This is a genomic window from Aeromicrobium sp. 50.2.37, assembly GCF_024655735.1.
Classification (GTDB): domain Bacteria; phylum Actinomycetota; class Actinomycetes; order Propionibacteriales; family Nocardioidaceae; genus Aeromicrobium.
Map to the genome: position 1 here is coordinate 1 of NZ_JANLGG010000020.1, position 56,011 is coordinate 56,011.

At 72.3% G+C, this 56,011-nt stretch carries 52 protein-coding genes and 1 tRNA gene (1 of these 53 cut by a window edge); 20 read left to right on the forward strand and 33 right to left on the reverse strand.

What is annotated here, in order from left to right; translation table 11 throughout:
- Positions 1-116: 116 nt before the first annotated feature.
- The 8 genes from NUV38_RS11740 to NUV38_RS11775 all read right to left on the reverse strand — a co-directional run bounded on the left by NUV38_RS11740 (position 117) and on the right by NUV38_RS11775 (position 6,928).
- Positions 117-578: a MaoC family dehydratase gene (locus NUV38_RS11740; protein WP_308219692.1), complete on the reverse strand. Its 462-nt coding sequence runs from the start codon at positions 576-578 to the stop codon at positions 117-119.
- A complete protein-coding gene (locus NUV38_RS11745; protein WP_257729289.1) occupies positions 575-1,786 on the reverse strand; it encodes an acetyl-CoA C-acetyltransferase in 1,212 nt (403 codons plus the stop codon). Before NUV38_RS11745 ends, NUV38_RS11740 begins: the two co-directional genes overlap by 4 nt.
- Complete coding sequence (locus NUV38_RS11750) at positions 1,783-2,670, reverse strand: MaoC family dehydratase N-terminal domain-containing protein (protein ID WP_257729290.1); 888 nt, start codon at positions 2,668-2,670, stop codon at positions 1,783-1,785. The genes NUV38_RS11745 and NUV38_RS11750 overlap by 4 nt, the downstream gene beginning before the upstream one ends.
- Entirely contained in the window at positions 2,667-3,407 is a 741-nt protein-coding gene (fabG, locus tag NUV38_RS11755) for a 3-oxoacyl-ACP reductase FabG (RefSeq protein WP_257729291.1), read from the reverse strand. Before fabG ends, NUV38_RS11750 begins: the two co-directional genes overlap by 4 nt.
- Positions 3,404-4,297: a CoA ester lyase gene (locus NUV38_RS11760; RefSeq protein ID WP_257729292.1), complete on the reverse strand. Its 894-nt coding sequence runs from the start codon at positions 4,295-4,297 to the stop codon at positions 3,404-3,406. Before NUV38_RS11760 ends, fabG begins: the two co-directional genes overlap by 4 nt.
- Positions 4,294-5,514, reverse strand: coding sequence for a CoA transferase (locus NUV38_RS11765; protein WP_257729293.1), 1,221 nt, complete (start codon positions 5,512-5,514; stop codon positions 4,294-4,296). Before NUV38_RS11765 ends, NUV38_RS11760 begins: the two co-directional genes overlap by 4 nt.
- The gene (locus NUV38_RS11770) at positions 5,511-6,293 is read right to left on the reverse strand and encodes an enoyl-CoA hydratase/isomerase family protein (RefSeq protein WP_257729294.1); all 783 of its coding nucleotides are present in this window, start codon (positions 6,291-6,293) and stop codon (positions 5,511-5,513) included. The genes NUV38_RS11765 and NUV38_RS11770 overlap by 4 nt, the downstream gene beginning before the upstream one ends.
- Positions 6,294-6,484: 191 nt before the next feature.
- A complete protein-coding gene (locus NUV38_RS11775) occupies positions 6,485-6,928 on the reverse strand; it encodes a hypothetical protein (protein WP_257729295.1) in 444 nt (147 codons plus the stop codon).
- A gap of 117 nt (positions 6,929-7,045) precedes the next feature.
- Here NUV38_RS11775 and ppc point away from each other — a divergent pair, with 117 nt between their 5' ends.
- Positions 7,046-9,904 carry a phosphoenolpyruvate carboxylase gene (ppc, locus tag NUV38_RS11780; RefSeq protein ID WP_257729296.1) on the forward strand — a complete coding sequence of 953 codons (2,859 nt, stop codon included), beginning with the start codon at positions 7,046-7,048 and terminating at the stop codon, positions 9,902-9,904.
- Positions 9,905-9,988: 84 nt separating this feature from the next.
- Positions 9,989-10,606: a hypothetical protein gene (locus NUV38_RS11785; RefSeq protein ID WP_257729297.1), complete on the forward strand. Its 618-nt coding sequence runs from the start codon at positions 9,989-9,991 to the stop codon at positions 10,604-10,606.
- Between the two features lie 69 nt (positions 10,607-10,675).
- On the opposite strand, the gene NUV38_RS11790 is transcribed toward NUV38_RS11785, so the two are convergent.
- On the reverse strand, positions 10,676-12,544 hold the full coding sequence (locus NUV38_RS11790; protein ID WP_257729298.1) for a hypothetical protein: 1,869 nt from the start codon (positions 12,542-12,544) through the stop codon (positions 10,676-10,678).
- Positions 12,545-12,738: 194 nt separating this feature from the next.
- Between NUV38_RS11790 and NUV38_RS11795 the strand changes: the two genes are divergently transcribed.
- Positions 12,739-12,811: transfer RNA gene (locus NUV38_RS11795), tRNA-Arg, on the forward strand.
- 43 nt (positions 12,812-12,854) lie between these two features.
- Here the strand turns inward: NUV38_RS11795 and NUV38_RS11800 are convergent.
- From NUV38_RS11800 to NUV38_RS11825, 6 genes are all read right to left on the reverse strand, one after another.
- The gene (locus tag NUV38_RS11800) at positions 12,855-13,721 is read right to left on the reverse strand and encodes a glycosyltransferase family 2 protein (protein WP_257729299.1); all 867 of its coding nucleotides are present in this window, start codon (positions 13,719-13,721) and stop codon (positions 12,855-12,857) included.
- On the reverse strand, positions 13,718-14,731 hold the full coding sequence (locus tag NUV38_RS11805; RefSeq protein ID WP_257729300.1) for a glycosyltransferase: 1,014 nt from the start codon (positions 14,729-14,731) through the stop codon (positions 13,718-13,720). Before NUV38_RS11805 ends, NUV38_RS11800 begins: the two co-directional genes overlap by 4 nt.
- Positions 14,728-15,852 (reverse strand): glycosyltransferase, encoded by a 1,125-nt coding sequence (locus NUV38_RS11810; protein ID WP_257729301.1) that lies wholly within the window; start codon positions 15,850-15,852, stop codon positions 14,728-14,730. Before NUV38_RS11810 ends, NUV38_RS11805 begins: the two co-directional genes overlap by 4 nt.
- The gene (locus NUV38_RS11815) at positions 15,822-16,988 is read right to left on the reverse strand and encodes a glycosyltransferase family 4 protein (protein WP_257729302.1); all 1,167 of its coding nucleotides are present in this window, start codon (positions 16,986-16,988) and stop codon (positions 15,822-15,824) included. The genes NUV38_RS11810 and NUV38_RS11815 overlap by 31 nt, the downstream gene beginning before the upstream one ends.
- A 152-nt stretch (positions 16,989-17,140) precedes the next feature.
- Positions 17,141-17,455, reverse strand: a complete 315-nt coding sequence (locus NUV38_RS11820; protein ID WP_257729303.1) for a hypothetical protein — start codon at positions 17,453-17,455, stop codon at positions 17,141-17,143.
- Between the two features lie 4 nt (positions 17,456-17,459).
- Positions 17,460-17,945 (reverse strand): pyridoxamine 5'-phosphate oxidase family protein, encoded by a 486-nt coding sequence (locus NUV38_RS11825; protein WP_257729304.1) that lies wholly within the window; start codon positions 17,943-17,945, stop codon positions 17,460-17,462.
- A 147-nt stretch (positions 17,946-18,092) separates the two neighbouring features.
- Between NUV38_RS11825 and NUV38_RS11830 the strand changes: the two genes are divergently transcribed.
- From NUV38_RS11830 to NUV38_RS11845, 4 genes are all read left to right on the forward strand, one after another.
- A complete protein-coding gene (locus NUV38_RS11830; RefSeq protein ID WP_257729305.1) occupies positions 18,093-18,524 on the forward strand; it encodes an SRPBCC family protein in 432 nt (143 codons plus the stop codon).
- Between the two features lie 166 nt (positions 18,525-18,690).
- The gene (locus NUV38_RS11835; RefSeq protein ID WP_257729306.1) at positions 18,691-20,193 is read left to right on the forward strand and encodes an MDR family MFS transporter; all 1,503 of its coding nucleotides are present in this window, start codon (positions 18,691-18,693) and stop codon (positions 20,191-20,193) included.
- Positions 20,194-20,258: 65 nt separating this feature from the next.
- Complete coding sequence (locus NUV38_RS11840; protein ID WP_257729353.1) at positions 20,259-20,978, forward strand: sulfite exporter TauE/SafE family protein; 720 nt, start codon at positions 20,259-20,261, stop codon at positions 20,976-20,978.
- A 227-nt stretch (positions 20,979-21,205) separates the two neighbouring features.
- A complete protein-coding gene (locus NUV38_RS11845; protein WP_308219693.1) occupies positions 21,206-23,350 on the forward strand; it encodes a DEAD/DEAH box helicase in 2,145 nt (714 codons plus the stop codon).
- 101 nt (positions 23,351-23,451) lie between these two features.
- On the opposite strand, the gene NUV38_RS11850 is transcribed toward NUV38_RS11845, so the two are convergent.
- Together NUV38_RS11850 and zwf are read right to left on the reverse strand one after the other, a co-directional pair.
- Positions 23,452-25,377, reverse strand: coding sequence for a glycoside hydrolase family 15 protein (locus NUV38_RS11850; protein ID WP_257729307.1), 1,926 nt, complete (start codon positions 25,375-25,377; stop codon positions 23,452-23,454).
- On the reverse strand, positions 25,374-26,783 hold the full coding sequence (gene zwf / locus NUV38_RS11855) for a glucose-6-phosphate dehydrogenase (RefSeq protein ID WP_257729308.1): 1,410 nt from the start codon (positions 26,781-26,783) through the stop codon (positions 25,374-25,376). Before zwf ends, NUV38_RS11850 begins: the two co-directional genes overlap by 4 nt.
- Before the next feature lie 305 nt (positions 26,784-27,088).
- Between zwf and NUV38_RS11860 the strand changes: the two genes are divergently transcribed.
- Positions 27,089-28,798: a hypothetical protein gene (locus tag NUV38_RS11860; RefSeq protein ID WP_257729309.1), complete on the forward strand. Its 1,710-nt coding sequence runs from the start codon at positions 27,089-27,091 to the stop codon at positions 28,796-28,798.
- Here NUV38_RS11860 and NUV38_RS11865 read toward each other — a convergent pair.
- From NUV38_RS11865 to NUV38_RS11880, 4 genes are all read right to left on the reverse strand, one after another.
- Positions 28,779-31,304, reverse strand: coding sequence for an ATP-dependent DNA ligase (locus NUV38_RS11865; RefSeq protein ID WP_257729310.1), 2,526 nt, complete (start codon positions 31,302-31,304; stop codon positions 28,779-28,781). The genes NUV38_RS11860 and NUV38_RS11865 overlap by 20 nt on opposite strands.
- 8 nt (positions 31,305-31,312) lie before the next feature.
- Positions 31,313-32,167 carry a Ku protein gene (locus tag NUV38_RS11870; protein WP_257729311.1) on the reverse strand — a complete coding sequence of 285 codons (855 nt, stop codon included), beginning with the start codon at positions 32,165-32,167 and terminating at the stop codon, positions 31,313-31,315.
- Between the two features lie 100 nt (positions 32,168-32,267).
- Complete coding sequence (locus tag NUV38_RS11875; protein WP_257729312.1) at positions 32,268-32,810, reverse strand: hypothetical protein; 543 nt, start codon at positions 32,808-32,810, stop codon at positions 32,268-32,270.
- A 164-nt stretch (positions 32,811-32,974) separates the two neighbouring features.
- Complete coding sequence (locus NUV38_RS11880; protein WP_257729313.1) at positions 32,975-33,727, reverse strand: CatB-related O-acetyltransferase; 753 nt, start codon at positions 33,725-33,727, stop codon at positions 32,975-32,977.
- A gap of 139 nt (positions 33,728-33,866) precedes the next feature.
- Between NUV38_RS11880 and NUV38_RS11885 the strand changes: the two genes are divergently transcribed.
- Positions 33,867-34,826: a GGDEF domain-containing protein gene (locus tag NUV38_RS11885; protein ID WP_257729314.1), complete on the forward strand. Its 960-nt coding sequence runs from the start codon at positions 33,867-33,869 to the stop codon at positions 34,824-34,826.
- Here NUV38_RS11885 and NUV38_RS11890 read toward each other — a convergent pair.
- The gene (locus NUV38_RS11890) at positions 34,817-35,224 is read right to left on the reverse strand and encodes a DUF3817 domain-containing protein (protein ID WP_257729315.1); all 408 of its coding nucleotides are present in this window, start codon (positions 35,222-35,224) and stop codon (positions 34,817-34,819) included. The two genes, NUV38_RS11885 and NUV38_RS11890, sit on opposite strands and share 10 nt — an antisense overlap.
- A 56-nt stretch (positions 35,225-35,280) precedes the next feature.
- Between NUV38_RS11890 and NUV38_RS11895 the strand changes: the two genes are divergently transcribed.
- A complete protein-coding gene (locus NUV38_RS11895) occupies positions 35,281-35,922 on the forward strand; it encodes an amino acid-binding protein (protein WP_257729316.1) in 642 nt (213 codons plus the stop codon).
- A gap of 24 nt (positions 35,923-35,946) precedes the next feature.
- On the opposite strand, the gene NUV38_RS11900 is transcribed toward NUV38_RS11895, so the two are convergent.
- The 3 genes from NUV38_RS11900 to NUV38_RS11910 form a co-directional block, all read right to left on the reverse strand.
- Positions 35,947-36,867 (reverse strand): SDR family oxidoreductase, encoded by a 921-nt coding sequence (locus tag NUV38_RS11900; protein ID WP_257729317.1) that lies wholly within the window; start codon positions 36,865-36,867, stop codon positions 35,947-35,949.
- Between the two features lie 65 nt (positions 36,868-36,932).
- A complete protein-coding gene (locus tag NUV38_RS11905) occupies positions 36,933-37,460 on the reverse strand; it encodes an SRPBCC domain-containing protein (RefSeq protein WP_257729318.1) in 528 nt (175 codons plus the stop codon).
- On the reverse strand, positions 37,457-37,828 hold the full coding sequence (locus tag NUV38_RS11910) for a helix-turn-helix transcriptional regulator (RefSeq protein ID WP_257729319.1): 372 nt from the start codon (positions 37,826-37,828) through the stop codon (positions 37,457-37,459). Before NUV38_RS11910 ends, NUV38_RS11905 begins: the two co-directional genes overlap by 4 nt.
- Positions 37,829-37,881: 53 nt before the next feature.
- Here NUV38_RS11910 and NUV38_RS11915 point away from each other — a divergent pair, with 53 nt between their 5' ends.
- Together NUV38_RS11915 and NUV38_RS11920 are read left to right on the forward strand one after the other, a co-directional pair.
- A complete protein-coding gene (locus tag NUV38_RS11915; RefSeq protein WP_257729320.1) occupies positions 37,882-38,826 on the forward strand; it encodes a 1,4-dihydroxy-2-naphthoyl-CoA synthase in 945 nt (314 codons plus the stop codon).
- Positions 38,827-38,946: 120 nt separating this feature from the next.
- On the forward strand, positions 38,947-39,513 hold the full coding sequence (locus tag NUV38_RS11920; RefSeq protein ID WP_257729321.1) for a hypothetical protein: 567 nt from the start codon (positions 38,947-38,949) through the stop codon (positions 39,511-39,513).
- A 62-nt stretch (positions 39,514-39,575) separates the two neighbouring features.
- Here NUV38_RS11920 and NUV38_RS11925 read toward each other — a convergent pair whose 3' ends face one another.
- The 7 genes from NUV38_RS11925 to NUV38_RS11955 all read right to left on the reverse strand — a co-directional run bounded on the left by NUV38_RS11925 (position 39,576) and on the right by NUV38_RS11955 (position 47,290).
- On the reverse strand, positions 39,576-40,364 hold the full coding sequence (locus NUV38_RS11925; protein ID WP_257729322.1) for an SDR family NAD(P)-dependent oxidoreductase: 789 nt from the start codon (positions 40,362-40,364) through the stop codon (positions 39,576-39,578).
- A gap of 12 nt (positions 40,365-40,376) precedes the next feature.
- Positions 40,377-41,390, reverse strand: a complete 1,014-nt coding sequence (locus NUV38_RS11930) for an aldo/keto reductase (RefSeq protein ID WP_257729323.1) — start codon at positions 41,388-41,390, stop codon at positions 40,377-40,379.
- Positions 41,387-42,430, reverse strand: coding sequence for an ABC transporter permease (locus NUV38_RS11935; protein ID WP_257729324.1), 1,044 nt, complete (start codon positions 42,428-42,430; stop codon positions 41,387-41,389). Before NUV38_RS11935 ends, NUV38_RS11930 begins: the two co-directional genes overlap by 4 nt.
- Positions 42,427-44,019, reverse strand: coding sequence for a sugar ABC transporter ATP-binding protein (locus NUV38_RS11940; RefSeq protein WP_257729325.1), 1,593 nt, complete (start codon positions 44,017-44,019; stop codon positions 42,427-42,429). The genes NUV38_RS11935 and NUV38_RS11940 overlap by 4 nt, the downstream gene beginning before the upstream one ends.
- Positions 44,020-44,023: 4 nt before the next feature.
- Positions 44,024-45,208, reverse strand: a complete 1,185-nt coding sequence (locus NUV38_RS11945) for a sugar ABC transporter substrate-binding protein (protein ID WP_257729326.1) — start codon at positions 45,206-45,208, stop codon at positions 44,024-44,026.
- A gap of 100 nt (positions 45,209-45,308) precedes the next feature.
- A complete protein-coding gene (locus NUV38_RS11950) occupies positions 45,309-46,337 on the reverse strand; it encodes a zinc-binding dehydrogenase (RefSeq protein WP_257729327.1) in 1,029 nt (342 codons plus the stop codon).
- Entirely contained in the window at positions 46,334-47,290 is a 957-nt protein-coding gene (locus NUV38_RS11955) for a polysaccharide deacetylase family protein (RefSeq protein ID WP_257729328.1), read from the reverse strand. The genes NUV38_RS11950 and NUV38_RS11955 overlap by 4 nt, the downstream gene beginning before the upstream one ends.
- 314 nt (positions 47,291-47,604) lie before the next feature.
- Between NUV38_RS11955 and NUV38_RS11960 the strand changes: the two genes are divergently transcribed.
- The 8 genes from NUV38_RS11960 to NUV38_RS11995 all read left to right on the forward strand — a co-directional run bounded on the left by NUV38_RS11960 (position 47,605) and on the right by NUV38_RS11995 (position 55,763).
- Positions 47,605-48,426, forward strand: a complete 822-nt coding sequence (locus NUV38_RS11960) for a CoA ester lyase (protein WP_257729355.1) — start codon at positions 47,605-47,607, stop codon at positions 48,424-48,426.
- The gene (locus NUV38_RS11965; protein WP_257729329.1) at positions 48,426-49,664 is read left to right on the forward strand and encodes a CaiB/BaiF CoA-transferase family protein; all 1,239 of its coding nucleotides are present in this window, start codon (positions 48,426-48,428) and stop codon (positions 49,662-49,664) included. The genes NUV38_RS11960 and NUV38_RS11965 overlap by 1 nt, the downstream gene beginning before the upstream one ends.
- The gene (locus NUV38_RS11970; RefSeq protein ID WP_257729330.1) at positions 49,661-50,437 is read left to right on the forward strand and encodes a GntR family transcriptional regulator; all 777 of its coding nucleotides are present in this window, start codon (positions 49,661-49,663) and stop codon (positions 50,435-50,437) included. The genes NUV38_RS11965 and NUV38_RS11970 overlap by 4 nt, the downstream gene beginning before the upstream one ends.
- Entirely contained in the window at positions 50,434-51,840 is a 1,407-nt protein-coding gene (locus NUV38_RS11975; RefSeq protein WP_257729331.1) for an amidase, read from the forward strand. Before NUV38_RS11970 ends, NUV38_RS11975 begins: the two co-directional genes overlap by 4 nt.
- Positions 51,837-52,874 (forward strand): NAD(P)-dependent alcohol dehydrogenase, encoded by a 1,038-nt coding sequence (locus NUV38_RS11980; RefSeq protein ID WP_257729332.1) that lies wholly within the window; start codon positions 51,837-51,839, stop codon positions 52,872-52,874. Before NUV38_RS11975 ends, NUV38_RS11980 begins: the two co-directional genes overlap by 4 nt.
- On the forward strand, positions 52,871-53,986 hold the full coding sequence (locus NUV38_RS11985) for an alcohol dehydrogenase catalytic domain-containing protein (RefSeq protein WP_257729333.1): 1,116 nt from the start codon (positions 52,871-52,873) through the stop codon (positions 53,984-53,986). Before NUV38_RS11980 ends, NUV38_RS11985 begins: the two co-directional genes overlap by 4 nt.
- A 155-nt stretch (positions 53,987-54,141) precedes the next feature.
- Positions 54,142-54,837, forward strand: coding sequence for a hypothetical protein (locus NUV38_RS11990; protein WP_257729334.1), 696 nt, complete (start codon positions 54,142-54,144; stop codon positions 54,835-54,837).
- Between the two features lie 251 nt (positions 54,838-55,088).
- Positions 55,089-55,763: an HNH endonuclease family protein gene (locus NUV38_RS11995; RefSeq protein ID WP_257729335.1), complete on the forward strand. Its 675-nt coding sequence runs from the start codon at positions 55,089-55,091 to the stop codon at positions 55,761-55,763.
- 19 nt (positions 55,764-55,782) lie between these two features.
- Here the strand turns inward: NUV38_RS11995 and NUV38_RS12000 are convergent, their stop codons facing one another.
- On the reverse strand, positions 55,783-56,011 hold the 3' portion of the coding sequence (locus NUV38_RS12000) for a hypothetical protein (protein WP_257729336.1). Its footprint extends 203 nt past the window's final position; 229 of the gene's 432 nt are visible here — the last part of the coding sequence; its start codon lies beyond the right edge, outside the window; its stop codon occupies positions 55,783-55,785.

Consider the following 56,011-nt stretch of genomic DNA (forward strand, 5'->3'; position numbering starts at 1 on the left):
CCACCCGCCCCTCGTGCTGCGTGGGCTGGACGGCCCCGGGCATGAGCGCGCGCCCCGCCGGTGGGTGAGTCCGGGCCGGCGAGGCGCGCGGGTCGGGGGTGGCCGCGAGGTGGGGCTCAGGCCAGGATCAGCGACAGCTTGTCGGCCACGCAGACCGGACGGTCGTGACCGTCGCGCAGCATGGTGAAGCGGAACGTCACGAGCCACGAGCCGTCCCGGTCCTGCACGTCGGTGACGCGGCAGGACAGGCGCAGCGTGGAGCCCACCGGGACCACGGCCGGGAACCGGACGCGCTCGAACCCGTAGTTCACGCGCGCCGTGCCCAGCTCCACCGTGTAGAGCTCGGGCGCCAGGGCCGTGATCAGCGACAGCGTCAGCTGGCCGTGGGCGATGACGCCGCCGAACGGACCGGTGGCGGCGCGCTCGGGGTCGACGTGGATCCACTGGTGGTCGCCGGTGACGTCGGCGAAGGCGTCGATGCGCTGCTGCTCGACGACCAGCGGGCCGCTCGGGCCGAGCTCGACGCCCACGAGCGCGTGCAGCGCGTCGGGGGAGTCGATGACGGCCGGACCGCTCACGCGCCGACCCGCTCGAAGACCGCGGAGATGCCCTGGCCGCCGCCGATGCACAGCGTCACCAGTCCGTACCGACCCTCGCGGCGCACCAGCTCCTGCGCCATCGAGCCGACGAGCCGGGCGCCGGTCGCACCGACGGGATGGCCGAGCGAGATGCCGGACCCGTGCGGGTTGATCCGAGGGTCGTCCGGCTCCACGCCCCACGTGCGCAGCACGGCCAGCACCTGGGCGGCGAAGGCCTCGTTGAGCTCCACGACGTCGAGGTCGTCGAAGCCGATGCCCGCCCTGCCGAGCGCGTCGGCCGTGGCGGGGACGGGTCCGATCCCCATCGTCTCCACCGGCACGCCGGCAACGGCCCAGCTGCGCAGGGCCACGAGCGGGGTGAGCCCGTGCCGCGCGGCGAGCTCGGGGGTGGTGACGACGCACATGGCGGCCGCGTCGTTCTGCCCGCTCGCGTTGCCGGCGGTGACCGTCGCCTCGGCGTCGACCTTGCCCATGATGGGCCGCAACGCGCCGAGCGACTCGAGCGTCGTGTCGGCGCGGGGGTGCTCGTCGACGTCCACGACCGTCTCGCGCCGCCCCGAGCCGACGGTGACCGGAACCAGCTCGTCGGCGAAGATCCCCGCCTGCTGGGCGGCCACGGCGCGCTGGTGCGACTGCACCGCGAGCGCGTCCTGGTCGTGCCGGGAGATGCCGTGCTCCCGCCGGAGGTTCTCGGCGGTCTCGATCATGCCGCCCGCCACGGGGTGGAAGCGGCCGCCCGCCGTCTGACGGGCCCGCACGAGGGCGTCGTGCATCGTGACGCCCGTGCGGGCACCGCCCCAGCGGATGTCCGTGGAGTAGAAGGGGACGTTGCTCATGCTCTCGGCGCCGCCGGCGACGACCAGCTCGGCCGCGCCCGTCTGGACGGCCATGGCCGCGTTGACGACGGCCTGCAGGCCCGACCCGCAGCGCCGGTCGACCTGCTGGCCGGCCGCGCGGATGCCGAGCCCGGCGTCGAGTGCCGCCACGCGTCCGATCGCAGGAGCCTCGGCGTTCGGGTTGCAGTGCCCCAGGATCACGTCGTCGACCGCGTCGGTCGGGAGCCCCGTGCGCTCGACGAGCGCTGTGAGGGTGGTGGCGGCCAGCTCGGCCGCGGTGGCCGCGGCGAGGGAGCCGCCGTAGCGGCCCACGGGGGTGCGCACGGGTGCGCAGATGACGGCGTCGTTCACGAGGTCTCCTCGAGGTGGTGGTGGGCAGTGACGGTCGAGACCAGCTCGTCGGCGTGGTCGGGGTCGTCGGTGGGACCGGGTCGGCGCGCCTCGACGGTGCAGCCCTGGCCGGGGTCGGCGCCGGGATCCACGACGTCGAGGTGCGCCCGCTGGCCCGCGAGCAGGGCGGAGCGGCCACGGTGCGCGACGCGGCGCAGCGGTCCGCCTCGGCGACGGGCGACCTCGGCGAGGGCGAGCGCCAGCAGCGGGCCGTGCACGACCAGTCCGGCGTAGCCTTCCGTGCCGGTCGCGTAGGGGTGGTCGTAGTGGATCCGGTGGGAGTTGCAGGTGAGGGCGCTGAACCGTGCGAGCAGCGGGGCATCGGCACGGAAGCCCCAGGAGGCCCGGTCGGCGGAGGACAGTCCGGCAGGACCGTCGTCGGGGGAGGTCGGGACGCCCACGCTCGGCGGTGACGGTGCGGCGGCGCCCGCGCCGGCCCGGTAGACGAGGTCGAGCCGCTCCTGGACCGCGGGGCCCTGGTCGTCGTGCACGGTGTCGCGGACGGTCACGAAGCGCAGGGGCCCCGAGCGGCCCTGCGTGTCGCGCACGTCCTCGACGACACGTTCGATGCCGACCTCGGCGCCGATGCGCAACGGGCGCAGCACCGCGACCTCGCCACCGGCGAACATCCGGCGCGGCAGGTCGCGGTGCGTCGGCAGACCGTCGTCGACCGCGTGCCCGTCGGGTCCGAGGGCCGACAGGGGCACCCACCGCGCCAGGGCCGCCCAGTGCCACAGGGCCGGCAGGGGCGCGCCGACGGAGGTGTCGACGTCGTCGGCGCCGAGCAGGTCGGCCAGGCCGGCGACGGCGAGCGGGTCGACCGTGCGCGTGGGTCGTCCGCTCACATGAACCGTCCGCCGGTGACCTCGGCCACCGTCCCAGTCATGTAGGACGACATGGCCGAGGCGTAGAACAGGGCGACCTGGGCGACCTCCTCGGGCTCCCCGGCCCGCTGCATCGGGATCTCGGCCATCTTGCCGTCCCAGGCCTTCTGCGGCATGGCCCGCGTCATGGCCGACGCGATCAGCCCCGGCTGGATGGCGTTGACGCGCACGCCGTGGTGGGCCATCTCCTTCGCCGCGGCCTTCGTCAGCCCGACGATGCCGGCCTTGGCGGCGGAGTAGTTGGTCTGCCCCACCATGCCGACCTTGCCCGAGAGCGAGGAGATGTTGACGATCGCGCCGCTCTTGGCCTCCCGCATGTGGGCGGCCGCGAGCCGGGTGCCGTTCCAGCATCCCTTGAGGTGGACGGCGATCACCTGGTCGAAGGCCTCCTCGCTCATGGTGCGCATCGTCGCGTCGCGGGTGATGCCCGCGTTGTTGACCATCACGTCGAGCCGTCCCCAGCGCTCCACGGCCGCGTCGATCGCGCGCTGGACGTCGTCGGCGCTGACGACGTCGCAGGCGACGGCGAGAGCCACGTCGTCGCCCCCCAGCTCCGCGACGGCCTTGCTCGCAGCGTCGGCGTCGAGGTCGGCGACCACGACCCGCGCGCCGGCGTCGACGTAGGTGCGGGCGATGGCGAGACCGATGCCTTGGGCGGCGCCGGTGACGACGGCGACCTGGGAGTCGAGCAGGGTCATGCGGGTTCTCCTTCGGTGGTGGACGGTGCTGCAGAGGACGGGGCTGCAGAGGACGGGGCTGCAGAGGACGGGGCTGCAGAGGACGGGGAGGTGTGCGGGCGTCGTCGGGCGAGGACCTGGCGGGCGCGGGCGAGGACCGGCGCGTCGACCATCTGGCCGTCGACGACGGCGACGCCGGCGCGCTCGGCGGTCACGACCGAGCTCGCCCAGGCCAGCTCCTGGGGCGAGGGCGCGAACCGGTCCGCGGCCGCCGCCACCTGGTCGGGGTGGATGCAGAGCTTGCCGCGCATGCCCAGGCGCTCGGCCCGGGTGAGGTCGTCGGCGAGTCGTTCGGCGTCGCGCAGCTGCGGGGTGACGCCGTCGACCGGTCCGACGACGCCGGCGGCCGACGAGGCGACGACCAGGGTGGTGCGCGCGTGGTCCATCACCGTGAGGACGTCGGGGGCCACGCCGAGGTCGGTGGCGAGGTCGAGGTGGCCGAGGGCCAGGCGCCTGACCGACGGTGCCGCGGCGACGTCGGCCGCGTCGAGCAGTCCGCGGGCCGTCTCCACCAGGGCCAGCACCTCGGTGCCCCCGAGGTCGAGCTCGGCCAGTGCGGCGACGGCGGCGCGGTTGGCCTTCGGGAGCACGAGGGACAGCCGGTGCTCGACGGCCATCGCGACGTCGGCCTCGTGCCAGGCGGTGCCGACGGCGTTGACCCGCACGGCCACGCGAGCGCCCGCAGCGGCGGCGTCGCGCACGTGGTCGCGGGCGGTCTCCTTGGCGTCGACGGCCACCGCGTCCTCGAGGTCGCAGATCACGACGTCGGCACCGGATCGGAGGGCTCGCTCGAAGCGGTCGGGGCGGTCGCCGGGGACGAAGAGGAGCGTGGTCGCGTGGGCCAGGCTCACGCGACGTCCTGACGGGCGATGACCCCGCGGTCGCGGAGCCCGCCGATCTCGGCGTCGCCGAGCCCGAGCTCCTCGGTGAGCACGGCGAGGGTGTCCGAGCCCAGCTCCGGCGCGGGGGCCGGCCAGACCTCGTCGTCGCCCCAGCGCAGCGGCGACGACGACGCGGCCATGCGGCCCACGCCCGGCTGCTCGATGTCGCGCAGGACGGGACGCGCGGCGCCGCGGGCGACCCGGCCGGCCTGGTCGACCGACAGGTACGGCGCCCACAGCACCCGCGCCTCGTCGAGGAGTGCGGCCAGGTCGTCGATCGGCCGGGCGGCGAACCAGGGCCGCAGGATCGAGGCGATCGTCTCGCGCAGCTCGTAGCGGGCCGCCTCGTGCCGGAGGTCCACGTCGAGCGCCTTCTCCAGGGCGGCGAACACGTCGACCGTCCCCGTGACGGCGCACAGCGCGTGCCACTGGCCCTCGGTCAGCGCCACCACCATGACCCGCTCGCCGTCACGGCTCGCGAAGTCGGTGCCGAAGCTGCCGAAGACGTGGTTGCCGGTCCGCTGCCGGCTGTGTCCGGCCTCGTCGGCCTCGGCGAACCAGCCGAGTGCACCGACGGACGAGACCGCGACGTCGTACAGCGCGAGGTCGACGTGGCTCCCGACGCCCTCGGCCCGGCGCTTCTGGAGCGCGGCCAGGACGGCGACGGAGGCGTGCAGGCCGGTGAGCAGGTCCCACGCCGGCAGCACGTGGTTGACCGGTGTGTCGAGGAACTCCGGGCCGGTCATGTCGGCGATGCCCACCGAGGCGTTGACGGTGTAGTCGACGGCCGGACGACCGCCCGGGAAGCCCTCCACGTGCACGGAGATCGCATCGGCGCGCACGGCGGCGAGGTCCTGGTGGGTCACCCGGCTCCTCCCGACGACGTTGTCGAGGAAGATGCCCCTCCCGGCACCCTCGCGGGTGGCGAGGGCGATCATCAGCTCACGACCCTCGGGGGTGCGGTAGTCCAGAGCGACGGAGCGCTTCCCCTTGTTGAGGTTGGTCCAGTAGAGGCTGGCGCCGGACCGGCTCAACGGCCACCGCCCGAAGTCGCTGCCGCCGCCCGGCAGGTCCACGCGCACCACGGAGGCCCCGAGCTGGGCCAGCGTCATCCCGCACGTCGGTCCCGCCACGAAGGTGGCGCACTCCACGACCTCGACGCCCTCGAGCGTCCGTCCCGGCGTCATCGGTACACCGCCTCCCGGCGTGCGGCGAAGGCGGCGTGGCCCTCGGCGGCATCGCGGCCGTGGCCGGCCAGCGAGACGCCCACACGCTCCTCGCGCAGGAACGCGTCGAGCCCCTCGGACTCGGCCACGTCGCACATCCAGCGCGTCACCGCGAGCGACTCGACGGGACCGGCCGCCAGGTTCGCGGCCAGGTCGAGGGCGACGGTCGTGGCGGTGCCGGTGGGGCAGACACGCGTGACCAGACCGGCGTCGAAGGCGTCCTGCGCCGCGAGACGTTCGCCGAGGAGCAGGTGCCGAGCCGCGGCCTGGCGGCCGAGCGCGCGGGTCAGGTGCCACGCGACCCCGCCGTCCGCGGCGAGACCACGTCGGGCGAACGGCGCGAGGAAGAACGCGTCCTCGGCGGCGACCACGACGTCGCACCCGAGGACCAGGCCCCAGGCGGCGCCGATGGCGTAGCCGTCGACCGCTGCGACCGTCGGAGCCGTCGCGGCGCGGAGCTCGCGCACCACGCGGTGGATGAGCGAGAGCCGCGCGGCGGGGCCGAACAGGCCGTCCGACGGCCCGGGCATCGAGCCGACGTCACCCCCGGAGGAGAAGTGCTGGTCACCGCCGGTGAGCACGATCGCGCGGGCCCGCGGCGCCTCGGTGGCCAGGGCCTGCAGCAGCTCCTCGACGAGCTGGTGGTCGAGGGCGTTGCGTCGATGCGGACGGTCGAGCCGGAGCTCGAGCACGTCCTCGTGCCACGTGACGCGGAGGACGGAGGAAGGTGGAGAAGACATCAGCCTACATTCTATACAATGTGTACCGACAGTGTGCCGCGTCACGTCCGCCGTGGCAAGAGTGGCGGCGACACGACCGGGCATGCGCGCCACGGCGGGTGCACGCCGATACGGTGTGCACTGCCCCCGCCGCGTCTATTCACCCCTGGAGGAGGCGGCGGGGGACATCAGGCGTCGACCCCGCGGGCCGGTCAGCCCTCGTCGGGCAGCAGCAGGTCGGCCCGCTGCACGTACCGGCTCAGCCGGTCCTGCACCAGGCGCACGTGGTCGTGCAGCCACACGGTGACCGCCGGGCCGAACATCGACGACGACGCCGACGCGGAGTACCGCACGAGCGTCCCGCGGCCGTCGGGCTCGAGCACGATGCGCTCGTTGACCACCGCCATGGGCGACGTGGTGCGGAGCCGGAGCTCCTCGGGTGGGTCGAGGTGAGTCACCACCACGGTGGCGTCGAGATGGTCCTGTCCGTGCTGGAGGCTGCACAGGTACGACTGCGCCCGGTCGAGGCGGTCGGAGTCGGTGGACGCGCACCGGCTGACCGCACTCCACTCGCCCAGCGTCTCCAGACGCAGCAGGTTCGCCCACAGCTGTGAGCGCGTCTGTGGTGACGCGATCCTGTGCTCCTCGGCGATCATCCTTCGACGGTAGACACGGGGCGACCCCACCGCACTCCGAGAAACGGGTGAGCAGCCTCTGCGCAGGTTCTTCGGCCGCGCCACACGCCTGCAACACGGGACCGGCAGGATGGACCCATGAGCTCCGCCAGCCCCCGCACGACCGAGCAGATCCTCGAGTCCGACCGCCGCGCCCCCGACGCCGCCCTGTTCGCCGGTGGTGTCGCCTCCGACGAGGAGCACGCAGCGCTGCGTGCGTCGGTGCGCCAGCTGACGACCTTGCTCGGCGAGGCCCTCACGCGGCACGAGGGGCCGGAGCTGCTGGACCTGGTGGAACGGGTGCGGCACCTCGCGCGCACCCCCGACAGCGGGCAGGGCGCGGCCGAGCTGCGGGCGGCGCTCGACGACCTGGAGCCCGAGCGCGCCGTGGTGCTCGCGCGGGCGTTCGCGCTCTACTTCCAGCTGGTCAACATCACCGAGCAGCTGCACCGCTGGCAGGAGCTCACCATCGGCTCCGAGGGCCCGCTCGCCGGCACGTTCGGGCGCATCGAGGAGGCCCTGGCCGACGGGAGCCTCGACGCCGACCTGCTCACGTCGGTGCTGGCGCGCGTGGAGTACCGACCGGTGTTCACCGCGCACCCGACCGAGGCCAGCCGACGCACCGTGCTGCGACTGCTGCGCAAGGTCGCCGAGGCGGTGCGCGAGCTCGAGGACCCCCGGCGTCCGGCGTCCGAGACCGCCACGGGCGAGCGGCGCCTGGCCGAGCTGGTCGACCTGCTGTGGCAGACCGACGAGCTGCGCGTCGTGCGTCCGGAGCCGCAGGACGAGGCCCGCACCGCCGTGTACTACCTGCGCTCCATCGCCTCGGAGGTCGTGCCCGGCCTGCTCGACGAGCTCGACCGGCAGGCTGCCCGCGTGGGCGTCGAGCTGCCCGAGACGTCGCGCCCGCTGCGCTTCGGCACGTGGGCCGGTGGCGACCGCGACGGCAACCCCAACGTCACGCCCGACGTCACCCTCGAGGTGCTGCACCTGCAGCACACGTCGGGGATCAGCGAGCTGGTGGCGATGGTCGACGAGCTGCTCACCGAGATGACCGCCTCCACCCGCGTCGTCGAGGCGTCGCAGGAGCTGCTCGACAGCCTCGCCGAGGACGCGGAGGCCCTGCCGATCACGTGGGGCACCATCCGCCGGCTCAACGCCGACGAGCCCTACCGGCTCAAGCTCAGCTTCGTGCGCGTGCGCCTGCTGCGCACCCGCGACCGACTCGTGAACGGCACCCCGCACGAGCCCGGCCGTGACTACCTGTCCTTCGACGAGATGGTGCGCGACCTGGTGCTGGTGCGCCGGTCCATGCTCGCCGCCGGTGACGCGCTCACCGGCGACGGCGCCATCCGTCGGCTCATCCGCACGGCCGTCACGTTCGGCGCCGGCCTGGCGACCATGGACGTGCGTGAGCACTCCGCCAAGCACCACGCCGCCCTGGCCGACCTCTACGAGCGGCTCGGCGAGACCGGGTACGACGAGCTCGAGCGGCCGCAGCGGATCGAGCGGCTGCAGCAGGAGATGACGTCGGCCCGCCCGCTCCTCGGGGCGTCGGTCGACCGGTCCCGGCTGGGGGAGGCGGCGTCGGCGTCGCTGCGGCTCATGGAGACCATCCGCGTCGCCCTCGACACCTACGGTCCCGAGGTCGTCGAGACGTACATCGTGTCGATGACCCACGACGTCGACGACCTGTTCGCCGTCGTCGTGCTGGCCCGCGAGGCCGGACTCGTCGACCTGACCGGCACCGGCGAGGGGGCCGACGGGGAGGGGAAGACGCTGGCGCGCATCGGCTTCGCGCCGCTGTTCGAGACCGTGGCCGAGCTGGAGGCCGCCGGACCCCTGCTCCAGGCCCTGCTGTCCGACTCGTCGTACCGGCGGATCGTCGCCGCGCGCGGCGACGTGCAGGAGATCATGCTCGGCTACTCCGACTCCTCGAAGGACGCGGGCATCGCGGCGTCGCAGTGGCAGATCCACCGCGCCCAGCGCGCCCTGCGCGACGTGGCCCGCGAGCACGGCGTGGTGCTGCGGCTCTTCCACGGCCGCGGCGGCTCCGTGGGCCGCGGCGGCGGACCCACCGCCGAGGCGATCATGAGCCAGCCGTACGGGTCGCTCGACGGGCCGATCAAGATCACCGAGCAGGGCGAGGTCATCTCCGACAAGTACGCGCTGCCCGGCCTGGGTCGGCACAACCTCGAGGGGGCGCTCGCCGCCGTCGTCGAGGCGTCCGCGCTGCACCGCACGTCGCTGCTGCCCCAGGAGGTGCTCGACGGCTGGAACACGACGATGGACGTGGTCGCCGAGCAGGGGAAGGTCGCGTACCGGGCCCTCGTGCGCGACGACGCACTCGTCCCGTTCTTCGTGGCCGCCACGCCCGTCGACGAGCTGGGCAAGATGAACATCGGCTCGCGTCCTGCCAAGCGTCCCGGCGGCGCCGGCGGCCTCGACGACCTGCGTGCCATCCCGTGGGTGTTCGGCTGGACGCAGTCGCGCATCATCCTGCCCGGCTGGTTCGGCGTCGGGTCCGGCCTCGCGGCGGCCTTCGACGACGGCCGCGGCGAGACCCTCCAGGAGATGTACGGGTCGTGGGCCTTCTTCCGCACGTTCCTGTCCAACGTGCAGATGACGCTGGCCAAGACCGACCTCGACATCGCCACGTCGTACGTCGAGGCGCTCGTGCCCGACGACGCCCGCCACCTGCTCGACGTCATCCGCGCCGAGCACGAGCGCACGGTCGAGCAGGTGCTGCGCGTGACGGGCCAGTCGTCGCTGCTGGAGCAGGCGCCGGTGCTGCGCCGCACGCTCGAGCTGCGTGACCACTACCTGGCCCCGCTCCACGCCCTGCAGGTGTCGCTGCTGGGCAAGGCGCGCGCGTCCGAGACGCCGTCGGCCGAGACCGAGCGGGCGCTCCTGCTCACCATCAACGGCATCGCCGCGGGTCTGCGCAACACCGGCTGACGTCGTCCGGTCGTCGACCGCGCCCTGCGGCCTGCCGCCACGACGTCTCCGGCGCATGAGGGACGATCGACCTAGGGTGAGACGGTGAAGCGCTCCGCGGTGGTCCTGGTCGCGATCCTCATGTCCCTGACGGCGTGCACCGGTGGGGGTGACGAGCCCTCGGCCGCCGCCCCGTCGGCGTCAGCGTCGGCGTCGGCGTCCGCGCCGGTCGGGACCGACCCCACCGCGAGGTCCGTCGACGGCGACGTCGAGGTCTGGGACCTGACCGGTGATCCGTCCGACGCCTCGTTCGGGATCGGGAAGGCCGAGCCGCGGGCCGACTACGGCGGCGACGAGCCGCGGGCCGTGCGGTTCGAGCTCGAGGGAGGGTCGATCCAGCTCGACCTCTCCGACCTGACCTTCTACCACCAGGGCGACCTCTTCGCGTTCCTCTCCCGTACGGCCGAGATCCCCCCTGACCAGCTGACGGCGGGGTACCGCGACCTGCTCGAGGCGCTCGACGTCGACCGGGCGAGCGCGGACGCGTTCGAGGCCGAGCTCGCCGACGCTCCGACCGACCAGACCGGTCAGGTGACCGTGAGCTATCCGGACGAGATCCGCCTCGGTGACTGGACGCTCGCGGTGAGCGCGGCGATCTCGCCGGCGGTCGGCACCGGGGTCCTGACCGTCAGTGCCGGGTACCGACCTCTGCTGGTCGGCTGAGCCGGCCCCGGCGCACGACGACGCCGCCCCCCGACCGGGGAGCGGCGCCGTCGTGCGTAGGTCGTTCGGTCAGCGGTAGCTGACCCGCAGCCGGACCGAGCCCTTCACGACCGAGGCCTGTCGGTACTTGCGGTCCACGTTCAGCAGGCCGACGCTGCCGGTGATGTAGTCGTGCGAGACGTACAGGTAGTCGTGACGCTGCTGCTTCGACAGCAGGGCCGCCACCCCCTCGGCCGACGTGGGCTTCTTCTCCGGGATGGTCAGCTCGTCGTCCTCCTCGTCCTCGAAGTAGAACGCGTCCGTCTCCCACGGCGCCGAGTCCTCGAAGGAGAACTCCTCGTCGTCGTCCCAGCTGGGCTGGTCGCCACCGGCGATGAGGAGTCGACCGGTGCCGACCGCGTGACGTGAGACGGAGAGCGTCGAGATGACCGACGTCGGCGTGGCCTTCGAGTACTTGTCGGCCTTGACCAGGTTGATCCGGAGCTTCAGCTGCTTGCCGCGGGGCGCCGGGATCGCCTTGCTGGTCGAGACCCGCTTCCAGGTCCGGCTGGCGGTGTCGTAGCGGTCGATCGTGCCGACCTTGAGCGCCTTGTACGTCGAGCTCAGCGTGTCGTCGATGGTGACGTCGTCGATGTCGAGGGTGGCGAACTCGTTCTCCTGCAGCGTCGCGACGTCGCTCGCCACGTCGTTGCCGAGCCGCTCGGCGAGGTCGGCGCGGGTGCTGTAGCGCTGGCCCCGCCTGAGGGTGATGGGAGTGCCCGTCTCCGTGCTGGTGCCCTCGACGGTCCAGCTGACGACCGACTCGCCTCCGCCCATCTGGTCCTGGGCGAGCACGGCGTCACGGAACGCGTGGGTCGCGGCCAGCTCGGCCAGGGCGTCGGGGTTGGGCACCTTCGTCGTGTAGGTCGCGGGGCTCTTCCCGCTGCGCGCGGCGGTGGAGGTGATGGTGGTGGCGTCGACGTCCTGGGCCAGCCTGCCGACGATGCCCGCGAGGCCGTCGTGGGTCAAGGCCCCCACGGGCGCGCCAAGGTTGCCCATCTTGAACGAGCCGACGCCGTCGGCCTGGATGAACGACGTCCTCGCACCGTGGATGGTGCGCTGGGCGTCCACGAAGTCCATCGGGTGACCGAAGCCGACGACCTCGGTGCCGCACACGGCGGTGGCGGTGCCGAGGGCGTACGAGGCGAGCGACCCGTACGAGTCGGCGGCGGCGATGTTGCCGCCGGCGACGATCGGCGCGGCGTCGGTGCTCGTGGTGCCACCGGTGGCGAGGTCGCGCGAGGGAGCGCCCGCGCGCTTGGCGATCGTGGCGTACCCGGCGGCGAACTTCTCCGGAAGGGTGATGGCCGAGACGGGCGCGATGCGGCGTGCGCCCTTGCCCAGCTCGCGGCTGGACGCGCCGGCGGCGACGAGCTGCTTCGTCTGCTTCGTCGAGAGCGCGATGCGCTCCGGCGGCGCCTCGACGGCGTCACCGTCGAGGAGGGCGTACATGTCGGCCGCGGGCGTGATGCCGGCGATGGTGGACGCCTCGAAGCTCCCGAACGTGTACGAGACGGCACCGACGAGCCGGCCGTCGGCGGCGTAGACGGGGGAGCCCGACATGCCCGACCAGACGCCGGCGTCGATGGAGCCGTCGGCCTTGGTGATGCGCGACCCGGCGAGGTCGAAGACCAGCAGGTCGCCGTCGTCGCCCTCGAGGGTGTCGACGAACGTGCCGGTGAAGCCCTCGGGCTCCACCTCGGAGCCGCGGGTCCTGCCGGCGGTCGTGAGGCCGGAGACCTCCTGGCCGGTCTCGAGCTCGGCGGCCGGGAACACGTCGGCGCACTGCTCGAACGAGGGGGGTGTCGCGGTCGCCGGGGCGGCGACGAAGGCGACGCTGCCGGCCACGAGCGCGACGGACGCGCACAGCGACGAGGGCAGACGGAGACGACGGGGCATGGGGGAGCTTCCCTCCGACGAAGGCCCCGGGGTCGGGGCAGGTGAGGCCACCGTAGGGCCGGCCAGGGTCACTTCTTGGGCAAAGACGCAAGACTGGCCCGGAAGGACTAGAGGGCCGGATGGGTCCGGGTGCGGAGCCCGATTTCCATCGCGCCGACACCGTCCCGTACACTCGTCTCCGTCCTTCGGGACGTGCGCCCGTAGCTCAACGGATAGAGCATCTGACTACGGATCAGAAGGTTTGGGGTTCGAATCCCTACGGGCGCGCAGATCGGCCCCGAGCGTCCATGACGCGCGGGGCCGTGGTCGTTCACAGGGCGTCGGAGACGCCGGTGGAGGCCACGCGGTAGCCGTGGTCGTCGGCGTGGACCAAGCCGCGCTGCACGAACGCGTCGAGCCAGCCCTCCATCGGCCACCAGCCCCAGCGGGCGTGGAAGACGTGGGCGTTGCGGACGATGTCGTGCACGTGCTGGACGGGCGGGTCCTGCGTCGGGTGGTGCTGGTGCGCGGCCCGCGCCCCACCGACCCAGGCGAGGGGCACGCCCGCCGCGGCCGCCCGTTGCGCGAAGTCGGTGTCCTCCCCGCCGTAGCCGACGTAGGCCTCGTCGAAGCCGCCGATGCGCTCCCACGTCGCGGCCGTCACGGCGAACGACAACGACCAGAACAGCCGGTGGCCGTGCGGATCGAGGTCGACCGCGCCCGGGGGAGGCGCCGGGCGGGCCGGGTGCGGCGTGCTCAGCTCGGCCGCGGAGCGCAGGTCGTAGCCGCCCGGCGGGGGCGGCGGGAGGTAGGTGACCGGCCCGCAGAGGAGGGCGCCCTCGCAGTCGGGTCGGCGCGCGGCGACGTCATAGGCCAGCGCGAGTCCGGGGGAGGCGAGGCAGTCCACGTCGAGGAAGACCAGCAGGTCTGCTCCTCGCTCGAGTGCCGTGCGGGCCCCGAGGTTGCGGGCAGCGGCCAGCGGCAGCCCGGCGTCCCCGGCGTCGATCTCGACGACGTGCGGAGTGGGCGGGAAGCCGGTCCGCCACCGCGCCGGCCACGGGTCGTCCATCGCCACGACGATCCAGTCGTCGAGGAGCACCGCCGAGCGGCCGAGGGACCGGTGCTGCAGCTGCAGGTGGTCGTGGCGACCGTGCGCGACCGTCACGACGGCGATGCGGGCTGCGTCGTGCGGGTTCACGCGCCGTCCCGCCCCGCGACCTCGAGGACCACGTCGGCCAGGCGTCGGGCTCCCTGTCCGTCGTTCCAGACGGCCCATCCGGCACCGTCCAGGGTGGCGGCGCGCTCGAGCACGTCGGTCCAGCCGTCGTCGAGGAACTCCTCGAGCACGACGACGGGCAGCCTGCCGTCGGCGGCGAGGGCCGCCGCGCTCGTGCGCTGCTCGTCGTGGGGCCGCTCCTGCGGGACCACCACCGCCGGACGTCGGGCGGCGGCCACCTCGGCCAGGGCGTTCTGCCCGGCGTGGGTCACCACCACGTCGGCCCGGCACAGGGCGGACCACGGGTCGTCGACCCACGTGCCGTCGGGCCCACCCAGCACCGTCCAGGTCCAGTCGGGCGTCGTCCGACGGGCGTGCTCGAGCGCCTTGACCGTGAGTGCGCTGCCCCCGGCGCCGGACAGCACCACGACGTGAGGCCCGTCCGTGGCCGAGGCGTCGGGCTCGCGTCCGTCGAAGCGGGAGAACGCGCCGACGTGCACCAGGCGGGGGTCGTCGGTCGCCACCCCGAGCACGACGTCGGCGACGTCGGCCGGCCACGGCGCCACCAACCGTTCCGCGAGCCCCAGGCCCAGCGTGTGCGGTGGGTCCGTGCGGTCGCCGGGCTGGATCAAGGACACGACGGGGACGCCGTGCAACCGGCACAGCGTGGCCACCTCGACCGACGTGTCGACGACGACGACGTCGGGCCGGGTCGCGTCGATCCAGCGCGAGATCGTCGACATGCGCGAGCGTAGCCCCGGGTGCCCTCGCGGGACCCAGTGGAAGGTCCCACCCGCGGTGGCGTCCTCGGGCAGCTCGAAGGGGTCGTCGTCCGCGTCGGGGTCGAGCTGGACCCACAGCTGGGGCCAGGCCGCCGGGCGCGGCAGGGTCGACAGCCCGGTCACCTCCACGTCCGCCGGAAGATGTGGGAGGAGGGCAGCCGCGCGGGTCACGTGGCCGCGGCCGTGGTGGTGCACGTAGTAGCCGATCACGCCGACGTCCCCACGGCCGGCGGGACGGTGCTCACGGGGGTGGGGGCGCCGGCGCGGCGGTACAGGTCCTCGTAGCGGCGGACCATCCGGTGGAGCGAGCAGTGCCGCACGGCATGGGCGCGCACGTCGCCACGGTCGAGCGATGCGGCCTCGAGTGCGGCGCGCGCCAGGTCGTCGACGTCGTCGGGTCGGGCGAGCCGGCCGGCCTCCACGCCCACCACCTCGCCCAGTGCGCCGCGGGCGAACGCGGCCACCGGGGTGCCGCACGCCATCGCCTCGGCGGCCACGAGGCCGTACGGCTCGTCCCACCGAGGCGAGACGAGCGCCACCCGGGCGCGGCCGACCACGTCGGCCAGCTCGTCGGTGCCCAGGTGGCCGAGCAGGCGCACGTCGGCACCGAGCAGCGGAGCCACCGTCTCGGCGAAGTAGGCCGGGTCGAGGACCGGGCCGGCGAGGTCGATCGGCAGACCGGCACGCCGGGCCGCGGCGATCGCGAGGTGTGGCGCCTTCTCGGGGACGATGCGGCCGGTCCACACGGCTCGGTCGCCACCCGGGCCCGGATGCCAGCGAGCCGTGTCCACGCCGTTCGGCACGACCTCCGGCGTCACCACGTGCGACCAGGCCTGGGCGGTGTGACGACTCACGGCCGCGAAGCGGGTCGTGGGCGGCGCCAGCGACATGGCCGACTCCAGCCAGCCCAGCGGCGGGGTGTGCAGCGTCGTCACCATCGGCAGGCTCAGCGCCGACGCCATCGCGACCGGCAGGTGGTGCAGGCTGTTGTTGTGCACGACGTCGAACCGCTCGTGCCCGTGGTGCACCAGGTCGAGCATGAGCGCGAGGTAGGCGTGGTGCTCCTGCATCCACGTGTCGGGGTGGGCACCGACGTCGGCCCGTGCGGCGTCGCTCGGGTGGAAGCGCCGCACCGGCAGCTCCTCGACGCCGAGCGCCGGGTCCGACCCCGGCGCGGCGAACACGCTCACGCGGTGGCCTCGCGCCGTGAGCGCGGCGGCGAGCGTGGCGGTGTGGGCCTCGAGACCGCCCTGGAACGGCTCGGCGATCGGGAAGCGTGACGAGGCGACGAGGCAGACCCTCATCGCCGTCCCGCCGCGGGGAGCGTGCACGCGTCGGTGACCAGACTGCCGTAGATCTCGGCGTGCGCGGCGGCGAGGTCCTGCCGCTGACGCAGGCGCTCCGCGGCCGTCGGCGCCGGGACCGGCGTCGAGGTGTAGGCCTCGAGCACGGCCGTCTCGAGGCTGCCTGCGTCGAAGGAGTCCTCGGTCAGGGTGAAGGAGTGCACCGGCGCCTGGTCGGCGTAGTGGCCGCACGTCGGCGCGGCCACCGGGGTGCCGACGTCGCGGCAGAGCTCGAGCCAGCCGGAGTGGGTGCCGAAGCGGTACGCCAGGACCGACAGGTCGAGCCCGGCGAGATGGTCGACGAGCTCGGCGTCGGAGAAGTAGTCGTGCACCCGGACGTCCACGTGGTCAGGGGCGTCGGCGAGCATCTCGGCGAGCTCGGGCTCGAAGCGGGCGCCGTGGGGGTCGAGGACGTCGGTGTGCCCGTCGACCTGCAGCACACCGCCTGGCAGCCGGCCCACGGTGTCGACGAGCACCGGCAGCACGGCCAGGGGGTCCATGCAGGCCCGCAGGCTCTTGACGTGCAGGCCGACGCGGAACTCGCCACCCGCGCGGTCGATCCGGGTGGCGGGCGCCTCGCGCACGCGGGCGCGCCGCTCCATCTCGACGAGGTCCACCACGTGCGGGTGCGGGAGCACGACGGCGTCACGTCCCCAGCGGTGCCGGATCTGCTCGGCCGCGCCGAGGGTGAGGGTGATGACGACGTCGGCGGCGGGCAGGAGCACGTCGAGCTGCTCGTCGTGCAGCTCCGGGGTCGGGTGGTGCGGGTTCCGCAGGTCGTGGACGGTGTGCACGAGCGGCTTGTCGTGGGTGGCCAAGGCGTGCACGACCTCCTCCAGCTGGGACGGCGCGAGGGCGTCGAAGCCGAACTGCAGGTGCATCACGTCGAAGTCGTCGTGGTGCCGCTCGATCCATCGGGGATCGAGCATCGCGGGCGGCCACCACGGGGTGCCCGGGACCAGGGTTCCGCCGTCGGGTGCGGGGTCGAGGAGGCGCTGCACGGCGTCGTCGTGCGTCGGGTCGGGCGCGGACAGGTGTCGCACGTACACGTGGGACGCCGGCACGGATGCGACCCGCAGCCACGTGGGGGTGGTGGCGGGGCCCACGGCTCCGGTCAACGTCATGCACTCGTCCTCTCGATCGACCTCGGCGGACTCGGGCCGCCACCCCTGGGCGTACCCGATGTCGGGCTGGTCAACCGCGACGTGCCGGACAGCGGAAGGCCGCCCCGGGCGCGATGCTCCAGGGCGGCCTCTCGATGGTGCTGCGGGGAAGGTCAGAGGTCGAGCGTGCCCACCCAGCGCTCGCCCTCGTCGCCGCCCCAGGCGTCCCAGGCCACGCGGCCCGGCGACGGGAAGCCCTCGGTGCCGCGCGTGAAGCCGTCGGCGTCCTTGTCCACGGAGTGCCGTGCGAAGTAGGCACGCATCTTCGTCGCCTGCTCGTCGGTGAGCTTCTCGCCGTTCGCCAGCTGGTGGGCGCGGTGGCGTCCGGTGTCGGTGAAGTTCTTCCCCGCCTTGCCGTCCTCGATCCACCGCACGGCTCGCTGCGCGGTCTCCTGGACGCCCTTCGGCGGCTGGTGCTTCCCGCTCATCGGCTCAGGGGTTCTCGACGACGCCGTGGTCGCTCTTGTACGGCTCGCCGGTGACCTTCGACTTCACCAGGCTGATCGCCGTGGCGACCTTGCTGCCCGGGGTGTCCCAGTACTCGGCGCGGTCGACCCTGACCTTGATCAGCGTCGAGTTGCTGCCCTCGGGTCCCTCGGGGAGCCACGCCTCGGCGAAGGAGCTCCACAGCTCCTTCAGCTTCGCGAGGTCGTCGACCACCTCCGCGCGGCCGGTCAGCGCCACCCAGGAGTCCGAAGAGCTGAACGTCAGCTGCACGTCGGGGCGCTTGGCCACGTCTTGGGTGTGCTCGGTGTCCTTGGCCGTGATGAACCACAGCTCGGCGGGATCCAGGTCGGTCTCCTGGCGGGCCATCGGGATGCTGCGCAGCGTGCCGTCGTCGGTGACGGTCGTGAACATCGCGATCCGCAGGTCGGTCAGCAGGTCGTCGAGCGTCTTCTCGGGGTCCGTGTCGCTCATCGTCTCTCCTCGTGTCGGGGTTCGGTTCGACCGTAGGACGGGCCCGGCGGGTGCGCCTGTCGAAAATTCGGGGGTTTGGGAAACCGTCTCCGGGGTAGCTCGCGATGTCGAGGTGCACTGCCCCGGATCGTCGCCGAACCTGGGGACATGACCGAGATCAGCAGGACCTTCACCGTCGAGCCCGCCCCCGCGACCGTCCTCGAGTACCTCAAGGACTTCTCCCACGCCGAGCAGTGGGACCCCGGCACCGAGTCGTGCACGCAGAACGGCGCCGGACCCGTCGTCGTCGGCACGACGTGGCACAACACCTCCAAGATCGCGGGCGTGAGCACCGAGCTGACGTACGAGCTCACCGAGCTCGACGACCGCCACGTGCAGTTCGTCGGCACCAACGAGACCGCCCACACGACCGACACGATCACCGTCGAGCCGCACGGCACCGGCAGCGAGATCACCTACGTCGCGACCATCGAGATGAAGGGTGCGGCCAAGCTCGCCACCCCCGTCGTCAAGCTGGTCTTCGAGAAGATCGGCAGCGACACCGAGGACGACATGGTGCGGGTGCTCAACGGGCTCTGACTCGCGGCCTCGACTGCCCCACCCGATCGGGAACACCTGGTCGGGTGGCGGTGTTGGGAGGTTCTGTCGGCGGTCCGTGGTCCCATGGTCCTGACCATGTTCCGATCAGGAACACCGACCTGCGGACCAGCGCGTCCCCGCACCAGCATCGAGCACCAGGGGTGGCATGACCAGCACGAGCCAGCACGACGTCGACGTCGAGACGTCCGGCCCTGACACGACCGGCCCTGAGGCGACCCGCACCGCGCCGCTGCCCCGCGAGCACCTGCTCGTGATCGTCACCCTGCTGGTGGCGTCGTTCGTGGTGATCCTCAACGAGACCGTCATGAGCGTCGCCATCCCCGTCCTCCAGGAGGACCTGGGCGTGCCGCCGTCGACGGGCCAGTGGCTCACCACGGCGTTCATGCTCACGATGGCTGTGGTCATCCCGCTCACCGGCTTCCTCATCCAGCGGGTCGCCACGCGGACGCTGTTCGTCGCGGCCATGTCGCTGTTCACGGCCGGCACCGCGCTCGCGTTCTTCTCGACCACCTTCGCGGTGCTGCTCGTGGCCCGCGTGGTCCAGGCGTCCGGGACCGCGGTCATGCTGCCGCTGCTCATGACCACGGTCATGACGATCGTCCCGGCTGCTCGCCGAGGCGCCATGATGGGCAACATCACCGTCGTCATCGCGGTGGCTCCGGCGCTCGGGCCCACGATGTCGGGCTTCGTGCTCGATCATCTGGGCTGGCGGTGGATCTTCGGCGTGGTCGCTCCCATCGCGCTCGCCGCGCTGGTGATCGGTGCCCGCTACGTCGTGAGCGTCTCGGCCACGGGGAACCAGCGCATCGACGTCGTGTCGGTGCCGCTGTCGGCGCTCGGTCTCGGCGGGCTCGTGTATGGCCTCGTGGGCATCGGCGAGCACGCCCAGGGATCGTCGGGCACCCCCACGTGGCTGCCGTTCGTCGTGGGCGCGGTGGCGCTGGCCGCCTTCGTCGCCCGCCAGATCCACCTGCAGCGCACTGACCGCGCCCTGCTCGACCTGCGCGTGTTCACGTCGGGCCAGTTCCGCATCGCGCTCGGCGCGATGCTCATCGGCATGTCGGCCATGTTCGGGTCGTTCCTCCTGCTGCCGCTGTTCGCGCAGCAGGCCCTCGGACTCTCGGCGCTGCAGACCGGCCTCATCACGCTGCCCGGCGGCATCGTCATGGGCGTCACCGGTCCTTTCGTCGGCCGGCTGTACGACCGGTATGGCCCGCGGGTCCTGGCGGTGCCCGGGTCGGTGCTCGTCTCGGCCGGCCTCTGGCTGCTCGTCGACGTCGACGCGGACACGTCGCTGGCCTGGCTGGTCGGCGCCAACCTCGTGCTCATGCTGGGCCTGTCGGCCACGTTCACGCCGCTCATGACGACCGCCCTCGGATCGGTGGAGCCGCGGCTCTACTCCTACGCGAGCGCCGTGGTCAGCACCCTCCAGCAGGTGGCCGGTGCTGCGGGCGCGGCGCTGTTCATCACGATCATGACCGTGGTGTCCAGCGCCGGCGTCGAGTCCGGGATGGGCGAGGGCGCCGCCTTCGTCGACGGTGTGCGGCGGGCATTCCTGGTAGGCGCGCTGCTCAGCCTGCTGCTCGTCGCGCTGGTGCCGTTCCTGCGCAAGCCCGACGCCGCGCCCGCCGCGCCCGCCGTGCACTGACGCCCCGGCCCGGAGGCCCTGCCCGTCGATGGCGAGACGGTGCCTAGGGTGGACGTGTGGGGGAGATGAGCACGGTCGCGCTGGTCGTCGTGCTCCTCGCGATCGTCCTCGGTGCCTTCGTGCAGTCGACCGTGGGCATCGGGCTCGGTCTGGTCGCCGCACCCGTGGTCACGCTCGCGGCCCCGCAGCTCATGCCCGGCGGGATGTTGATGGTCGTGGTGCTCCTGCCCATCGTCACGCTCGCGCGTGAGCGTGACGAGATCGACTGGGGCGGACTCCGGTGGGCCTTCCCGGCGCGCGTCGTCGGGACCGCCGTCGGCGTGTGGGTCGTGGCGAGCGTCGACGACCGCCAGCTCGGCATCGCCGTCGGCGCCATGGTCCTGGTGGCGGTGCTCCTCACCGCGCGCACCGTGGTCATCCCGGTGAACCGAGGAACCCTCAGCGGTGCCGGGTTCGTCAGCGGCGTCACCGGGACCGCGTCGTCGATCGGCGGGCCGCCGCTCGCCCTGCTGCTCCAGCGACGGTCGCCCCGGCAGATCCGGACCACGCTCGCGGTCTACTTCCTGCTCGGGTCCCTGCTCAGCCTCGTCGGGCTCGCCTGGGCCGGCGAGCTCACCGTCGACGAGGCCTGGTTCGCGCTCGCCGCCGTGCCGGCGCTCGTGCTCGGCTTCGTGGTGAGCGGGCCGCTGCGGCGGCGGCTCCCGGCCCACGTCGTGCGGCCCCTCGTGCTGCTCGTCAGCGGGGCGTCGGCCGTGGCCCTCATCGTCCGCTCGACGGTCGGCTGAGCGGCTCCCGAACCCCCGAAACGCCCCGCACGCAGGCGTCGTGGCCCGCAACGGTCTACACTTGGCCCAGCAGGTGCCGCACGGCCCGCGCTCGTGGGGATGGCGCTCAGCCGCCGCCCCACCGCCGATCTCACTGGCGGGCGAGCCGTCGTACGCCCTGTCGCGGGGGACGGACCAGCCGTTCACCGCCGACCGTGACAGACGTCCGGTCGCGGAGGAGGAGCCTGTTGGCCACACGAACCCAGCGCCAGAACCCCCAGCGCCAGAACCCGCAGCGCCAGAACGCGCAGCGAGGCAGCAACGGGGCGCGGCGCAAGAAGCACGACGACGACACCGGCCTCATGCCCGTGCTCGCCAAGGCCGTGCGCGAGGTCGAGAACGCCGTCCAGCGCCGCCGCGTCACCGCCACCACTCGCGCCACCTTCCAGGCCGTCGGCCTGCTCGTCCGTGAGGAGCGCGCCCGCGTCAAGACCGCGACCGACCTCACCGAGCCCCAGCGCGCCGACCAGCTCAAGCGACTCGACGGCGTGGCCACCATCCTGGCCAAGACCGCGACCCGCGAGCCCGCCCTCCTCATGCTCCTCACCGAGGAGGCCGAGGTCTCCGGGTCCACCCTGGCCCTCAAGCGTGAGCTCATGGCGGCCGCCGGCCTCGAGCTCGCCGCCGAGCCCACGCCCGACGCGGCCGTGCGCGTCGACCGCTCCGTCGTCCCCCGCTCCGTCATCGCGCGCCAGCTGGCCAACCCCTTCATGGCCCCCGACTTCACCGACGAGCCGCCCCCGCGCACCGGCCCCAGCCGCCTGGCCACGTGGGAGCTCCTCGGCCCGCTGCTGTCGTCGTTCGAGCGTGCCGCGGCCGGCGCCCCGGCCTGCATGGAGCTGCCCGAGCCGATCCCCGGCATCGTGCGCGGCCCCGAGCTGATGCGCCACCAGGCCGAGCTCGTCGCCGCTGCGGCCGACGGTCACCGCACCTTCCTGCTGGCCGACGAGCCGGGCCTGGGCAAGACGGCCCAGTCGCTGCTCGCCGCCCAGGCCGCGGGCGCCTTCCCGCTGCTCGTCGTCGTCCCCAACGTGGTCAAGGCCAACTGGGCACGCGAGGCCGGGCTCTGGACGCCGCACCGTCCCGTCACCGTGGTGCACGGCAACGGCGACGACATCGACGCCTTCGCCGACATCGTGGTCGTCAACTACGAGATCCTCGACCGGCACGCCGGCTGGCTCGGCGACCTGGGCTTCCGTGGCATGGTGCTCGACGAGGCCCACTTCATCAAGAACACCTCGTCGCAGCGCTCGCGGCACGTCCTCAGGATCGCCGACCGCATCCGCAGCCGGACCTCGCGTCCGCTCATGATGGCGCTCACCGGCACCCCGCTCATCAACGACGTCGACGACTTCCGCGCCATCTGGCAGTTCCTCGGCTGGATCGACGAGAAGAAGCCGATGCCCGAGCTCATGCACGCCCTCGACGAGACGGGTCTGACGCCGCTCGACGCCGGGTTCTTCCCCGCCGCGCGCCAGGCCGTCATCGACCTCGGGATCGTGCGCCGCCGCAAGATCGACGTCGCCGCCGACATCCCCGCCCGTCGCATCGCCGACATGCCCGTCGAGCTCGACGGCGAGGCCGGTCGGTCCATCCGCGCCGCCGAGGCCGAGCTGGCCCGCCGTCTGGTGGCCCGCTACGACCGCGCCGCAGCCGCCCGCATCGAGGCCGGGCACCCGGTCGCGGAGGTCCTCGACCTCGACCTCGTGCGCAAGGTCGCCGCGTGGGAGCGCGAGGAGGCCAACGAGTCCACGGGCGAGAACGTGTTCTCCATGGTGCGTCGCATCGGCCAGGCCAAGGCCGGGCTCGCCGCCGACTACACCGCCCAGCTGGCGCGCAGCGTCGGCAAGGTCGTGTTCTTCGCCAAGCATCTCGACGTGATGGACGCCGCCCAGAAGGCGTTCGAGGAGCGTGGCATCGGCTACACCTCGATCCGGGGCGACCAGACCGCCGCTGCCCGCACCAAGGCGATCGACGCGTTCCAGAACGATCCGGGCACGCAGATCATCGTCTGCTCGCTCACCGCGGCCGGCGTGGGCATCAACCTGCAGGTCGCCTCGAACGTGGTCCTGGCCGAGCTGTCGTGGACCGACGCCGAGCAGATGCAGGCCATCGACCGTGTGCACCGGATCGGGCAGAGCGAGCCCGTCACGGCGTGGCGCATCATCGCCTCGCAGACGATCGACAGCCGCATCGTCGAGCTCATCGACAGCAAGGCCGGGCTCGCCGCCCGCGCCCTCGACGGTGAGGACACCGAGGTCGAGGCGACCGACGTGCAGCTCGAGGCGCTCGTCGGCATCCTGTCCGACTCCCTGCAGGCGCGCCGCCGCTGACCGCCCGCCCCTCCGCGTTTCGAAGGGATATCGACGATTCCTGCTGGTCAGGATTGTCACTTTCCCTTCGAAACGCGGACGGGGCTCCTCGAAGGACGGGGTCAGCCGAGGGCGCGGTCGAGGTTGATCGCGGCGCTGATGAGCGACAGGTGCGTGAAGGCCTGCGGGAAGTTGCCCAGCTGGTCGCCCGTGGCGCCGATCTGCTCGGCGTACAGGCCCAGGTGGTTGGCGTAGGTGAACATCTTCTCCAGCGCCACCTCGGCCTCGCGGTGCCGTCCGGCCCGGGTCAGGGCCTCCACGTACCAGAACGAGCACAGGCTGAACGTGCCCTCGCCGTCGTGCAGGCCGTCGCCGTCGGTGTCCGTGTCGGCGATGCCGTCGGGCGCGGCGTGCACGTCGTAGCGGAACACCAGGCTGTCAGCCACGAGCTGGTCCTCGATCGCGTCGAGCGTGGAGAGGAAGCGCGGGTCCACGGGCGAGCAGAACTTGACCATCGGCATCAGCAGCACGCCCGCGTCGAGCACCGGGGCGTCCGCCGGGTCGGCGTCGGGGTCGACCGCGGCCAGCGTGAACGTGCGGTGGTGCTCGTCCCAGTGCCTCGTCATGATCTCGTCGTGGATCTGGTCGCGCACCCGCGCCCACGCCGACAGGTCGCCGGGCAGACCGCGCTGCCGGGCCATGCGGATCATCCGCTCCACCGCCACCCAGCACATGAGCCGGCTGGTGGTGTGCGCCCGCACGTCGCCGCGGATCTCCCACATGCCGGCGTCGGGGGAGTCCCAGTGCTCCATCACCCAGTCCAGCACGCGGCGCAGGTCGTTCCAGGCGTCGTGGCTGATCCCCGGGCCGTACTTGTCGAACAGGTAGACCGCGTCGATGACCTCGCCGTAGATGTCGAGCTGCAGCTGGTCGACCGCGCCGTTGCCCACCCGCACCGGGCGTGAGTCGGCGTAGCCGGCCAGGTGGTCGAGGGCGTGCTCGTCGACCGGCGTCGACCCGTCGATGTCGTAGAGCACCCGCAGGGGCCCCAGCCGTTCGGCGTCGTCGCGCTCCTCGCCCAGGCGCTCGGACAGCCAGCGCGTGAACGCGTTCGCCTCCGAGGTGAACCCGAGCCGGAGCAACGCGTACAGGCTGAACCCGGCGTCGCGAATCCAGACGTACCGGTAGTCCCAGTTGCGGGAGCCGCCGATGGTCTCCGGCAGGCTCGTCGTGGGCGCCGCGATGACGGCACCCGTCGGCTCGTGCGTGAGCAGCTTGAGCGTGATCGCCGACCGGTGCACGGTCTCGCGCCAGCGTCCCTTGTAGGTCGACTGAGAGATCCACCCTCGCCAGAACGCCGACGTCGCCTCGAACAGCTCCGACGTGTCCTCCACGCCGCAGGCCTGGAACGGCGACGGCTGTCCATCGGTGGCTCCCGTCGGGCCCTCACCGACGTCGAGGACCTCGAGCACGAACAGTGCGTGCTCGCCCTCGTCGAGCGTCACCTCGGCCACGACGTCGAGCCCGTCGACCTCGAGCGGCACCGTGGAGCTGATCCCGACCCGGACGGCGGGATCGTCGCCGAGCGCGGGCGCCGACACGACGACCCCGCCGTCGACCTGCTCCACGTCGGGGTCCTGCCGCGCGTAGTGCGGCCGCGCGGCCACGCGCGATCGCACGACCGACCGGCCGCGCACGGCGGTCACGCGCCGCACGAGCCGCTGGCGGTGGTCGGCGTCCTCGGCCTCCAGCACCGGCATGAAGTCGTGCACCTCCACGACGCCCTCCTCGGTGAGGAAGCGCGTGGCGAGGATGGCGGTGTCGGGGAAGTAGAACTGCTGCGAGCGCACCGAGCCGTCGACCGGGTACAGCTGCCACGACCCGCCGCGCTCGGCGTCGAGCACCGACGCGAAGACGCTCGGTGCGTCGAAACGACCCGGGCAGAACCAGTCGATCGTGCCGTCGGTGCCCACCAGTGCGGCGGTCCGCAGGTCACCGATCAGTCCGTGGTCCGCGATCGGCAGCGGAGGTGTGGTCGGGGACGTCACCGCAGGTGCCAGCCGCGCTCGCCGGCCAGGTCGAGCGCCGCCTGCGGTCCCCAGGACCCCTTCGCGTACGTCTGCACCGGCGGCGGGTCCTCCAGCACGGGCGTGATGACCTGCCACAGCCGGTCGACCTCGTCGCCACGGGTGAAGAGCATCTGGTCACCCTGCATCACGTCGAGCAGCAGGCGCTCGTACGCCTCGAGCGGCCGGTGCTCGGCGTCCTCGTCGTCGGCGTCGGGCAGCGTGAGGGTGGCGGCGGCACGCTCGAGCTCGAACGTCGGTCCCGGGCGCTTCACGTTGAGGCTCGCCGTGACCTCGGGCACCTCGCCCAGCTCGAGGACGAGCCGGTCGTCGCCGTCCTCGCGCGACTCGAACAGCGGCTCGGGTGCGCGGAAGAACAGGGTCACCGTGCGGCGGGTCGCCGCCATGGCCTTGCCGGTGCGCAGGAGGAACGGGACACCGCGCCAGCGGTCGGTGTCCACGTGCACGCGCACCGCCACGAAGGTCTCCGTCGTGGAGTCGGCGTCGACCCCGTCCTCGTCGGTGTAGCCCTCGTACTGCCCGCGCACCACGTCGCCGGGGCTCAGCGGCTGCACCGCCTCGAACACCGCGGCCTTCGCGTCGCGCAGGTGGTCGGCGTCGATGCCGTCGGGTCGCTCCATGGCCAGGAAGCCGAGGACCTGCGACAGGTGCGTCGAGACCATGTCGCGCAGTGCTCCGGTGGCCTCGTAGAACGAGCCCCGACCCTCGATCGTCAGCTCCTCGGGCACGTCGATCTGCACGGCGCACACGTGCTCGGCGTTCCACGACGGCTCGAGCAGCCCGTTCGCGAACCGCAGCGCCAGCACGTTCTGCACCGCCTCCTTGCCCAGGAAGTGGTCGATGCGGAACACGGCGTCCTCGCCGGCGACGTCGTCGAGCGTGGCCTGCAACGAGCGCGACGACTCCAGGTCGGTGCCGAACGGCTTCTCCACGACGATGCGGGCGTCGTCGGCGATGCCCTCGGCACCGAGCATGCGGATCATCGGCTCCATCGCGGCGGGTGGGACCGACAGGTAGACCAGGCGGCGGGCGTCGTCGCCCAGCTCGGACTCGGCGTCCCGCACCGCAGCCGCCAGGGCGCTGCCGTCGTCGGCGTCGGACGTCTGGAACGTGATGCGGGAGACGAAGGCGTCGGCGACGTCGGCGTCCAGCTCGTCGACGGTGTCGCGCAGACCGTCGAGCACCTGCTGGGCGAAGTCGCCTTCGGGCGCGTGGCGCCCGGACCCGATCACCCGGTAGTCGGCGGGGAGGCGGCCGGCCGCGGCCAGGCGGTACAGGCCGGGAAACAGCTTGCGGCGGGCGAGATCGCCGGTGGCGCCGAAGAGCACGACGACGTGCGGGGGCAGGGCGGTGGGGGAGTCAGGCACGACACGTCCTCGCGTCGGGGGAGCAGGGGCACCACCCACGCTAGGAGCGGGTGGGTGATACCGCATGGCGACCGCTGCGGAAGCAACGAGTCCGACGAAGGGGATCGGACGCCCCGGCGCTTCTCGAGGGCTCCGGGACGTCCGTCCGGGCATCGCGCCACACCCCTGGAGGCGAGCGTGCCCAGGGCAGCATAACCGAAGTTGGACTTTCGTTCGTGTCCGATGGGTCGGGGTGGTCGCTACGATGACGCTCCGACGGTGCGTCGACGACGCCGGGACGCCGTCCGTGACCGGGGGAGGGTGGCGTGAGCGACGCCGAGATGGACGGACCCGACACGGACCGCCTGTGGGGTGCCGAGTGGTGGGAGCGTCTCGCCGACGCGCGTGAGCGGTGGCGCGAGGGGCACGTCGGGACCGCACGGACCCTCGACGGGGTGGTCCGCACCGCCTTGTTCGTCGCCTTCGCCGTGCTCGTCGTGACGGTCAGCGTCTCGCCGGTCCTGCGCGCGGGACTCGGTGCGTGGCTGGGCGGTGCCTGGCTGGCGCTGCTGGGGTTCGTGCTGCTGCGCACCAAGACCATCGCCTGGTCGACGTACTGGTGGATCTTCACGGTCTCGCTCGGCTGGTCCTTCGTCGCGAGCGTCGGCCTGGGCTCGCTGGCCTCCTCGGTCTCCGCCGGGGGCGCGGAGGCCGCCGGTCCGGCGGTGGGCATCGCGTCGATCGGCGAGGAGGCGCTGAAGCTGGCGCCCCTGCTGCTCATCGCGGTGTTCGCCCCAGGGCGGGTCCACCGCTTCTCGGTGGCCGACTGGGTGCTCGTCGCCCTGGCGAGCGGCGCGGCCTTCACGGCGGTCGAGGAGTTCATCCGGCGGGTCGCGAGCATCGGTCTCGAGGGCGGCGGCGTCCCCGACAGCTTCCTGTCGTTCGGCGTCTCCGGGCTGCAGCTGGCCTACGACGGTGCGGTGGCCTATCCGGGCCACCACGCCGCCACCGGCATCACGGGTGCAGCGGTGGGGCTGGGCATCGCGCTGGTGCGTCGGTCGCGGCGCGACATCGGCTGGCGGAGGGCGACGCTCCTCGTCGCCGGGGTCGCGCTCCCGGTGCTCGTGTGGTGGCTCTTCGTCGTGCGGCACGCCGCGCTCAACGCCCTCGGCGTCGGCGTCGACCTGCCCTGGCCGATGGCCTTCACCGAGGCGCTGCTGCCGCCCGCGTGGGGGCGTACCCTGACCGTGCTGCTGGTGCTCCTGCTGGTGCAGCTCGTCGACGCCCGACGCCTCGCCCGCTGGCGCGACGCCAGCCTGGAGGACGGTCCCACCCCCGCCTGGCTCGACCGGCTGCTCGACACGACCGAGGGCTGGCGCGCCGCGGACGGGCCCGCGCGGTTCGCCGCCCCGGTGGTGGAGAGCGCCGGCCACCTCGGCCACGTGGTCGGCCGCGACGTCCGTCAGCTCGCGGAGGTCGTCGGGAGCCAGGATGGGACGAACCGATGGTCGATCCTGCGGTCTTCTCGTACGCTCTTGGCCATGCAGCGAGAGATGCGACAGATCGTCCAGCACCTGGATGGCGCTCCGTCGCGCCCCTCGGTCGTCCGCTCGGTGGCCCTGGTGGCGCTCCTCGTGCTCGGTGCGGTGACCGTGCTCGTGGCGCCGGCGGTGGCCGACGACGTCCAGTCCGCGGCCGACAGCGGCCAGGCCTGGATGGCCGGACTGCTCCAGCAGCTCGACCAGTGGTGGAGCGGGGCGAGCTTCATCGACCGCACGCTCTTCACCTCCGGCACGGTGGCTGCGGCGACGCTGTCGTCGGCCGCCCTGGGGCGGTCGCCCGGCTCGCTGCGCGAGACGACGCCCGTGGGCGCCGTCGCGGCGCTCGGCCACGGCGCGCTGGCGGCCGGCCTGCGGGTCACGGGGTCCGCGGCCAACGCCACCTCACCGTGGGTGGCCGAGACCGACCGCTACCTGGCCGATCCCACCGGTTGGCGCACCGCCCAGATGATCCGGCTCAGCGCGCCGGGAGCCTGACCGGCTGCACGTCGGCCACCGTCTTGTCGTCGCGCAGCCCGCGCCACACCGGGTGGCGCAGGTGGCCGGAGTCGGTCCAGCCTGCCGACGTCACCTCGCCGACGATCGTGGGCTCCACCCACACGGCCTCGCGGGCGACGTCGCGTGGTGCCGCCACCGTGGCCTCGTCGCGACGAGCCTCCTCCAGCCGTGCTGAGAGGTCGGCCAGCGTGCGCTCGGCGAACCCGGTGCCGACGCGACCGGCGTAGACGAGCGTGCCCTCGGCGTCGGGAACGGCGACGAGGAGCGACCCGATGCCGCCGCCGCGTCCCCCCTTCCCGGGTCGCCAACCGACCACGACGACCTCCACGTGCTGCTCGTGCTTGAGCTTGACCCAGTGCGCGGACCTCGCCCCGGGCCGGTACCGACTGGTGCGACGCTTCGCCACCACGCCCTCGAGGCCCAGCGTCCGGCTGGCCTCCATCGCGGCCTCCAGGTCACCGTCGAACGCGGCCGGCACGTCCACCCCGTCGGCATCGTCGAGGTCGAGGCCGAGCAGCAGCTCGCGACGCTGCTCGTAGGGCAGCCCGGTCACGTCGGAGCCACCGAACCTGAGCAGGTCGAACCCGACGAACCGCACCGGGACGCTGCGGCGTGCCGCGGTCACCTCGCGGGGCTTCGTGAGCCCGATTCGCTGCTGGATGCGCCCGAAGGAGGGGGCGCCAGCGTCGTCGAGGGCCACCACCTCGCCGTCGACGACCGTGTCGTCGAGGTCGAGCGTCGCCAGCGCCTCGGTGATCTCGGGGTACGTGGCGGTGACGTCGCGACCGCTGCGCCCGACGAGCCGCACGGCGCCCGCGTCGCACGTGGCCACCACGCGCACCCCGTCCCACTTCATCTCGAACGCCCAGGCGTCCGCGTCGGCGTGGGCGTCGAACGTGCCGGCGCGCGTGGCGAGCATGGGTGCGACCGTGTCGAGGTGCTGCGTGCCGAGCCTGTCGAGGTGTTCGGGGTGCGTCGACGTCACGTCGTCGTCGCTCGTCTCGTCGCGCTTCGGCGCGTCCTCGGCCGGCTCGCGGGGCGGGTCCATGCGGTGCATGAGCCAGTTCTCCCCGGTGCGGATGAGCGCGAACCGCACGCTGCCGCCGAGCCCGCCGCCGTCGCTGCCGTGCAGGGTGGCGATGACCTCGCCGTCCTTCCACTTCTCGAGCGCGTACGTGCCGTGGTCCCAGATCGACACCTCGCCCGCGCCGTACTCACCCTTCGGGATGGTGCCCTCGAACGTGGCGTAGTCCATCGGGTGGTCCTCGGTCGGCACCGCCAGGTGGTTCTTCCCGGGATCCTCGGGTGGACCCTTCGGGACCGCCCACGACACGAGCACCCCCTCGCGCTCCAGCCGCACGTCGTAGTGCAGCCGGGTGGCGTGGTGCTCCTGGACGACGAAGACCGGCCCGGCGCGATCCTGGGCGGCGGCGCCGTCGGCCGGGGCGTCGGCGGGGACGGGCTCGGGCGTGCGGCTGGCGTCGCGCATCGACCGGTAGACCGTCAGCCGGTCGGGCGCGGCGGTCCCGCCCACCGCCGTGTCGGTGTCGCTGCCCTCCGCCCCCAGGCCGGAGAGAGGGTCCTCGGAGCGCTCCAGCACCTCGGCCATCGTGAGGTGCCGCAGATCGGGACCGAGCTCGTCCCAGTGCCGTGGCGCGGCGACGAAGGGGCCCTCGCCGTCCGGGGCCGCGCGGCCACGCAGCGAGTAGGGGGCGATCGTGGTCTTGGCCTGGTTGTTCTGGCTCCAGTCGACGAGCACCTTGCCCTCGCGCAGGGACTTCTTCATCGACGAGACCACGAGGTCGGGCAGCGCGTCCTCCAGGGCCGCGGCGACCTGCTTGGCGAAGGCGTTCACGTAGTCGGGCCCGTGCTCGCCGGTGAGCCTCGCGTACAGGTGCAGTCCCTTGCTGCCGCTCGTGACGGGCCAGGCCGTGAGCCCCACGTCGTCGAGCAGCTCACGCGCGGCGAGTGCGACCTCCACACACTCGGCCAGACCTGCCCCGGGCCCGGGATCGAGGTCCAGCACCAGGCGGTCCGGATGACGGGGCGTGCCGTCGGCGTCGACCCGCCACTGCGGCACGTGCAGCTCCAGCGCCGCCACCTGCCCGAGCCACGCCAGGGTGGCCGGCGAGTCCACGATCGGGTACACGTTCACGTGGCTCTTGTGCCGCACCACCACCCGGCGCACCCAGTCCGGAGCCGAGTCGGGCAGGTTCTTCTCGAAGAACACCTCGGTGCTCTTCTCCGCCCGTGGCCCGGAACCCCCGCCGGGGCGGTCGGCCACTCCCACGCCGTCGGGCCACCGCTTGCGGGTGGCGGGGCGCCCGATCGCCCACGGCAGCAGCCGGTCGGCGACCGCCACGTAGTACGAGATCACCTCGGCCTTGGTCGTGCCCGACGCCGGGTACAGCACCTTGTCGAGGTTGGTCACGCGCAGGCGGCGACCGTCGACCTGCACGGTCTGCGACGACCCGCGACCCGCCACGACCGCGGTCAGGCCTTCTTGCGGGCGCGCGGCTTGGTCGCGCCCGAGCCCTGGCCGCCCGAACCCTGACCACGCCGCTCCTTGCTGCGCTCGACGCTGCGCTTCAGCGCCTCCATCAGGTCGACGACCTCGGCGTCCTCACCCTCGTCGTCCTTCTCGCCGAACGTGGCCGCGGTGTCGATCGTGTCGCCCTGCTCCAGCTTGGCCTCCACCAGCGTGCGGAGCTGCTCCTGGTAGTCGTCGGTGAACTGCGACGCGTCGAAGTCGGCCGCCAGGGAGTCGACCAGCTGGGCGGCCATGTCGCGCTCCTTGGCGCTGATCCGCGGCACCTGGTCGAGCACGTCGAACTCCGCCTCGCGGATCTCGTCGTCCCACAGCATGGTCTGCAGCAGCAGGGTCTTGTCGCGCACCCGCAGCACCGCGAGGCGCGTCTTCTGCCGCAGCGCGAACCGCACGACGGCGCTGCGGTCGGTGTCCTCCAGGGCACGCCGCAGGAGGGTGTACGGCTTGATCGCGGTCTTGTCCGGCTCGAGGAAGTAGGCCTTGTCGAGCCGGATCGGGTCGATCTGCTTGGCCGGGACGAACTCCACGACCTCGATCTCCTTGGCCGTCTCGGCCGGCAGCGACGCGAAGTCCTCGGGCGTCAGGACCACCGTGTTCTCGCCGTCGTCGTAGGCCTTCGCGATGTCCTCGTAGGCCACGACCTCGCCGCAGATCTCGCACCGACGCTGGTAGCGGATGCGACCACCGTCGTCCGCGTGCACCTGGTGCAGGGACACGTCGTGGTTCTCGGTGGCGCTGTAGACGCGCACCGGCACGTTGACCAGCCCGAAGCTGATCGAGCCCTTCCAGATCGAGCGCATGGATCCAGTCTTCCTCAGTGGAAGGGACACGGCCAGCCCGCGCACGAACGTCGGGCCGGGACCACCATGGTCCCGGCCCAACGTGAGCGTGCTGCTGCGGCTACTTGGAGCCGGGTCCGTCGACCGCGTCGAGCGAGTCGGCGGTGGGAGCGGCACCCGGAGGCGTCGAGCCCGACGGCGGACGCGGCGCGGGCGCCGGAGCCGGCTGGTACGGCGGCGGGGGCGGAGCCTGCTTGCCCTTCAGGGTGGCGAAGGCGGCGGCACCGGCACCGGCGATGAGGCCCAGGCCGACGATGCGACGCAGACGACGCTTCTTCTTCGGCTTGACCTCCTCGGGCAGACGGTCGGCCACGCGCTTCGGCAGCTTGTCGTAGGTCTTCTCGTTGAGCTCGGGCGTGCGCTCGAGCAGCTCGTCACGCAGCTCCGGGAGACGCTCGCGCAGCTCGGCGACGCCGTGGCTGGCCTTCGCCGCGACGATGTCGCGCACGTCGGCGGCACCGGACTGGGTCTTGGCGACGACGCTGTCGCGCACCTCGGGAGCGTGGTCCACGAGCTGCTGGCGGACGTCGTCGGCCTGGGCGAGGAGGTCCTCGAGGCGGCTCTGGAGCTTGTCCTTGACGGTCTTGTTCTTCCTCAGCGGCATGCTGACACGGCTCCTCGGTGGTCGATGGTGCTTCTCGCTCCCGACACTATCGCCGGTGCCTCCGCGGTGCACCCTGTGCTGGTCCTGTTCTCCGCCCGTGGCCCGGAACCCCCGCCGGTGCCGTTCTCCGCCCGCGGCCCGGAACCCCCGCCGGGCGGTCGGGGTCAGCCGCGCAGGCGACGGGCGGCGCGGCGCCAGCGTGGCACGGGGGCCGGCGCGGTCGGCTTGACGATCTCGACGAACCCCGGTGCGTAGGGCTCGAGGCCGGCATCGACCCGGCGGCCGATCTCGACGGCGGCCGCGTGGGGGTCGTCGAAGGGGACGCCGCTCAGCTGGTTGGGGGAGAAGCGCCACCACTGCAGCCGCAGCAGCTCGTCGACGACGTCCTCGGGGAGTCGGCGGCGCAGGACCCTGGCCGGCAGTCCGGCGGCGATCGAGTACGGCGGGAGGTCCTTCGTGACGACCGCCCCGGCGGCGACGACGCAGCCGTCGCCGATGCGCACCCCCTTGAGCACCACGACGTTGGCGCCGAGGTGCACGTCGTTGCCGATGACGGCGGGCTCCTCGCCGCGCACGCCTCGGAACGACGTCCGCCCCCCTGCCTCGGGGTCGACGGTCTCGACGGCGTCGGCGCTCGGGTGCCACCCCCAGGTGCTGGCGCGGTACTGAAACGCGGAGGCGCTGAGCCACGTCGTGGGGTGGCTGATGGCCCCGAGGATGCTGCCGGGACCGATCTCGCCGTAGCGACCGACGTCGGCCGACTGGATCTCCACGATCTTGCCGAACTCGGTGAAGGCACCCACGTGCGTGTCGGAGCGGATCGTCAGGGCCCCGATGATCCGCACGGGCGGCTCGGCCAGGAAGCGGGCACCGTTGGACCGGTTGATGCGCTGGGCGCCGCGCGCGTGTTGCTCCACGTCGTCAGGGTATCGGCGCGCGGCAGAGGCTTTGGTCCCCCGTCCGGGCGTTCCGGCCCCGGCGGTCGCCGGGATCGGTGATCATGGACGCCGGACGATCGGGGTCGAGCGGTTCGGGGTGGAGAAGCAGGGGTTGCACGTGCCAGGTTCCGTCGCCATCGTCGGCCGCACGTACCCGGCGATGACCGTGGCCACCGTGCTGCTCAACGTGGTCGCCGTCGCGATGCTGTCGCTGACCCTGCTCACGTGGCGACCTGACAACAACCCGAGGTCCGTGCTCGTGGCGCTGCTGCTCACGTCGGCCGCGGCCCTGGTCTGGACGCTGGTGCGGGGCGCGCTGCTCGAGCAGCGTGACGTGGCCGTGATGGTCGCCCTGGCGTTCGGCGCCCTCGCGGCGCTCACCTGGGGGACCGATCGCGAGCTCGCGGCGTTCGCGAACGGCTCCAGCGCCCCGATGCTCTCGGTGTTCGCGGTCTGGTTCCTGGCGATCGGGCTGGCACGGGTGATCGCGTACGTCGGCACGGCGGTGTGGGGACTCGCGATCGCGAGCCACGCCGACGAGACATTGCTGGTGCCCGCCGTCACGGTGGCCGTGCAAGTCGTGGTGGCGACGGAGGTCCTGGGCAGGCTCCGGGCACGGCTGGACCTGCTGGCCCGCACCGACGAGCTCACCGGGGCCCTCAACCGGCGAGGTGCGCATGCCCTCGTGACGCAGCACCTCACCCGCAGGGCGCGACTCGGCACCCCGCTCACGGTGCTAGCGCTGGACGTGGACGACCTCCGCGCGGTCAACAACCGGGGCGGGCACCCGGCCGGGGACGCGATGCTGCGGGCGATCGTCGACCACCTGCGTTCCGGGCTCCGCCCCGGCGACGAGGTGGGCCGGCTCGGAGGTGACGAGTTCCTCGTGGTCCTGCCGGGCGTGGACCACGGGGTGGGCGACGTCGTCGCCCGGCGGCTCGCCGAGGGAGCACCGGCCTCCTGGGCCGTCGGGGTGGCCGAGGCACGGGCCGACGATGATCCCGCGTCGCTGCTGGCGCGGGCCGACGCGCGGATGTACGAGCGGAAGCAGTTCCGGCGGGGGCTGGATCAGGCCTGAGGCGTGGGCGTGGGCGCCGGGGCGTCGACGCGTGCCGGGCGTCCGAGGAGCCCGCGTCGGTCGGCCAGCACCTCGAACACGACCGTGAAGAACGGCGGGATCGCGGCCAGCAGCGCGAGGACGAGCGTCTTGAGGTTCCAGCCGAAGGTGCGCCAGGCGACGAGGGCGGACGCGCAGTAGGCCACGAAGAAGGCGCCGTGGATGGGGCCGGAGATCGGGACGCCACCCTCGATGCCGCTGTGCGGGTCGTCCTGGACCACCCACTTGAAGAACATCGTGACGAGCAGGACGGCCCACGACACGGCCTCGGCGAACGCGAGCGCGCGGAAGGTCGGTCGGACCCAGGCCGGGTGGGTGCCGTCGGGAGAGGGGGAGGCGGTGCGGCTGGCGGCGTTCACGCGCGCCAGGGTATCGGCGCAACGCAAAAGAAACACCGGCGTGGTGAGATGTGCCCATGGCCTACCTGCTGCGCGTGGAGCTGCCCGACGTCCCGGGCTCCCTGGGTGCGATGGCGTCGGCGCTCGGTGGTGCGGGGGCCGACATCGAGGCCATCGAGATCGTGGAGCACCGCTCCGACGGCAAGGCCGTGGACGACGTGCTGCTCGAGCTGCCCCCGCAGGTCATGGCCGACGCGTTGATCACGGCGTGCCACGAGCTCGAGGGCGTGCGGGTGCACTGGATCAGCCGCTACAACGCGGGCGCGAACCTCAGCATGGACCTCGAGGCCGTCGAGGCGTTCACCGCCGAGCCCGAGCACGCGATCGCGCGGCTCGTGGAGGTCGTGCCGGCCACCTTCCGCACCGACTGGGCCATGGCGCTGCACCGCGTCGACGGGGAGCCGGCCGTGCTCAGCGCCTCGCCGTCGGCGCCGAAGCTGGTCCCCGACGCGGCGTCGTGGTTGTCGATCCGCAGCTCGCGGGCCCTCGACTCCGTCGACGCCTGGTCGTCGACGTTGCTCGCCGGCACCCAGGCCAAGGACCGCAGCGGTCGTGTGTTCGTCGTCGTGGTCGGACGTCATGGCGGCCCGGAGTTCCTGGCGTCCGAGCTGGCCCGGCTGGGCCACATGGTGAGCCTCGCCGGTTCCGTCCAGGCCTGACGCGACGGCGGCCGGGCGTCGACGTCAGGGGGCGGCGGGCTCGTCGACGATCGGCTTCTTGGGGTCGGTCAGGGGGACGTGGGCGTGCTGGAAGCGGCCCAGCGCCGCGACCTCGCGCTCGAGGTCGGGCACGTGCTTCTTCAGCTGCGGGCGCATGACGGCCCAGCCGATGGGGGAGTTGACGAGCGGCTTGGTCCAGTTGGCCACGACGACGCCGCGGCGCACGTAGACGCGGGTCTTCCGCTTGGCGAGTCCGGCGACGATCGCGTCGACGCACTCGGCCAGCGTGGTGGTGGCGTTCGCCGGGAACGGGAGCTTGCCGCGGATGACCTTGAACGTCGGCAGGTCGGCCTCGGCGCCGCGGACGATGTCGGTGTCGATCCACGACGGGTGGGCGACGCCGACCTTGACGCCGAGGTGCGCGACCTCCTGGCGGGCGACGAGCGCCAGCGACTCCGCGCCGGCCTTGCTGGCGTTGTACGACGCGAGGCCGGCCAGGTTGGTGAAGGAGGCGAGGGAGGCGACGACGAGCGCGTAGCCCTTGGTCTTCTCCAGGTGCGGGATCGACGCGTGCAGGGTGCGGTAGACGCCGTTGACGTTGATGTCGATGACCCGCTCGAAGGAGTCCTCGTCGATCTGGCGGACCGTGCCGTAGGAGGCGATCCCGGCGTTGGCGAGCACGTGGTCGATGCGGCCGAAGTGCGCGGCGGCGGCGTCGATGGCGGCGGTCATGGCGCGGCCGTCGCGGGCGTCGGCCTCCCACCACGCCGCCGCGGGGCCCAGCTCCGTGGCGAGGGCCTCGAGCAGGTCGGGCTCCAGGCCCAGCAGCGCGACGCGGCCGCCCCTGGCGACGTAGGCCCGTGCGACTCCGGCGCCGATGCCGCGTGCCGCGCCGGTGACGACCAGGACCTTGCCGGAGAAGCCCTTGCGGGCGAAGAGTGCCATGCGGTCAACATACCGACGGTATCTGAGTTCGTCACGCAGGTGTGACGCATCGTGCGACGTGGGCGTCACCGGGGTGTGTCGGGGGTGAGCGTCTCCTGGAGTGCGCGGTAGTGGGCGTGCGTGGCGGCGAGGTAGACGTCGAAGTCCAGCTCGTCGGGGTGCCCTCCGGACGCCGCGGTGGTGAGCCGGTCGAGGTACCACTCCCAGCCGGGGCCGGTGTGCTCGACGATCGAGACGTCGTGGATCCGCTGCGCGAAGACGAGCGTCGTGGTGCCGTCGGACTCGCTCAGCTCGAGGTCGAGGTACCAGGCCCCGCCCTCGTCCACGACGTCGACGGCGAGGTGGGTCGGGGCCTCGCACGCGCGGATCTCGAAGCGGGACGGCTCGGCGTCGTCGCCCTCGGCGTTCATCTGGACCGTCACGAAGCCGTCGGCCGGGTCGCCGGACCAGGTGCCGAACCAACGGGCCAGGCGGTCGGACTCGGTGACCGACGCCCAGACGTCGTCGATCGGGGCGTGGAAGGTCCGTTCCCAGACGAGGTGGTCGTCGGTGCCGCGCCGCTCGTGGCGGCCGGTGGGGGTGGGTGTGGTCATGCCGACTCCTCGTGGGTGCGGGTGGCGGGGCGCTCGGTCGCGGCGTCACGACGTTCGCGCCGCGTGCGGGCGACCTCGGTGGCCAGGGCGTCGAGCGCCTGCTCGGGCACCGGTGGCCGCGGCGTGATCGAGTCGACGAACTGTCGCACCTCGCCGAGGGGCTCGGCGCGCAGGCGGTAGTGCCGTTCACGGCCGCGCTCGTCAGCGGTGACCAGCCCGACCTCGGACAGCAGGCGCAGGTGCTTGCTGACGGCCGGCCTGGACACCGGGTGCTCGGCCGCGAGGTCGGCGACCCGTCGTGGACCCTCGGCGAGCCGGGCCAGCAGGGCGCGCCGGACCGGGTCGGCGAGCGCGGCGTAGACATCCATGTGCAACATGGTAACCAGTTGGTTACTCATCACGTCAACGATACGGTCTCGCCATGAGCGCACTGCCCGGCGTGTCCGAGACCTTCGACCCCTCCGCCTGGAACGAGGTGGCCGGCTTCGAGCACCTGACCGACGTGACCTACCACCGCGCCGTCGACCACGGCACGGTCCGCGTGGCCTTCGACCGCCCCGACGTGCTCAACGCGTTCCGCCCGCACACCGTCGACGAGCTGCTGCAGGTCCTCGAGCACGCGCGCACGTCGGCCGACGTCGGCTGCGTGCTGCTCACCGGCAACGGACCGAGCGAGAAGAACGGCAAGCGCTCGTTCTGCACCGGCGGCGACCAGCGCATCCGCGGCCGGTTCGGCTACCAGTACGAGGACGGGTCGGCGTCGGGGTCCGACACCGGGGCCGAGGAGCCCTCGCCCATCGACAAGGCGCGACTGGCGCGTCTGCACATCCTCGAGGTGCAGCGGCTCATCCGCTTCATGCCGAAGGTCGTCGTCTGCGTGGTGCCCGGCTGGGCTGCCGGTGGCGGCCACAGCCTGCACGTCGTCTCCGACCTCACCATCGCGAGCGCCGAGCACGCCCGGTTCAAGCAGACCGACGCCGACGTCGGCAGCTTCGACGGTGGCTTCGGCTCGGCCTACCTCGCCCGCCAGGTGGGCCAGAAGTTCGCCCGCGAGATCTTCTTCCTCGCCGAGGAGTACTCCGCCGAGGACGGGGTGCGAATGGGCACGGTCAACCGCGCCGTCCCGCACGCCGAGCTCGAGGCGACGGCGCTGGAGTGGGGCCGCATGATCAACGGCAAGAGCCCCACCGCGCAGCGCATGCTCAAGTACTCCTTCAACATGATCGACGACGGACTCGTCGGCCAGCAGGTGCTCATGGGCGAGACCACCCGCCTGGCCTACATGACCGACGAGGCGCAGGAGGGGCGCGACCAGTTCCTCGAGAAGCGCGACCCGGACTGGTCGGAGTTCCCCTGGTACTACTGAGCCGAAGAGGTGCTCGACATGAAGCCCTCGACGCAGGCCCCCGTCGTCACGTACGAAGGCCTGCCGCTCTCGAGCGGCGGTGCGCACTCGTTGGGCGGGTCGTCGCGACGGGTCGTGTACATGCAGGTCCTGTCGTTCCTCGAGACCTGCACCACGCTCAGGGGCCGGGTCGAGCACTCGCTCGTGACGCGCGAAGTGCCGGGACTCGAGAGACAGCGGGAAGACCTTCAGGCGCTGGAGGACCGGTTCGGTCGCGGCCAGGTGATCGTCCTGGACGACGAGGAGGTCGAGGACGCCTTCGACCTTCTCGACGACATCGCGCCACAGGTGACGATGCACGGGATGTCGACCATCGGGCTGGACGTGCGGGCGTCCTTCGATCTCCTCGACCCGTCGAGCAAGGCGCCGCTCGACGCTGGGCGCTGGCAGGAGCGGACCGGACACCAGAATCACCTAGCGCTCCGACTCGCGGAGAAGTCGACCCTCAGAGTCGAGTTGTGCGTCCCGCTGTCACCTGGCGCCGAGCTCGACCGACTCGTCCACCGACTCCAGGACCGGCTTCCGGTCCGCTTGTCCTCGAAGCACTGGCGGTGCTGGGTGATCGGTGGCGGCGGATCATCGCTAGCGCCACGCAGGCTCGACATGAGTCACGTACTCGCCGGACAGCGCGCACGTGACGCGTGGTGACGGTCGGCCCCACCACCGTCCACCGGGATCGCCGACGTCTGCGCGGTGCTGCAGGAGGTTGGTCAGCGCCAGGCCGTCTGGCCGCCGTCCACCACCAGGCACGTGCCCGTCGTCCATGACGAGAGGTCGGAACCGAGGAACGTGACCGCGCGCGCGATGTCGACCGGGTCGCCGAACCTGTCGATGATGTAGGTGTCGAGCGCGGCCGCGCGGGTGGCGGCCGGGTCGGGCGTGAGGTCGAAGATCCGGTCCACCATGGGGGTGTCGACCACGCCGGGGGCGACGGCGTTGACCCGGACGCCGAGGTGGCGCAGGTCCAGCGCCATGCTCTTCGTCAGGTGGATGAGTGCCGCCTTGCTGGAGTTGTAGGCCGGGCTCGCCTCGGCCGCGACGATGCCGTGCTGGGAGGCGACGTTCACGACGGCCGCCGACGGCGACGACGCCATCGACGGTGCCAGACCGCGCGCCAGGAGCCAGGGAGCGCGCACGTTCACCGCCATCACCAGGTCCCACAGCTCGACGTCGAGCCCCAGGGTGTCGCTCTGCGTGGTCATGGTCTTCTCGTGCGCGGCGGCCGTGTTGACGAGCAGGTCGACCCCGCCCGCGTCGAGGGCCGACCGCACGATGCCCTCCACGGACGCGACGTCCGCCAGGTCGGCCTCGATCGTGGTGCTGGTGGCGCCGGCCGCGCGGACCTCCTCGGCCACCGGTCCGAGGTCGGACCCCGGCCGGTCGTGCAGCACGACCAGGTCGGCGCCACTGCGCGCCAGGTCGAGCGCGATCGCGGCACCGATGCCGCCGGCCGCGCCGGTCACGAGTGCGCGACGGCCCTCGAGCGTGTGCTGGTTCATGGTGCGGTCCTCTCAGGGGGAGTCGGGGTGGACGAGCCCGAGCGCGCGAAGGTCGGCCCAGACCCCCTCGTCGATCGGGGTGGAGACCGCCGCGGCCGCGTCCATCATCTCCTCGCGGCTCGACACCCCCGGGATCACGGCAGCCACGGCCTCGTGGCGCAGCACGAACTGCAGCGCCGCCGCCCGCAGCGTCGTGCCGCCATCGACGCAGACCTGCTCGATGGCGCGCACGCGGTCGAGCACCTCGGACGTGGCCGGTGCGTAGTTGTAGCGCGCGCCCGGCACGGGTCCCGTCGCCAGGATCCCGCTGTTGTAGGGCCCCCCGATGACGAGGCTGATCCCACGCTCGACGCAGAGCGGCAGCAGGTCGTCCAGCGGCCCCTGCTCGAGGAGGGTGTACCTACCCGCGAGGAGGAAGGCGTCGAAGTCTCCGGCCCGGGCGAAGTCGATCAACATCGGCGCCTGGTTCAGCCCGACACCGATCGCACCGATCACGCCGGAGGCGCGCAGCTCGTCCAGCACCGTGTACGCACCGCTCATCGCTGCCTCGAAGTGGCTCGACACGTACGGGTCCACCCCGTCGAAGCCGCCTCGAGCACCGTCCGGGTCGTGGATCCAGACGATGTCGAGCCGATCGGTGCCGATCCTCTCCAGGCTGCTCTCGATCGACCGTCTGGTCGCCTCGGCCGAGAAGTCGAAGCGTCGGGCGAACGGGAGTCCACCGGGAAACTGGTCCCACGTCTGCTCGCCGGGAGCGAGCGGCACGAGGTCGTACCCGACCTTCGAGGAGAGGACGTACTCGTGGCGGGGCACACCCCGGAGAGACCGACCGAGCCGGATCTCACTCAGCCCGGCTCCGTACACCGGTGCGGTGTCGAAGTATCGGACACCCGATTCCCACGCCGCCGCGACGGTGTCGGTGGCCGCCGACTCCTCGAGGGACCTGTAGATGCCGGCGAGTGGCGCGCACCCGAGTCCCAGCTCGGTGACCTCCAGCGCGGTGCGCCCGACGCGGTTGGCCTTCATGCGCCCTTCTTGCGGCGCCGGCGCTCGGGCAGCTTCGCGAGAGCCACCGCGAGGACGAGGGCGCCACCGTAGAACAGCTGCTGCACGTACGACTCCGCTCCCAGGATCTGCAGGCCGGTGATCCCGCTGACCAGGAAGAACACCGCGACGAAGGTGCCGATCGGGTTGAAGCGGCCCGGCTGGATGGCAGTCGACCCGAGGAAGCAGGCCGCGAAGGCCGGCAGGAGGAACCCGAGTCCGGACGTGGGGTCGGCCGCGCCCTGGGAACCGGTGTAGACGACGCCGGCTACGGAGGCGATGAGACCGGACCCGACGAAGGCGCCCCACTGGATGCGACCGACCTCGACGCCGCTGAGCCGGGACACCTCGGGGTTGCGCCCGACGAAGAGCATCCGGCGCCCCAGCGCGGTGAAGCCGAGCAGGTACGCGAGCACCAGCGTCAGGATCACGCCGTACCAGAAGCCCAACGAGATCCCGACGAAGCGGTAGTTCGCAGCGAAGTTGATGAGGTTGCTGCTGATGCCGGAGATGGTCTGGCTGTCCGAGACCGCCAGCACGAGGCCCTGCAGCACCGTGCTCGTCCCGAGTGTCGCGATGAAGCTGTCGATCCCGAGCCCGACCACGAGGAAGCCGTTGACCACGCCGACGAGGACGCCGGCCACCAGCACCACGAGGATCGCCGGGACGAGGGGGACGTCGTGCTGCACCTGGAGGATCGCGAGCAGAATCGACGAGAAGGTGAGGTTCGCGGCGATCGAGAGGTCGAAGTTGCCGGTGATGAGCGGCAGGAGGAGCCCCAGGGCGAGCAGGAGGAGCACGGCCTGCGATCCGAAGATCGTCTGGAAGTTCGCGGCACTCAGGTAGATCTCCGGCCGCAGCGCGCCGAACGCCACCACGACCAGGGCCCAGGCGATGACCAGCGCGTACCGCTGCAGCAGCCCGCGCGTCCTTCGTGCGCGCGGCGTCGGCTCGGTGCCTGGCGCCTCGGGAGCGTCCGGTGCTTGCTGAGGGTCCTGCGACGTGTCGATGGAGGTAGTCATGCCATGTCCTTGATGGTGTCGGTGTCTGACGTGGTGGTGGCGGGCGTCCAGGTGCTGTAGACGGTCTCCACGAGGTGCTCCTTGGACAACGTGTCCCCGGCGAGGCTGGCCTGGACCCGGCCCCGGGCGATGACGACCACGCGGTCGCAGATGCGTGCCAGCTGCTCGCAGTCCGAGCTCGCGCAGACCACGGCGGTGCGGCCGGCTCGCGCGGTGTCGAGGGCCGCGAAGATCTGCTCGCGTGCTCCCACGTCGACGCCCTGGGTCGGCTCGTGCAGCAGCAGGACCTCGGGGCCGGTGTCCAACCACTTCGCCATGAGTGCCTTCTGCTGGTTCCCACCGCTGAGCGATCCGTAGATCGCCTGGGCGTCGCGCGGTCGGACGTCGTACTGCGCCACGAGGTCGTCGGCGAGCGCTCCGAGCGCGCGCCTGCGCAGGCGCCACGGGCGGTGGGACGAGAGGGCCTGGAGCGTGACGTTGTCGCCGACCGTCAGGTCGACGGCCGCGCCCTCCCGCTTGCGGTCCCCCGGCACCAGGGCCATCCCGTGGCCGAGTGCGTGGCGCGGCGTGTGCGACTCGAGATCGTAGGCCGCGTCGGGGAGCGTCATCGTCCCCCGCGCGTCGAGGGCGCCGAACAGGGCGTACGGGACGTGCTCGAACCCCGAACCCGCCAGGCCCGTCACCCCGAGCACCTCGCCCTCGCGGACCTGCAGGTCGACGTCGTCGAGCAACGACGTCGAGAGACTCTCGACGGAGAGCGTGACCCGGCCAGCCTCGTCGTGCGCGCGGATCTCGCCCTGGTGCCTGGCCAACCGCTGGCCGACGATCATCGTGATGAGGTCCTCGTCGGACAGGGTCGCCGTCTGCGCCGTGCCGGCCACCTGGCCGTCACGCAGCACCGTGACCCGGGACGTCAGCTCGCGGACCTCGTCGATGTCGTGAGAGACGAACAGGATGCTCGTCCCTGCCGCGGCCACCGACCGGGTGAGGGCGAAGAGCCGTTCGACACCCTCGCGGGGGAGAAAGACGGTGGGCTCGTCGAGCACGAGCAGACCCGGAACCGAGCTGTGCCGGACGTTCTCCACCGCGCGCACGATGGCGAGCAGGGCGCGGTCGGTGGCCTCCAGCGTCGACACCTTGGCGTCGACGTCGAGGTCCAGGCCGTGCGAGGAGAGTGCCCGACGTGCCGTCTCGCGGTCCCGCGACCACCGCAACCTCCACGACCGCGATCGGGCGGTGTGCGTCAGGAAGTAGTTGTCGAGGACGGACAGGTCGTCGATCAGCCCCAGGTCCTGGTGCACGAAGCTGAAGCCCACGTCGGCGAACTGGACCAGGGGGAGCGTCTGTCGCCGACCTCCTGTGAAGACCTCTCCGGAGTCGGGGTCGTAGGTCCCGCTGAGCACCTTGATGAGGGTCGACTTGCCGGACCCGTTCTGGCCGAGGAGGCCGTGGATCTCGCCGTAGTCGATGGCGAGATCCACGCCCTTCAGCACCTGGACCCCGTTGAACGACTTGGTGACCCCCGAGAGGGAGACGTTCCTCCCGGATGGAGCTGCGGTGGTCGGGGACCCCTGTGCTGCCTCGGTCATGTCATCAGCTCCCGCTCTGCCAGAGCGACTCGTAGCCCTTGACGTAGGCGTCGCCGTAGCCCGTCTCCGTGCCCGGAGGCGTTCCCATGTCGTCGACGTTGGAGTCGTCGATGACACGCACGGGCGTCTGCTCGTTGCCGTCGGCGATGGGGTCGACGCCCGCCAGGACGCGGAGCGTCTGGTCGACGTGGGCCCAGGCGAGCCACTTGATGCTCTCGCCCATGTCGGCGGCGAAGATGTCACCCTCCTGGATGAGCTTCACGTTCGCGGGCGTGCCGTTGTACGAGGTGATGCGGACCGATCCGCTCTTGCCGGCCGCTTGGACGCCGGCGACCGCCGGGACGACCATGTCGTCGAAGTTGGTCATGATCCAGTCGGTGTCCGGCTTCTTGACCAGGTAGGACTGCACCTCGGTCTTGATCCCCGTGCCCCACTGTGCGACGGGGACGTTGATCTCCTCGGGGTCCTGGTCGGGGCAGAGGTCCTTGAGCTCCTTGCGCATGGCCTCGACGATGCCGTCGGACGCGGGCACCTCCTTGGAGGTGATGATCACCGGCTTGGCGTCGCAGCCGCTCTCGGAGACCACGTAGTCGGCCTGGAGAGCGGCCGCTTCGGCGAACGGGACGGTGACGGTCGCTGCGAGGAGGTCGGCGACGGAGGCCGGTGGCTTCTCCCCGTTGGCGTACGTGTGGGTGGAGAGGACCGGGATGCCGGCCTTCTTGGCTCTCTGGAGTGCCGGGATGACGACCTGCGGGTCGATGCCCGAGTGGATGATGATCGCGTCGGCCTTGGTCTGGATCCCGTAGTCGATGCCCTTGCTCCACTCAGTGGGCGTGCCGTTGTTCTGGTAGTTCACCCACTCGACGCCGTTCTTCTTCGCGACGGCCTTCGCCTCTGCGTCGACGGCCTTCACGTAGGGGATCGACTCGGTGATCGGTACGTTGACGACCTTCTTGCCCTTCGCCTTCGACACGTCGAAGGCCGGGGCGTCGAGCGTGAACTCGGGGATGGCACGAGCGGCCTCGATCTTGGCGCTGGCCTCCTTCTGGGCCTCGGACTTCTCGCCGTCGCCGGACGAGCTGGTGTCGCTGGCCGCGTTGCTGCAGGCGGCCAGCAGCAGGCCTGCCGACGCGACGGCGACGACGTGGGTGAGACGCCGTCCCCGAGCGGCGTGACGGATGGTGTTCATGCGTTCTCCTTGGTGAGGGGTGAGGTGGCCGACCTGGGTCGTCCGAGGTGACCGGAGCCGGTCACGGTCGCGACGCGGGTCGCGACCGGGTCTGAGGGGTTCACGGGGTGAGCACGAGCTTCCCGAACTGGAGGCGGTCCTCCATGCGACGGTGCGCGGAGGCGGCGTCGTCGAGGGAGAAGGTGCTGTCGACGACCGTCTCCAGCAGGCCGCTCCCGACGAGCCGGACGATCTCGTGCAGCTCGGGCTCGGTGGCTCGCGCGGCGCCGACGACGGACCACTCGTGGCGGAACAGCTCGATGAGGTCCAGCGGCACGGTCTCGCCCGCGTGGCCGCCGCAGACGACCATGCGGCCGTCCGTGGCGAGCGAGCGCAGGCACGCGTCGAAGTTCGACCCGCCGATGTGCTCGAGCGCGACCTGCACGCCCTCGCCGCCGGTGGCGTCCATGACGGCCTTCGGGACGTCGTCCTTGGTGTAGTCGATGACGACGTCGGCACCGATGTCCCGGGCCTTCGCCAGCTTCTCGGCGCTGCCGGCCGTGGTGATGATGCGGGCCCCGAGCATGCGGGCGATGCGGATCGCGGCCGAGCCGACGCCGCTGCCGGCTCCCGACAGCAGCACCCAGTCGCCCGGGCGGACGCGCGAGCGGCCGGTCAGGCAGTGCCATGCGGTGCCGAAGCTGGTCTGCGTGACCGCTGCGTCGACGAACGACATCGCGTCCGGCAGGCGGACGAGCGCCTTCGCGGGCACGAGGACCAGCTCGGCGTAGCCGCCGGGACGGTGCACGCCGAACAACGTCATGCTGCGGCAGTGCTGCTGCAGACCCCGCAGGCACCAGTTGCACTCGTGGCACGCCATCTGGTGCAGGGCCGTCACGCGGTCACCGATGCTCCAGCCGGTGACCTGCGACCCGACCTCGACGATCTCGCCACCGAACTCCAGGCCGAGCGTGTGCGGGAGCTCCAGCGGCAGCCGCGACGTGCCGTTGCGCATGTCGACGTCGACGTGGTTCACGCCCACGGCACGTACGGCGACGACCACGTCGGTCGGACCGGGCGTGGGGTCGGCGACGTCGTCGACGGACAGGACGTCGGCGTCGCCGTAGGAGTGGAAACGGACGGCTCTCATGCGGTCTTCCGATCGGTCGGGGGGTGGTGGGCAGCCCAGTGGCGGGCGATGTCCATGCGGCGCGTGATCCACACGTCGCCCTTGTCCTGGACGTAGCGCAGGAAGTCACGCAGGGCGCTGGTGCGCGCGGCCTGGCCGATGAGCCGGGGGTGCAGGCCGATCGACATCATCCGCGGGTGCGTCGCGCCCTCCTCCCAGAGGTAGTCGTAGCCGGTGCGCAGCAAGTCGAAGAAGTCGGACGGGCTGGACACGCCCTGCGCCTGCACGAACTTGCCGTCGTTGTACGTGAAGGAGTACGGCAGCACCAGGTGCTGGGTGCCCGTGACCTCCTTGTAGTAGGGCAGGTCGTCGTTGTAGGCGTCGGAGTCGTACTCGAAGCCGCCCTCCTCGACGAGCAGCTCGCGGGTGTGGATGGAGGGCCCGTAGCGGCAGTACCAGCCGACGGGGCGACGGCCGCAGGTCTCCTCGATGGAGCGGACCGCCTCACGGATGTGGGCGCGCTCGGTCTCGCGACCCAGCCGCCACACCTCCTCCCAGCGCCAGCCGTGCGAGCACACCTCGTGGTCGCGCTCACGCACCCAGGCAGCCACCTCGGGGTTGCGCTCGAAGGCGACCGCCGCGCCGAAGAGGGTCACGGGGACGTCGAGGGAGTCGAAGAGACGCTGGAGGCGCCAGATGCCGGCGCGCGAGCCGTACTCGTACACGGACTCGACGGCGAGGTCGCGGTACTGCGGCTCGATGAGGTACGGGATCTCGGCGAGTCCCTCGTTGCGTCCGTCGCCGGCGATGAGGCTGCTCTCCGAGCCCTCCTCCCAGTTGAGGCAGAGGCTCAGCGCCACGCGGGCTCCTCCCGGCCAGGACACGGTGGGGACGTCACGTCCGTAGCCCACGACGTCACGGGCGGGACCCATGTCGTCGCGCTCGGTGAAGCGCGGGGTGTCGGCGTCGCTCACGGGAGCTCCTCTCGTCCGGTGGATGTGAGCACCACGATACCCAGATCATATTTTTTGACAAGAGGTTTGATGTGATCCAGTCAACATGGGTCGAAAGTCCCCGAACGATGTAACGCGCGTCAGAACACGCCTAGACCACTGTTATTCAAGGCCTGTTCCGTCCTCGACCTGCGCATCGGGGGGTTGACGAGTGGAAGCGCGTAACACAGACTTGACCTCGAATTAATATCACCTGATATATAGTTCTCGACATCAACGGTTCACGGAAGGAGCCACGGATGGTCTGGGACCCGTCAGCCCGGCGCGTGAGGTCGATGCTCTTCGCGCCGGCCAGCGAGCCGCGCAAGGTGGCCGCCACGGGACGCTTCGGCGCCGACCTGGTGGTGCTCGACCTGGAGGACGCCGTCGCCGACGCGCGCAAGGACGACGCGCGCGCCGCCGCAGCGGAGCACCTGCGCGGGACCTCGCGCACCGGGCCCGTCGCCGTGCGCGTGAACGCGGTCTCCACGCCGTGGTTCGAGGACGACCTCGCTGCGGTGGCGGCCGCCGGAGCCGATGCCGTGGTGGTGCCGAAGGTCGAGGACCCCGACCTCGTGGCGCACGTGCGGTCGGTGGTCGGTGCCGTGCCGGTCGTCGCCCTGCTCGAGACCGCGACCGGCGTGCTCGACGCCGCACAGGTCTGCCGCTCCGGTCGGCCGGACCTGGTCGTGGTCGGCACCGGCGACCTCGCCGCCGAGCTCGACATCACCCTCACCCCCGACGCCGACGAGCTGCTCCACGCGCGGTCGCACGTGGTGCTCGCCTGCCGGGCAGCCGGCCTGCCGGCCCCCCTCGACGGACCGTTCCTGGCGCTGGACGCCCCCGACGACCTCGCTCGCGCGAGCCGTGCGTCGAGAGCTCTCGGCTTCCAGGGGCGCGTCGTCGTCCACCCGCCGCAGCTGACCCAGGTCCACGCCGCGTACGGCGAGCCCGACCTGGAGCTGCAGCGCCGCATCGTCCGCGAGTTCGAGGCCGCCCAGGCCGAGGGCCTCGCCTCCATCCGCGTCGGCGAGATCTTCGTCGACTACCCGACCTACCACACCGCCCTCCGACGGATCGCCGCCGAGGACACCACCGAGAGCACGAGGAACCCCTGATGACCGAGCAGACCGCCGAGACCCACCGCCCCATGCCGCTCGAGGGCGTCAAGGTCGTCGACGCCGCGTCCCTCTTCGCCGGACCCGTGATCGGCACGTTCCTGGGCGACTTCGGCGCCGACGTGATCAAGATCGAGCAGCCCAGCGGCGACAACCTGCGCAAGATGGGGTGGGAGAAGGACGGCGTCTCCCTCTGGTGGGCCATCGTCGGGCGCAACAAGCGCTCCGTCACCGCCAAGCTGTCCACCCCCGAGGGCGCCGAGATCCTCAAGCGTCTCGTGGCCGACGCCGACGTGCTCATCGAGAACTTCCGCACCGGCACGCTGGAGCGGTGGGGCCTCGGCTGGGACGTGCTGAAGGAGATCAACCCGAACCTCGTCATGGTGCGCACGACCGGCTTCGGCCAGACCGGCCCCTACGCCACGCGGGCCGGGTTCGGCACGCTCGCGGAGTCGATGTCGGGCTACGCCCACATCAACGGCCAGCCCGACGGGCCGCCCACCCTGCCGCCGTTCGCGCTCGCCGACAGCATCGCCGCGCTCGCCGGTGCGTTCTCCGTGATGAGCGCCCTGTGGTGGCGCGACCACGGCGGCACCGGCCAGTTCATCGACCTCGCCATCACCGAGCCGATGTTCTGGATCCTCGGCCCGCAGGCCTCGGTGTACGACCAGCTCGGCGTCGTGCAGACCCGCACCGGCAACCGTGCGCCGTTCACGTCACCGCGCAACGCGTACCAGGCCAAGGACGGACGCTGGCTCGGCATGTCGGCCAGCTCGCAGTCCACTGCCGAGCGTGTCATGACGCTCGTCGGTCGGGCCGACGTCATCGTCGAGCCCTGGTTCGTCGACCACGCCGGACGTCTGCAGCACCAGGACGAGCTCGACGACGCGATCTCGGCGTGGATCGCCGAGCGCGACACCGCCGAGGTGATCTCGGAGTTCGAGCGGGTCGGTGCGGCCATCGCGCCGGTCAACACCATCGAGGACATCTTCGCCGACCCGCAGTTCCAGTCACGCGACTACATCACCACGGTGGAGCACCCCAAGCTCGGCCCGCTGCGCATGCAGAACGTGCTGACCCGCCTCAGCGAGTCCCCGGGTCGGATCCGCAGCGTCGGGCCCGACATCGGCGCCTCCAACCGTGAGATCCTGCAGGACCAGCTGGGCTACTCCGACGCCGACCTGGCGAAGCTCGAGGAGGCCGGCGTGATCGCGATGCCTGCGGAGGACCCGGCATGACGAAGGTGGGGGGCACGAAGACCGACCAGGCCTACCGGCGCCTGCGCACGGCGATCGAGGACGGCGAGCTCGCGCCCGGTGAGCGTCTGGTGATCCGCGAGCTGGTCGACACCCTGGGCATGAGCCCGACCCCCATCCGCGAGGCCATGCGGCTCCTGCAGGCGCAAGGTCTCATCACCGACCGCCCGCAGCAGGGCATGATCGTCGCGAAGTTCAGCCCCGACAGCGTCACCGACCTGTACCGGGTGCGGTCGGCGCTCGAGCCGCTCGCGGTCGAGATGGCTGCGATGGCGGCCACCGACGAGGACCTCGCGACCATCCGCGAGCTGCACGAGAGGTTCCGCGTCGCCGTCGAGAACCGCGACGTGAGCCAGCAGCTCGCCGACCTCAACGCGGAGTGGCACCGCACCGTGTACCGGGCGTCCCACAACAACCTGATCAGCGAGCTGATCGAGCGGGCGTGGGCCACGATGCCCGTCGAGGCCGTGTGGCTGGACTCGCGGGCTCGTGCCTCCCTGGACCACCACGAGGCGATCACGGGGGCCGTCGAGGCGCGCGACCCCAACCTGGCCCGCCGCTTCATGACCCTGCACGTGGAGATCGGCGCGATCTCCACGGTCCACCGTCTGCGTGCCCTCGCAGCGCGGTCGGGAGCCGGGAGCGCCGCCGAGGCGGAGGACGACCTCGGGCTCGCCGAGGTCGCCACCGACCTCGGGCGCTCGGTCTTCACCCCGGCCGACCTGGCCGGGGCGGCGCCGGAGAGCGACCGGTGAGCGACGACCTGCGTGCCCTCGTCGACGACCCCGCGCTGAGGAGGAGCACCTCCGCCCGCGAGATGGTCGCCGCCAGCCTCGAGGCGATCGAGGCGGCCCAGCCCACGCTCAACGCCTTCATCGCCGTCGACGCCGAACAGGCCCTCGCCGACGCCGACGCCGTCGACGCGCTCCCGCCGTCGCAGCGGGCAGGCCTCCCGCTCGCCGGGTGGCCGATCGCCGTCAAGGACAACATCGACGTCAGCGGCTACGTCTCGACCGCCGGCTCGAGCCTCTTCGCCTCCGACGCCCCGGCCACGCGCGACAGCGACGTCGTCCAACGTCTCCGAGCCGCCGGCGCCGTCGTCGTCGGCAAGGTCACGCTGCACGAGCTGGCCTACGGCGGGACGAACGACAACGCGACGTTCGGGCCGTGCCGCAACCCCTGGGACGTCGACCGTGTGCCGGGCGGGTCCAGCGGCGGCTCCGGCGCGGCGGCGGGTGCCGACCTCTGCCTCGCCGCCCTCGGCACGGACACCGGGGGATCCGTCCGCATCCCCGCCTCCTACAACGGCGTCACGGGCCTGCGACCCACGTTCGGGTCGGCGAGCAACGTCGGCGTGCGCCACATCAGCGCCTCCTTCGACACCGTCGGCGTCCTGGCTCGTTCCGCCCTCGACGTCGCCCAGGTGCAGCAGGTCATCGCGGGGCCGTCGCCGCACGACCCGTGGTCGCTGCCGGCCGGGCACCCGTGGCTGCCGTCCACCGAGCCCGAGCAGGACGCGGTCGCCGGGCTGCGGGTCGGCGTCCTCGACGACTTCTTCACCGCCGACGTCGACGAGGAGGTGCTCGCCGGCGTCGCCCACGTGGTGGAGGTGCTGCGCGACCTCGGGGCCGACGTCGAGGCGTGCACCGTGCCGGGCGCGTCGCGGGCCAACGACCTCTGCGGCCGCATCATCCGCGCCGAGGCCTACGCCGCGTACGCCGACGACCTGGTCGCGCACCGCCACCTGCTCGGTGCCGACGTGGTCGCGCGGCTGGAGCTCGGCGCCCGCCTCACGGGCGCGGAGGTGAGCACCGCGTACACCGAGGCGCGGGCCTGGTCGGTCACGGCACGCGACCTCGTCCGGAGGTACGACGTGCTCGTCGGGCCGACCGTCAGCTCGTGCCCGCCGCGCATCGACGAGGTGGAGGACATGGTCGAGACGACGGCCCGCGGCACCCGGCTCACCTACCCGTGGAGCCTGGCGGGTCTGCCTGCCCTCTCGATGCCGTGCGGCGTCGACTCCCGCGGGCTCCCGCTCGGTGCCCAGGTCGTCGGTGCACCGGGACGCGACGGCCTGCTGCTCGGCGTCGCCGCCGCCTTCCAGACCGCGACCGACCACCACCGGCGTCGACCGAGCGGCGTGGGGGCGACCGCATGAGCACCACGCTCGAGGTCGTGGCCGCAGGCGCACCGTTCACGACCGGGTCGCTCGAGACCGAGGTCCTCGGTCCGCGCGAGGTCCGCATCGACGTCGCCTACTGCGGCATCTGCCACACGGACGTCCACCTCGCGCGCGACGAGTGGGGCGCCAGCACGTTCCCGATGGTGCCGGGCCACGAGATCGCCGGCACCGTCGCGGAGGTCGGATCCGCCGTCGACTCGTTCGTGGTGGGCGACCGGGTGGGAGTGAGCACCTACGTCGACTCGTGCCGTCGGTGCCGACGCTGCCAGGAGGGTCGGGAGCAGTACTGCCTCGAGGGGGAGGTGCTGACGTACAACGCCCGGCACTACGACGGCCGGCCCACCTACGGCGGCTTCCGCACGAGCATGACCGTCGACGAGCACTTCGTGATCCCGGTGCCGCCGGGGCTCGCGCTGGAGCACGCCGGGCCCCTCATGTGCGCCGGGACGACCGTCTGGTCACCGTTGCGCGCCTGGTCGGTCGGGCCGGGCACCCGCGTCGGGGTGGTGGGTCTCGGCGGTCTCGGCCACCTGGCGGTCCAGCTCGCCCGGTCGCTCGGCGCGGAGGTGACGGTCTTCGGTCGAACCCGCTCGAAGGCGGCGGACGCCGTTCGCCTGGGTGCCACGGCGCACGTGACCCTCGACGACGTCGACTCGGCCACGCTCGGCCTCGACCTCGTCATCAACACCGTCGCCGAGCTCGACGTCGGGTCGATGCTCGGCGTGCTCGACCAGGACGGGACCTGGGTGGACGTCGGTGTGCCAACGTCGCCGCGCAGCATCCGGTGGGACCAGCTCGCCGACAGCCGACGCCGGCTCTCGGCGTCCAAGATCGGCAGCCCCGACGACATGCGCACGCTGCTGGCGCACGTGGTCGAGACCGGGGTTCGCCCGGAGATCACCGTCGTCGGTGCCGACGACGTGGACGCGGCGTTCGACGCGCTGGCCGAGGGCCGGGCGCCCTACCGGTACGTCCTCGACGTCTCGACCATCCAGGGGAGCACTCCATGAAGGTGAGAGCAGCCGTGCTCGAACGGCTCGGCTCGTCGCGTCCGTTCACGCGGAGCGCGCCGTTGACCGTCTCCGAGCTCGACCTCGAGCCGCCCCGCGGCCGCGAGGTCCTGGTGCGCATCGAGGCGGCCGGCATCTGCCACTCGGACCTGTCGGTCGTCGACGGAAACCGGCCGCGGCCCGTGCCCATGCTGCTCGGGCACGAGGCCTGTGGCCGGGTCGAGGCGACCGGTCCCGACGCAGGCGACTGGCCCGTCGGCCAGCGTGTGGTCATGACCTTCCTGCCGCGCTGCGGCGAGTGTGCCGGGTGCCTGACCGACGGGGTGCGTCCGTGCCTGGTGGGCAGCCGCTCGAACGAGGTCGGCGAGCTGATCGGGGGAGGGTCGCGGCTCCGGCGCGAGGGCTCGCCCGTCGCGCACCACCTCGGGGTCTCGGGCTTCGCCTCCCACGCCGTCGTGGACGAGCGGTCGTTGGTCGCGGTCGACGACGACGTCCCGCCGGGGGTCGCCGCCGTGCTCGGCTGCGCCGTGCTGACGGGTGGGGGCGCGGTCCTCAACGCCGGACGGCCACGACCCGGTGAGACGGTCGCGGTGGTCGGCCTCGGCGGGGTGGGCATGGCGGCCGTGCTGACGGCGCTCGCACTCGATGGAGTCCGGGTCGTCGGCATCGACCCCGCGGCCGACAAGCTGGACCAGGCCCGCGCCCTCGGGCACGTGGAGGGACTCACCCCTGCAGAAGCAGAGGCGCAGGCACTCGAGGCGGACGTGGTCGTCGAGGCTGCCGGCAACGTGCGTGCCTTCGAGACCGCGGTCGCGGTGACGGGACCGGGCGGGCGCACGGTCACGGTCGGCCTCCCGGCCGCGGGAGCGATGGCCCAGGTGTCTCCGCTGCGGCTCGTTGCGGGGGGCCGGTCGATCATCGGCAGCTACCTCGGCTCCGCCGTGCCGTCGAGGGACATCCCGGTGTTCGTCGACCTCTGGAGGCAGGGCCGACTCCCGGTGGAGCGGTTGATCTCCTCCACGATCGCCCTCGACGACGTGAACCAGGGCATGGACGACCTCGCAGACGGTCGCGCCCTCCGGCAGATCGTCGATCTTCGCACCGGTTGCTGACGGCTCGCCAGTTCCTCGAGGAGCGCGGCCCCGACTGGTCGGAGTTCCCCTGGTATTACTGAGATCTCGCTGAGGTTGTGGCACGCAACCAACCTGTGGGTGCAGGGGTGGCGAACCACCAGCACAACCCCCACTGATCCAAGGAAGTGGCTCTCATGAGCACCCTGCACCCCACCAAGAAGTTCTTCGCCAGCCTGGCCGTCGTGGCCGTCGCCGCGCTGCCCCTCGCCGCCTGCAGCTCGGGCTCGGACTCCGACTCCGCCTCCGAGTCCTCGTCGTCCAGCGCGACGCCCCCGAAGCCCGTCGCCTCGATCACCGCGCTGACCGGTGAGGACACCGCCGTCAAGCTCGACAAGGGCTTCACCGACGCGCTCACGTCCCTCAAGCTCACGCCCGGCACCGTCGGCGACGGCGAGCTCGTCGACGGCTCGCTCGTCTTCCCGATCACCGGCGGCAACGTCGAGGTCTTCAAGCCCGGCCAGGTCTCGCCGTACGTCATCGGCCAGATCCAGCACGAGGGCTCGGGCTTCTCGCTCGAGGCCGGCGACACCAAGGTCGAGATCACCAATCTCAACGTCGACCCGGGCGTCTCGCGCGTGTACGGCGACGTGTCCGTCAACGGCGAGGTCGCCGCCACCAGCGCCTACATCTTCACGCTGAACGGCAGCACGCTGAAGCCGCTGCAGTCCGAGGGCGACACCGCCGTGCTCGAGGGCACCAAGGTGTTCATCAGCCCGGTCGCCGCGGACCTGCTGAACAAGACCTTCGGCACCGACGCGGTCACCCCCGACCTGCTCGTCGGCGTCGCCAAGATCACCGTCGACACCACCTCGGGTGACGACGGCAACTGACCTCCCCGGTTGGGAGCCGGCGGCGGGCAGGACTCTCGGGTCCTGCCCGCCGTCATGTCCGGACGACCTGGCGCCAGTCCGTGGTGCGTGGCTCCCCACGCGGCGTGGCAGGATGCGCGCCCGCCTGCCGACGCGCCGAGACGCCGAGACGTGACGTTCTGGTGAACGGCAGCGTCCATCCCTTCCCCTCGGGCGGCTGTCGTGCCTACGGTCCTCTCGACCTGACCAGTGACTTCGGGGGGAGTCCCACCATGTCGGTGCCTGTCATCGCGCCTGCTCACCACTCGATCGACCTCGTGCCACCGAGGCGGCCACGACGCCGGCTGCGCACGCTGCTCGTCGCGCTCGCCGCGACGCTCGTGGCCACCGTGCTCGTCGCCCCGGCGGCGTCGGCCTCGCCGGAGTCCCAGCTGGCCGAGCTCACGGTCCGGTCCGAGGCCGGCGGGACCACCTACGACCGCGGCGCCTTCCGGCACTGGATCGACGCCGACGGCGACGGCTGCACCACGCGCGCCGAGGTGCTGAAGGACGAGTCGTCGACGTCGACCGGCCACACCGGCACGTGCTCGATCACCAGCGGGTCGTGGACGTCGGCCTACGACGGGGTGCGCGTCACCGACGCGGGCGGCCTGGACATCGACCACATGGTCCCGCTCAAGGAGGCGTGGATCTCGGGCGCCTCGGGCTGGAGCGCGACGAAGCGCGAGGACTTCGCCAACGACCTGGGGGACGGGCGGAGCCTCATCGCCGTCTCGGCGTCATCGAACCGGTCCAAGAGCGACCAGGACCCCGACTCCTGGATGCCGCCCGCGACGTCGTACCGCTGCACCTACGTGTCGGACTGGATCGCGGTCAAGCACCGCTGGGACCTGGCCGTCGACTCGGCCGAGAAGTCCGCGCTCCAGGACGTGCTCGCGGGCTGCTGAACCTGCGCCGACACGGGGGTCACGACGGTCGGCCGCGTCGGCGTCCGGCCAGCACGGCCCGGGCCACGAGTGACCACAACACGAAGGCGAGCGCCAGGTAGACGGCACCGAAGATCGTGGTGCTGGGGCGCGTGCCCTCCAGCAGGGGGCCGGATGCCAGGAGCGCCAGCACGGCACCCAGGACGATGTAACCCACCGCGCTGACGGGCCGAGGCAGGCGCCACAGGCGCCGCAGGGACCTCGCGATC

What these genes read in the sequence shown, in the direction of transcription:
- NUV38_RS11840 (WP_257729353.1), top strand. Translation starts at nt 20,259, where the DNA reads ATGAGCACGGTCGCGCTGGTCGTCGTGCTCCTCGCGATCGTCCTCGGT.
- NUV38_RS11915 (WP_257729320.1), top strand. Translation starts at nt 37,882, where the DNA reads ATGAGCGCACTGCCCGGCGTGTCCGAGACCTTCGACCCCTCCGCCTGG.
- NUV38_RS11875 (WP_257729312.1), bottom strand. Translation starts at nt 32,810, where the DNA reads ATGCCGCTGAGGAAGAACAAGACCGTCAAGGACAAGCTCCAGAGCCGC.
- NUV38_RS11970 (WP_257729330.1), top strand. Translation starts at nt 49,661, where the DNA reads ATGACGAAGGTGGGGGGCACGAAGACCGACCAGGCCTACCGGCGCCTG.
- NUV38_RS11960 (WP_257729355.1), top strand. Translation starts at nt 47,605, where the DNA reads ATGCTCTTCGCGCCGGCCAGCGAGCCGCGCAAGGTGGCCGCCACGGGA.
- NUV38_RS11775 (WP_257729295.1), bottom strand. Translation starts at nt 6,928, where the DNA reads ATGATCGCCGAGGAGCACAGGATCGCGTCACCACAGACGCGCTCACAG.
- NUV38_RS11765 (WP_257729293.1), bottom strand. Translation starts at nt 5,514, where the DNA reads ATGACGCCGGGACGGACGCTCGAGGGCGTCGAGGTCGTGGAGTGCGCC.
- ppc (WP_257729296.1), top strand. Translation starts at nt 7,046, where the DNA reads ATGAGCTCCGCCAGCCCCCGCACGACCGAGCAGATCCTCGAGTCCGAC.
- NUV38_RS11920 (WP_257729321.1), top strand. Translation starts at nt 38,947, where the DNA reads ATGCAGGTCCTGTCGTTCCTCGAGACCTGCACCACGCTCAGGGGCCGG.
- NUV38_RS11830 (WP_257729305.1), top strand. Translation starts at nt 18,093, where the DNA reads ATGACCGAGATCAGCAGGACCTTCACCGTCGAGCCCGCCCCCGCGACC.
- NUV38_RS11995 (WP_257729335.1), top strand. Translation starts at nt 55,089, where the DNA reads ATGTCGGTGCCTGTCATCGCGCCTGCTCACCACTCGATCGACCTCGTG.
- NUV38_RS11930 (WP_257729323.1), bottom strand. Translation starts at nt 41,390, where the DNA reads ATGAAGGCCAACCGCGTCGGGCGCACCGCGCTGGAGGTCACCGAGCTG.
- NUV38_RS11825 (WP_257729304.1), bottom strand. Translation starts at nt 17,945, where the DNA reads ATGAGCGACACGGACCCCGAGAAGACGCTCGACGACCTGCTGACCGAC.
- NUV38_RS11990 (WP_257729334.1), top strand. Translation starts at nt 54,142, where the DNA reads ATGAGCACCCTGCACCCCACCAAGAAGTTCTTCGCCAGCCTGGCCGTC.
- NUV38_RS11980 (WP_257729332.1), top strand. Translation starts at nt 51,837, where the DNA reads ATGAGCACCACGCTCGAGGTCGTGGCCGCAGGCGCACCGTTCACGACC.
- NUV38_RS11985 (WP_257729333.1), top strand. Translation starts at nt 52,871, where the DNA reads ATGAAGGTGAGAGCAGCCGTGCTCGAACGGCTCGGCTCGTCGCGTCCG.
- NUV38_RS11770 (WP_257729294.1), bottom strand. Translation starts at nt 6,293, where the DNA reads ATGTCTTCTCCACCTTCCTCCGTCCTCCGCGTCACGTGGCACGAGGAC.
- NUV38_RS11900 (WP_257729317.1), bottom strand. Translation starts at nt 36,867, where the DNA reads ATGGCACTCTTCGCCCGCAAGGGCTTCTCCGGCAAGGTCCTGGTCGTC.
- NUV38_RS11835 (WP_257729306.1), top strand. Translation starts at nt 18,691, where the DNA reads ATGACCAGCACGAGCCAGCACGACGTCGACGTCGAGACGTCCGGCCCT.
- NUV38_RS11820 (WP_257729303.1), bottom strand. Translation starts at nt 17,455, where the DNA reads ATGAGCGGGAAGCACCAGCCGCCGAAGGGCGTCCAGGAGACCGCGCAG.
- NUV38_RS11910 (WP_257729319.1), bottom strand. Translation starts at nt 37,828, where the DNA reads ATGGATGTCTACGCCGCGCTCGCCGACCCGGTCCGGCGCGCCCTGCTG.
- NUV38_RS11815 (WP_257729302.1), bottom strand. Translation starts at nt 16,988, where the DNA reads ATGACGTTGACCGGAGCCGTGGGCCCCGCCACCACCCCCACGTGGCTG.
- NUV38_RS11935 (WP_257729324.1), bottom strand. Translation starts at nt 42,430, where the DNA reads ATGACTACCTCCATCGACACGTCGCAGGACCCTCAGCAAGCACCGGAC.
- NUV38_RS11940 (WP_257729325.1), bottom strand. Translation starts at nt 44,019, where the DNA reads ATGACCGAGGCAGCACAGGGGTCCCCGACCACCGCAGCTCCATCCGGG.
- NUV38_RS11925 (WP_257729322.1), bottom strand. Translation starts at nt 40,364, where the DNA reads ATGAACCAGCACACGCTCGAGGGCCGTCGCGCACTCGTGACCGGCGCG.
- NUV38_RS11945 (WP_257729326.1), bottom strand. Translation starts at nt 45,208, where the DNA reads ATGAACACCATCCGTCACGCCGCTCGGGGACGGCGTCTCACCCACGTC.
- NUV38_RS11790 (WP_257729298.1), bottom strand. Translation starts at nt 12,544, where the DNA reads ATGCCCCGTCGTCTCCGTCTGCCCTCGTCGCTGTGCGCGTCCGTCGCG.
- NUV38_RS11870 (WP_257729311.1), bottom strand. Translation starts at nt 32,167, where the DNA reads ATGCGCTCGATCTGGAAGGGCTCGATCAGCTTCGGGCTGGTCAACGTG.
- NUV38_RS11950 (WP_257729327.1), bottom strand. Translation starts at nt 46,337, where the DNA reads ATGAGAGCCGTCCGTTTCCACTCCTACGGCGACGCCGACGTCCTGTCC.
- fabG (WP_257729291.1), bottom strand. Translation starts at nt 3,407, where the DNA reads ATGACCCTGCTCGACTCCCAGGTCGCCGTCGTCACCGGCGCCGCCCAA.
- NUV38_RS11905 (WP_257729318.1), bottom strand. Translation starts at nt 37,460, where the DNA reads ATGACCACACCCACCCCCACCGGCCGCCACGAGCGGCGCGGCACCGAC.
- NUV38_RS11895 (WP_257729316.1), top strand. Translation starts at nt 35,281, where the DNA reads ATGGCCTACCTGCTGCGCGTGGAGCTGCCCGACGTCCCGGGCTCCCTG.
- NUV38_RS11965 (WP_257729329.1), top strand. Translation starts at nt 48,426, where the DNA reads ATGACCGAGCAGACCGCCGAGACCCACCGCCCCATGCCGCTCGAGGGC.